The organism is Lacimicrobium alkaliphilum, assembly GCF_002591895.1.
In the GTDB taxonomy this organism is placed as follows: domain Bacteria; phylum Pseudomonadota; class Gammaproteobacteria; order Enterobacterales; family Alteromonadaceae; genus Lacimicrobium; species Lacimicrobium alkaliphilum.
This window is the reverse complement of the sequence record NZ_NISX01000003.1, coordinates 173,015-230,685: the sequence shown is the minus strand read 5'-3', so window position 1 is coordinate 230,685 and position 57,671 is coordinate 173,015. Positions and strand designations below refer to the sequence as shown.

Below are 57,671 nucleotides of genomic sequence, written 5' to 3'. Positions count from 1 at the left end.
GGCATGGTAGCCACCGTTACCGAACCCCTGAATGGCGACAGTGGTATCCTGTGGCTTCAGGTCCCGCTTGCGGGCCAATGCCAGGGTACAAAGATACGCACCGCGGCCTGTGGCGTCATCACGGCCCAGACTGCCACCGAGTCGCACTGGCTTACCGGTGATCACACCGGGAGCCTTAACCCGGTGAATGGCTTCATATTCATCCATCATCCAGCCCATGATTCTGGCGTTGGTATACACATCCGGGGCGGGAATATCAGTTTGCGGGCCGATAAAATCAGACATTGCGCGCACGTATGAGCGTGACAACCGTTCCAGCTCCATGGGCGAGAGTTTTTTCGGATCGACGATAATGCCACCCTTACCACCACCGAAAGGCAGATCCATCACCGCACACTTTATAGTCATCCATAACGCAAGCGCCTGTACTTCTTCAATGCTGACATCAGGGTGAAATCGGATCCCGCCTTTTGTGGGGCCGAGTTTATTGTTGTAATGACAACGAAAGCCAGAGAAGTAGGAGGTTGAGCCATTATCCATCCGTACCGGCAGGCTGACGGTCATGGTTGCCTTCGGTCGCATCAGGCTGTCGATCACTTCCTGTGAGATTTCTGCCTGTTTGGCAAAACGTGTAATTCTGCTTAGGGCATCTTCGAGTAGATTCTCTGACATATCACTCCCCTGCTGATTGATCCAAGTTGTATCAGATAAAGATTCAGACCTGTTACTTCACTATCCGTGAACAGCGCAAAGGGATCACAACACGCATCTACGGGTTCGGATCAGTCCAGATTCCAGTTCCAGATCTGACACGTGCTGATACCTGTTTTCTGAATCGCATGACGGTCGCGTTCTGCCGCCCGTTTCCTCTCATAAGGACCCAGTATAACCCGATACCATCGGCCATTTTTTCCATTGCTGGGCCGAACTTGTGACTCAAGACCCTGAAAGGCGATCTTAGCGCGCATCTGTTCTGCCTGGTCAGCATTTCTGAATGAGCCACATTGCATCAGCCAGCGTACATCAGATTCCACCTCTTCAGGCAAATCAACTTCTACTGTCTGACGGGGCAGTGTTTCCACAAATTCCCATTCTTCCTGAGGCAGCTCGGGCAGCGCTTCCTGTGGTTCTGCTTGTTGTTCCTGTACCCTGTCAGGCTGTTCTTCCGCGCTGTTTCTGATACTCCACAGGAAATAGGCAAATGCCAGTATCAGCGCCAGGGTTACAATAATGCGTAACCAGGGTACCGGCGCTTTGGGAGGTGGAGCGTTGGCGGAGCGACCGCGGGAAACATAGTCTTTATGTGCCATAGTGTTTTAGATACCTTATCCTTCTCGTGAGGATTGACTGCCTGGGATCGTACCGGGATGTGGCAGGCTGATTCTACGCTAAACCCAACCGACCTCAAAGTGAGGGTTAGTGTAAATGATTCAGGTAAAATCCATCGGGTCCATATCCAGTGACCATCTTACCTTGTTTGCCAGTGGTAATTTTTCAATATTGCTCATCATATTGCTGAGCCACTGTTGAATGCCCGTGCGTTTATCTGACTGTAACAGCAATTGCATCCGATATCGGCCCTGACGTTTTTCCATTAATGCCGGTAATGGGCCAATAAGGGTGATATCAGTCGGCTGTAAACAGGCTTTGACCTGTTCGAGGAAACCATAGGCCAGGTTGCCGTCAACCGCTTCAGCCCGAAACAATGCCTGATAGCTGTATGGCGGCAGCGCGGCAAACTGGCGCTCCTTTAAGGCGAGACGGGCAAAATGCTGATAGCCGTTATTGAGTAAGTCCTGTAGCAGCGGATGACCAGGGTTGTGGGTTTGCAGCCATAGCTCGCCCTGGATCTGTGCCCGTCCGGCGCGCCCGGCGACCTGGGTAATGAGTTGTGCCAGATGCTCTGCGGCGCGGTAATCGGCGCTGAACAGGGCGCTGTCGACGTCCAGAATCACCACCAGAGAAACCCTGGGAAAATGATGACCTTTGGCCAGAATCTGTGTGCCGATTAATAGCTGGCTTTTGCCCTGATTGATCTCTTCCAGCAGCCCATGCAGTTTTTGTTTTCCCCGTGCCGAATCACTGTCGATACGCATTGCGCTGTAATCCGGAAATATTCGCTGTATGCCTTGTTCCAGTTGTTCTGTGCCCATGCCCACGGGCTGCAGATCAGGGTGCCCACAGGCGGCACAGCGATGGGGCACGACTTTAGCGTCACCACAATGATGGCACTGTAACTTTTTCAGCTGTCGGTGCAGGGTAAAGCTACGTTCACAGCGATGACATTCTTCCACATGACCGCACTGGTGGCAGATAAGGGCAGGTGCGAATCCGCGTCTGTTGATAAATAACATCACCTGATGCCCCTGTTGAAGATGCAGGCGAATACGTTGCTGCATGCCTTTGGCAAGACCATAATCCAGAGCCTGACCTTTGATATCCAGTACCTGGTGTTTTACGGCATTTGCACCTCCGGCCCGTTTTCCCAGTGACAGGTGCTGGTACCTTGAGCCTAACGCATTATTGAGGGTTTCTAATGAGGGGGTGGCGCTGCCGAGGATCAACGGGACCTTTTCCATGCGGGCTCTGACCACGGCCAGATCCCGTGCATGATAACGCCAGCCATCCTGTTGTTTGTAAGAGCCATCGTGCTCCTCGTCGACAATGATCATGCCCGGATTGGCAAGCGGGGTAAAAATGGCTGAGCGGGTGCCAATGATAATTCCCACTTCACCCAGCCCGGCTTGCTGCCACACCCTGAGTCTTTCCTTGTCGGTCAGGCCAGAATGAAGTACCGCCACCTCTATACCGAAACGTTGTTCGAAGCGCGCTACGGTTTGTGGTGTCAGACCAATCTCAGGCACCAGAATCAGAATCTGCCGGCCTTGTTTCAGTAAGGGGGCGATGGTTTGCAGGTAAACCTCTGTTTTCCCTGAACCGGTTACGCCTTCCAAAAGAAAGCACTGAAAACCCTGTGCATGATTATTCACCGCTGTGATGGCCAGAGATTGCTCCAGATTAGGCGTGAGCTGGCCACAGATGTGAATACGTTGGGGCCAGTCAGTATCGGCGACGTATTCATCCTCTACGGTCTCAATCAGACCCTTTTCCTCAAGGGCCCGGATGACGGTTGCAGAAAATGCCTGCTTTAATGTTCTGGCATCACACCGTCCGCTCTGCAGTCGCTCTACCAGGGCTTGCTGTTGTGGAGCCCGTTTCAGGCTCTGACTATCTTGTGCCAGGCCGGTTTCGGTTAACTGCCAACAGGTTTGTTGAATTGTCGCCGCATCGCCCTTGCGCAGGCGCGCCGGTAACGCTGTACTGATCACATCACCCAAAGGGTGTTGATAGTAACGGCTGGCCCAATTTAGCCATTCCAGTAACCGTTCGCTCAGTATCGGTTGATGATCCAGCACTGCGGATAGCTGGCGTAGCTTAGCTGTTGGCTGCTCAGAGTCCTGCTTGATGGTGACCACAACACCTGATAACTGTCTGGAGCCAAAAGGCACACGTACCCGGCATCCCGGAGTGGGAGTGGGCTGGCCTTCGGGCAACAAATAATCAAACCCGCCGCGCAAAGGCACTGGCAGGGCAACTTCTACTATCATCTATGTTGGGTTCCATATTGTTGCTGTGTGGGCGATATACGGTGCGGACAGGTATTCTGTGGTGATAATTTCAACGTTTAATTGTTGAACCGCACATCAGGATACATTAATATGCGCGCCTGCCGGCGGCAAGTCGCCAGTTTTTAATTTTTCGTATGGTGTTTGATCAGGCGCACATTCGTTTGGATCAAATAGCGGTACGGCCTGATGATGAGGTAACCCATGAAAGACGGTATCCACCCGGATTATCAAGAAATGACAGCAACCTGTTCTTGTGGCAACAAGATCCAGGTTCGTTCTACCCTGAAAAAAGATATCAACCTGGATGTATGTTCTGCATGCCATCCTTTCTACACTGGTAAACAGCGTAACGTTGATACCGGCGGTCGGGTTGATCGCTTCAATAAGCGTTTCGGCGCTCTGGGTAAAAAATAATACCTGGTATTATTCTGAAAAAAGCGCCTGTGGGCGCTTTTTTTATGTCGGATAACAACTCTTCCGCCATTCCTGGCGGTCATGGGCTGTGGGCCAGGAACAGGTTCTTTGACTTCTAATTCCTCTAGATTTAAATCTGCTTGTTTCTCATAACTATTCGCTATATTCATACTGGTTTTTAAATAGACGAAATTGTATGTCGCTATATGGGTTGCTGATCTGATATGTTGATATCGGATTACGTGATAGTTTCCGTGCTCAGTAACAAAAAGCTCCGTAAAAACGGAGATATAACAGAACCATAAGTCTCCAGTACCCAACAATTTCAGAGGCAAATATGTCTGACTTTCGTCAAAAAGCCTTGGACTACCATTCCAAGCCCGTTCCCGGAAAAATCAGTGTTGAGCTGACCAAGCCAGCAGAGAGTGTCGGTGATCTGGCCCTGGCTTATAGCCCGGGTGTGGCCGAGCCAGTGAAAGAAATAGCCGCCAATCCTGATGCGGTCTACCAGTACACCGCCAAGGGCAATATGGTGGCGGTGATTTCTAATGGCACAGCGATCCTCGGCCTGGGTAACCTCGGACCGATGGCCTCGAAGCCGGTGATGGAAGGTAAGGCCCTGTTATTCAAACGTTTTGCTGGCCTGGATGCCATTGATATTGAGGTCAGGCATCGTACTACGGAAGATTTCATTACCACGGTTGCCAATATTGCCGACACCTTTGGTGGCATTAACCTCGAAGATATCAAAGCACCGGAGTGTTTTGAGATTGAGCAGGAATTGATTAAGCGCTGTCGTATTCCTGTTTTCCACGATGATCAGCACGGTACTGCGATTGTGACCGCTGCCGGGATGCTTAATGCGCTGGAGATACAGGGTAAAAAGATCCACGATGTGACTATCGTCTGCATGGGCGCCGGGGCTGCGGCTGTGGCGTGTATGGAGTTATTGATAAAATGTGGTGCTCAGCGCGAGCGCATTTACATGCTCGACAGAAAAGGGGTGATCCATACCCGCAGAGATGATCTGACCCCACACAAGCAGTTTTTTGCCAATAACACCGATAAGCGGACTCTTGAAGATGTGATGCAGGATGCGGATGTTTTTGTCGGGGTGTCGGGGCCGGATGTGTTGCCGCCGGAAACCCTCAAGCTGATGGCACCCAATCCTGTGGTGTTTGCCTGTTCCAACCCGGACCCGGAGATCAAACCGGACCTGGCCCATGCCGCCAGGGATGATCTGATTATGGCCACTGGGCGTTCTGATTATCCCAATCAGGTTAATAATGTTCTCTGCTTTCCGTTTATATTTCGCGGGGCACTGGATGTCAGGGCGTCGACCATTAATGATGAAATGAAAGTGGCGGCAGTAGAGGCCATTCGCAGTATCGCCAAAGAACCGGTATCAGAAGCCGTACTGAAGGCCTCCGGCGTGGATTCACTGACCTTTGGTCGTGACTACATTATTCCCAAGCCGATGGATCCGCGTCTGTGTCAGCGTGTCGCCAAAACCGTTGCCCAGGCGGCTATTGATACCGGCGTAGCCCGAATTGACACCTTGCCGAAAGGCTATATGGAGGGTCGAATTAATTCGACCAGCAGAGCTGAGCTTAACGCCATTGGCCCAATAAATTGAGCCCTACTGAGAAGTCGCCCGGAATCAGCGTCTTTGAAAAAGCAAAATAACCACAGAGCCACAGAGAACACAGAGGGATTAATGGCGATTACCCCCTTTATTTCTCCGTGCCCTCTGTGGTGAATATTTCTTTTCGGGCCTTTAGTATGCCTGGCGGAATAGGAAAAGGCACTGGATTCCCGCCAACAACACGCGGGCATGACAAACGGACATGCCCAGCACCTTTGATTGTACAGTGTTAATAGTTAGAGCACTTTTTCTGACTACTGACTACTGACTACTGACTACTGACTACTGACAGCTGATAACTGAAGACTTGTTAGTTAGTCCAATAAATTGGACCCTACAAGATATTGCTCTTCTTAGCGGCTTTGCGCCTCTGCGAGATCGAATTTAACCACCTTTGAGCAAGACTAAAATAACCACAGAGCCACAGAGAACACAGAGGTTTAAAACTGTCTTCTCATCTCTGTGCCCTCCGTGGCTCTGTGGTGAAATTATCTTTTTTAGTGCCTTCCCCTCACTCTTCTCGCCTTACTCCTCCCCGCGCATATAATCCAGCGTCAGATTGGTAAGCAGTTCCACGCCCAGTTTCATACCGGCTTCGTCGATCTTAAACTCTGGCGTATGGTGAGCAGGCGCCTGTTCTCTGGGGAGATCTACAGGTTTACCGCCCACAAACAGATAGACGCCGGGCACTTCCTGCTGGAAGAATGAAAAGTCTTCGGCACCGGTGACAGCCTTAACTTCTTTCACATTACCCTCGCCAGCGGTGCGATGCAGTGTTGGCAACATTTTGTCCATTAATGCCGGATCGTTATAGGTAACCGGATAGCTATAATCCAGCGGTAATGTCACCTCAACTTCGGCCCGCATACTTTCGGCAATGCTGTTAGCCTTGCGATGAACTGCCTTATGTAGCTGATCACGCATGTCCTGGTTCAGGGTGCGTATGGTGCCTACCAATTCAACTTCATTGGGAATGATATTCGAGCGGTTGCCGCCGTGAATTGAACCGACAGTGACGACCGCTGCATCTTCGGTGAGGGGCAGTTCGCGACTTACGATGGTCTGAAGACCCATCACAATCTGGGCTGCTGTAGTGATGGGATCGACGCTAAGCCAGGGGTAGGCGCCATGGGCCTGCTTGCCCTTTACCAGAATCTTAAACGGATCTACGGCAGCCATAATGCCGCCATGACGGTACTCCACTACACCCACATCGGTGTCGGAGCTGATGTGCAGACCGAAGATGACATCTACTCCTTGCATGACGCCTTCTTTTACCATCAGTTCTGCGCCACCCTCTTCACCGGCTGGCGCCCCTTCTTCTGCGGGTTGAAACACAAATTTGATTTTGCCGTTCAGCTCAGATTTCATTTCTGTCAGAATTTTTGCGGCGCCCATCAGCATAGCCATATGCGTATCGTGTCCACAGGCATGCATCACCGGCACTTCATTGCCATTGTATTCTCCGATGGCATGAGACCGGAACGGCAGATCATTTTGCTCTGGTACCGGCAATCCGTCCATATCGGCTCTCAGAGCGATGGTGGGACCGGGTTTGCCTGTATCCAGCACAGCTACTACGCCGGTTTTGGCAACACCGGTCTGCAGAGGAAGGCCGAGATCCCGCAAATATTGCGCAATATATTCAGCCGTTTCGAATTCTCGGTTGGACAATTCAGGGTACTGATGAAAATGGCGGCGCCATTCAATCACCTGAGGCTCGAGTTCTTTGGCTTTGTCGCTGACAGTGTCAGCCTGAGCAAGAGGGGCTGCGCTGAGCAGGGCAATAAACAGGATACTGGGCTTCATTATTTTTCTCCGCCTGAGTGATGCATTGGGTATCAGTCAATGTATGGCCTTTGTGGGCAGGCAGTCAATGTTGTTGGTCGGCTTCGCTGGTGATTTCCCCTTGATCATGTAGCCCTTAGGCTTGAACATGAGGTGAATAAAAATGGTATGGCAAAGCGCTAACAGGACAATATGAGTTTTACAGATGACAAACAGGTGCCGAGCTTCGCCATAGTGGCAGAAGGAGGCGGTCAGAAAGGGATTTTCACAGCCGGTGTGCTGGATTGCTTTCTGGAGCATCAATTCTGGCCTTTTCACCTGAAAGTGGGCGTGTCAGCCGGGGCTCAGAATCTCACAGCATATTGCGCCAGAGCCAGGCAGTACGCCAAAACGGCTATCCAGCAACTGACGACTAGTCAGGCGTTTTTCCGTCCTTCGCGGTTTTTTACCGGCGGTAATGTGATCGATCTGGATTGGTATTTTCAACAGGTAGAGCGTCAGGGCACACTGCGTTTCCCCACCGATCCCAATGCCCTAGATAAGGCTTCCAACCTATACGTAGTGGCGGCCGACGCCGACACCCTGGAGCCCGTATACCTGCATACCTGGCATGAAAACATGCATGAAAACCTTAAAGCTTCCAGTGCTATTCCGTTTCTGTACCGTCAGGGGGTGAAGCTGGATGGCCGCACGCTGATCGACGGCGGTGTGGCTGATCCGATTCCGGTGCGCTGGGCATATCAGCAAGGCGCTCGGAAAATTCTGGTAATTCGCACCGTCAATGCAGATTACAACGGCCAATCGCCCATGCTGGAACGCTTGCGCCCGATTCTCAGGCGTGCAAAACAATCACCCAGGATGATGGAGATGTACGTCAACTATCAGCGCCACTATGCTGATGCATTGCGATTTATGCAGACGCCTCCGCGGGACTTGCAGGTGGTGCAGATAGCACCACCTGCTAACCTGCGCAGCATGGTGCTGGGTTCTTCCAATGATGTGCTCAAATACGATTATCTGGTCGGCAAAAGAGAAGGGCGCAGATTTCTGCGCCAATGGTTAAAACGGGAACGCCAACAGGCCTGAAGTGCTCAGTTAGTCCCGATTGGAAGGATGGCTGAGGCGGTCAACCAGCAAATCCAGTACCCGTTGTTTATCCACCTTAAAGCAGACCTGCTGGTTAGGCTTATTCTCCCAGCCCGGATAAGGGTAACGCCGGCCCGCAATCGCAAAGATGGTTTGCCCCATGGCCAGGCCGTCAGTGGCCACCCTGATGGGGCCGGACAAGGTTTCAAACAGGCTGGGATCAAGCAGGTAGGCTATGGTCGACGGATCGTGAACCATACAGCCAGGAATACCGAGTTCATCGCGATAGTAATCAATATAGAAATCACAGGCCTGATGCAATAATTTACCCTGAGTGGGGTTGGCTGCGGCTATAGCGGCGGTATGATCTTTACTCAGCAATACCTGGCTGGTGACATCCAGACCAACCATTACCAGAGGCCAGCGCGCAGTCATTACTTTGTCTGCCGCATGGGGATCGCCGATGATATTTGCCTCAGCAACGGGAGAGACATTCCCGTTGGCATGCACCGCTCCGCCCATGATGACGACTTCTTCAACCAGCCCGGCAATATCCGGCGCTTGTTCCAGTGCCCTGCCCAGGTTGGTCAGAGGCCCAAGTGCCACAATCGTAATCTGGCCGGGGTTGGCCCGGATTTGTTCAATAATAAAATCCACCGCATTCTGAGATTCCGCCTGTTTGTCAGAGGCAGGCCAGTCAATATTTCCGAATCCGTCTGCGCCGTGCACAAAATCAGGATAATGCGGTGTATCGCGCTGCATAGGAGCGCCCTGTCCTTCATAGACAGGTACAGGATAACTGGCGAACTCAGAAAGAATCAGCGCATTGGCGGTAGATCGCTGTACGGCCACATTGCCAAATACGGTGGTGAGGCCAATAACATCCAACTCAGGTGAGTTGAAGGCCAGTACAATGGCCAGGGCGTCATCTACGCCCGGATCGGTATCGATGATAATTTTTTTTGTCATAATGAATGGGTTTCCAAAAAATTCTTTACCTGCTGTGCATCCGGTATTGATGCAATCGCTCCTGCCTGGGTAACGCACAATGCTGCCGCGGCACTGGCCTGCTGCAACGCAATACTGATACTATCGCTGACACAGCGCGACGCCAGAAAATAGCCAATAAATGTGTCTCCGGCGGCAGTAGTGTCTGTAGCTTTGACGCTAAATGCCTTTACCTGGTTCCGTTCGCTGGCTGACACATAAAGTGCGCCCTGACTGCCCAGAGTAATCAATAAATCTACCGAACACTGGCGCTGGATCTTCTCAATGGCCAGTTCCAGTTCTGTTTGTTCACTCAGATCCTGTAGCTCTACCTGATTAACAATCAGCAAATCCAGTTCAGGTAACAGCCTGAGGGTGACTGACTTGTCCATCGGCGCCGGATTAAAAGCCACCCGCATGCCGCGTTCACGCGCAAAACGGGCGCTTTGCTCAAGCAGGTTGGTCTCATTTTGCATCAACAACCAGTCTCCCGGTCCGCCTTTGCTAAGCTGCTCCTGAACCCAGGGCCAGTTTAGTAGGCGATTTGCGCCGGCATGCAACACGATGGCATTTTCGGCGTGACTGTCTATCTGGATAATGGCATGGCCGGTGACATGTCCGGGTTGTTGTTCAATGCCCGAGATATCGATACCCAGTTCGTTCAGCATCAGTGAGGCGGTATCGCCTTGGGCTACCGCGCCGATATGTTTAACACTGGCCCCGGCTTTACTGGCCGCCACAGACTGATTAGCGCCTTTGCCGCCCAGGTTGAGAGTGTAGTTTTGTGCGTTCAGCGTTTCACCCGGGCGCACAAAATGCGGCACCTGATAGCAATGGTCCCAGTTGATGGAACCGAGATTAAAAATAGTCATGGTGATATGGCGTTGCTTAAGGCTGATAACAGTAGCTCGACACAGGATATATGACAGCCTCAGAGAGCGCCAGTGATTCGGCGGATTTGCCCTGTTAACCCTTTCTGCTGCACCACCAGAACAATAGGTAAGCGGCGATTAATCCAAAGGTTAAACCTTTGCTATCTATGTTCGGGAAACTATGTTGTTCAATACCCTCACAATTTTTGTTTACGTTAGTATTCAGATAAGGAGACAGAATGTTAGGACTGAATGATAAAGAGCTGGTCAGAACCGGCTCATTTATAAATGGGCAATGGTGTGACAGCGAAGAGAGTTTTGCTGTTACCAATCCGGCTAATGGAGACACCCTGGTGTTGGTGGCTAATCACGGCACTGAAGGCGCCGAAAAGGCTGTAGCCGCAGCGCATCAGGCATTTAAGGCCTGGGCAGCAAAAAGCGCCGGTGAACGGGCTACGCTGATGCGTAAATGGTATGAACTGATGATGCAACACCAGGATGACCTGGGGCGCTTACTGACACTTGAGCAAGGTAAGCCTCTGGCCGAAGCCAGGGGAGAGATTGCGTATGGTGCGTCTTACATCGAATGGTTTGCTGAGGAAGCGAAACGTGTCTATGGCGATGTGATTCCGGCTCCCTCTGCAGATAAAAAAGTGGTAGTGATTAAACAGCCTGTTGGTGTGGTCTCCGCGGTGACACCATGGAACTTTCCTAACGCTATGATCGCCCGCAAAGCTGCCGCAGCGCTGGCTGCGGGTTGTACTTTTGTGGTTAAACCTGCGGCGGAAACACCGTTGTCGGCACTGGCGATGGCAGAACTGGCAAAACGGGCAGGCATACCAGACGGGGTACTGAATGTCATCACGGGTAAAGACTCTAAAGCGATCGGTAAAGTGCTGACTGAAGACCCACGGGTCAGGAAGTTTACTTTTACCGGTTCAACTCAGGTGGGCAAGTTGTTGATTTCCCAATGTGCCAGCACGGTTAAAAAAGTATCCATGGAACTGGGTGGCAACGCGCCGTTTATTGTATTCGATGATGCCGATCTGGACGCTGCTGTAAAAGGCCTGCTGGCATCTAAATTCCGTAATGCCGGGCAAACCTGCGTGTGTGCGAACCGTATTTTTGTCCACCAGAACGTGTATAAAGCCTTCAGTGAAAAACTCACCGCTGCAGTGGCCGAACTGAAAATAGGTGACGGTCTGGAACAGGATACGACCATTGGCCCTCTGATTTCCAGCGATGCGTTGAATAAGGTTCAGGGCTTGATCTCCGATTCTGTTTCTATGGGCGCGAGAGTGATTGCAGGCGGTGAACCACTTAATAAAGAATTATTGTTCTTCAACCCAACTGTACTGATCGATGTCACTAATGATATGCCCGTCGCCAGCGAAGAGATCTTTGGCCCTGTGGTGCCATTGATCGCCTTTGACGATGAGCAGCAGGTGATTGATATGGCCAATGATACTGACTTTGGTCTGGCGGCGTACTTTTATTCCAGAGATGTAGGTCGTGTCTGGCGTGTTGCTGAAGGCCTGGAGTATGGCATGGTCGGCATTAACGAAGGGGCAATCTCTAATCCTGCCGCTCCTTTTGGTGGCGTAAAACAATCCGGCAACGGACGTGAAGGTTCCAGATATGGTCTGGATGATTATCTGGAGTGCAAATATTTGTGCATGGGAGGCATTTGAGTGAGTAGTAATGCAGAGTTACAGAGCCGTAAACAACAGGCCATCGCGCGGGGACAGGGGAATGTCTACCCGGTTTATGTATCCCATGCCCGTAATGCCGAAGTATGGGATGTAGAGGGTAACCGTTATATCGATATGGGCACTGGCATAGCCGTCTGTAATACCGGCCATGCCCATCCGCAGGTGGTGAAAGCGATTAATGAGCAAGTGCAAAAATTTTCACATACCTGCGTAATGGTTAATCCCTATCCTCAGGCAGTGGAGTTGGCTGAAAAGTTGAATCAGCTGGTGCCAGGGCCAGCGAAGAAGAAGTCAGTGTTTGTGAGCACCGGCGCCGAAGCTGTAGAAAATGCGATTAAGATCGCACGTGCTCATACCGGGCGCCGCGGTGTCATAGCCTTTAATGGTGGTTTTCATGGCCGTACTAATATGGCGATGGCGCTGACCGGTAAAATTACACCTTACAAACATCAGTTCGGTCCGTTTCCGGCAGATATTTTTCATGTGCCTTTCCCGAACAGGTTGCATGGCGTGTCGGTAGAAGAATCGCTGAAGTCGTTACAAAACCTGTTTAAAGTAGACATTGCACCACAGGATGTTGCGGCAATTATCATCGAGCCTATTCAGGGGGAAGGTGGATTTTATCAGGCCCCTCCGGAGTTGTTGCAGGCCCTTCGTCTTCTCTGTGATGAACAGGGCATTGCGTTGATTATGGACGAGATCCAGACTGGCTTTGCCCGTACCGGCAAGTTTTTCTGCAGTGAATATGCAGATGTGGAAGCAGATATTATGACCGTCGCCAAGGGCATTGCCGGAGGTTTTCCCATCGCCGCAGTGGTGGGCAAGGCGGAAGTGATGGATGCACCACTACCAGGTGGTCTGGGCGGAACCTATGGAGGATCGCCGGTAGGCTGCGCCGCCGCGCTGGCTGTACTGAATGTGATTGAGCAGGAACAGCTCTGTCAGCGGGCGCTGGCAATCGGTGAACAGGTACAGGTCGCTGTTGAGAAGATTCGCAGTAAACACCCTCAGGTCATTGCCGAGGTACGTATCAAAGGGGCTATGATTGCCATTGAGCTTATGCAAAATGGCGATCCGGACCAGCCGAATACAGCGCTCACCCAGGCATTGATTGCCAATGCGGCAAAGCAAGGACTTATTCTGTTGTCTTGTGGTTTCTATGCCAACGTCATTCGCTTGTTACCGGCACTGACGATTGAGGATAAGGTGCTTGAGGAAGCCCTGGATAAATTGGCTGAGCTTTTTGACAGGCTGGCCTAGGCATGTAGAAACGGAGTAAGAACATATGTTCTTACTCTGACCTTACCTTGAACTTATAAACATAAATCATTGCACAACGCTGGCAAGGTGGTTTTGCGCCAGGAAGCGACAACATAGAGATAAACTCTTCTGACTTGCTCTGAGAGAGCAACTAACTATACAAAATGGTATTAACAAACCGCGACTTATTAGCGGTTATCATATCCCCAACGCTGCATCAGTTGTTGCTCTATGCCTAAGTGGTCCAGCACCCTTGCCACCACAAAATCTATCAGATCATTGATACTCTGTGGCTGGTGATAAAACCCCGGGCTGGCCGGCATAATAGTGACGCCAAGGTTGGAGAGTTTAAGCATATTCTCAAGGTGCAGGCTGGAAAGCGGCATTTCTCTGGGTACCAGAATTAACTGCCCTTTTTCTTTGAGCACCACATCGGCGGCCCGCTCTATCAGATTGTCGCTGGCACCGCAGGCTATGGCAGACAGAGTGCCTGTCGAACAGGGACAGACTACCATCTGTTTGGGGGCCGCTGAGCCTGACGCTACCGGTGAAAACCACTCATCCTTGCCAAACACGCGGACCTGTTCAGGAGCAGCATTGAAACGCTGCCCAAACCAGGCTGCGCTGTCATCGGGTCTGGCGGGTATTTTGATATCCTGCTCAGTGGCCAGAACCACTCTGGCGGCGGAAGATATCAACACAAACACCTGATATTCAGCCTGCACCAGTGTTTCCAGCAAACGCAAGGCATAAGGCGTTCCTGATGCGCCGGTAATGGCCAGGGTGATCTGTTTCTTAAACGCCATGTTTTCTCTCCAGAGCCTGTTGCAGTTTTTGATGAATGCCGCCAAAGCCGCCGTTGCTCATTATCAGTATATGATCGCCGGGCTGCGCCTGATTGACCAATGCACTGATAAGGTTATCCAGGACCTGAAAACTGGACAAAGGCACGACACTATTCTGTTTAACTTCATCCACGGACCAGTTCAATCCATCAGGCTCATATATATACACCAGGTCGGCCTGTTCCCAGCTTGTTGCCAGACGGTCTTTATGCACGCCTTGCTTCATGGTGTTTGAACGTGGTTCTAATACGGCAAGAATGCGTGATGCGCCGACTTTACTCCGTAACCCCTGCACGGTTGCCGCTATCGCTGTAGGGTGGTGGGCGAAATCATCATAAATGCTGATATCGGCAACCAAGGCCTTAAGTTGCATGCGCCGTTGTACATTTTTAAATTCATTCAGTGCGGCTACGGCATCGGCGGGCCGGACACCCGCGTGGCGTGCGGCTGCCACCGCCATTAATGCATTGTGCTGGTTATATTGACCCATCAATGACCAACAGATTCGGCCTTGTATCTCGTCGTTGAGTACCACCTCGAAGCTGCAACCGTCTCTGGCACTGTTGGCTATATTCCATTGCTGGTGAGTTTTCTCCGTTTCCGACCAGACCCCCATCTTCAGCACCTGCTCCAGATTTTCATCCCTGGCTGGAGTGATAATGCGGCCATTGCCGGGTACCATGCGCAACAAGTGATGGAACTGAGTCTGAATCGCGGCCAGATCTGCGAATATGTCTGCATGATCAAATTCAAGATTATTAAGAATTAATGTTCTTGGTCTGTAATGGACAAATTTTGAGCGTTTGTCGAAAAAGGCACTGTCATATTCATCGGCTTCGATAACAAAAAAAGGTGATTGCCCAAGCCTGGCAGAAATACTGAAATTCTCCGGAATGCCGCCAATCAGAAAGCCGGGCTGAAGACCTGCTGACTCCAGGATCCAGGCCAGCATACTGGCGGTGGTGGTTTTGCCATGGGTACCTGCGACTGCCAGTACCCAACGATCTTTGAGCAGGTTATCCAGCAGCCATTGTGGGCCGCTGGTATAGGGAATATTGCGATTCAATACCGCCTCAACTGCAGGATTCCCACGGCTTAAGGCATTTCCGATGACGACCAGGTCCGGCTCTGGCTTTAGCTGAGCCGAACCAAAGCCCTGAGTAAGGGGGATGTCCAGTTTTTGCAGTTGGGTGCTCATGGGCGGGTAGACGTTGGCATCACTGCCACTTACCTGATGGCCCATGGCTTTAGCCAGTGCCGCGATACCACCCATAAAGGTGCCGCAAATGCCGAGAATATGAATGTGCATAAAAATAATAGATGACTAAAGTAGCCAGGAAGCCTATCAGAATCAGGCTAACAGCGACAGACTAACTGATCTGAGTTACAATCGCCGAAAAAAATATAACCCTGTTCCTGCATACTCAACTTATACAAGTAAAGGTTTGGCCTATGAAACGACTTAACACACAATTGCAGGAGGACGATTGTCCTCTCGAACTAATCCTTCTGATCCGTACATTATTGGCTGCCTGTAAGGAGATATCCTTCAGGGTGAGTCAGGGCGCTCTGGCCGGTGTGCTGGGTTCTACTCTGAGCGATAATGTGCAGGGTGAGCGACAGAAGAAGCTGGATGTGATTTCCAATCAGATCCTCAAGGATATTCTCAGTGAGTCCGGCTATGTTAAAGCCGTTTCTTCTGAAGAAGAGGATAAAGTTATCGGGTGCACCAATGATGGTAAATACCTGATCAGCTTTGATCCACTGGACGGGTCTTCGAATACGGATATTAACAGCCTGATCGGCACTATTTTCTCGGTAATGCATGCGCCACAATGGATGGAGCCTGATGATCCTTCCGCATTCCTGCAGCCCGGTACTCAGCAGGTTGCCGCAGGTTATGTTTTATACGGTCCTTCTACTATGTTGGCCATGACAACGGGCCGGGGCACCCACCTGTATACTCTGGATAAGACCCATGGCGGATTCCTGCTCACCAGAGAGCGGGTTGAAGTGCCCAGAGAAACCCAGGAATTTGCAATTAATACCTCCAATCAGCGTCATTGGGAGCCTTGTATGCAGCAATATATGGCAGATTTGCTCGCCGGTGATCAAGGTCCAAGGAACAAGAACTACAATATGCGTTGGGTGGCGGCCATGGTGGGAGATATTCACCGGGTCTTATGCCGGGGTGGAATTTTTGCTTACCCCTGGGATAACCGTGAGCCGGAAAAGCCCGGCAAACTCCGTCTGATGTACGAGGCTAATCCTATGGCATTCCTGATGGAGCAGGCTGGAGGTGCGGCTTCTACAGGAAGAATGCGTATTCTTGAAGTGATGCCTGATGATATTCACCAAAGAGTGCCAGTCATTCTGGGCTCTGCGGACGAAGTGGAAGCCTGCCTGTCCTATTATGCGGACCAGTAAGGATAGTTAAGATAGTCGCTAAACGGTGCCGCTGGAAGCCACGGCGGCGCCAATAATAGTGGCAGCCAACTGCAGTATCTGGACATCCACATCATCGAACGCATCGGTTTTTGAAGAAAAGACCTTAAGTACGCCGAGTAAATGCCCGTCTGCGTGCAATGGCACTACCAGCATAGAGCGCAGCCCCACTTTTTCGCAGGCTACAGAATCTACCCTGTTGTCATTCCTGGCATCGGTGCAGTTCAGTACCTGATTTTTCTGTACACATAAACCCGAAAGGCTGGTACTGGCTTTCAGGCGCATTCCGACTTTATCCCGGGCCATACCAGTGGCTGCGGCGTAAACCATTTCATCTTCTTCAATAACCTCAACTACCGCACCGCTGGCAAAGGTCAGGTCTGCGGCCAGTTCAGCCATACGTTCCATTACGCGGGTGGGGGCAAAGCGGTTGCCGATAATTTCGGTTTGCGCGGTAATCACACAAAGAAGCTGTTGTTTTGTCAGCAGTGAGGTAGAAACTGATGATGTGCTTAGCATGGATTCCAGACCTCCGGATTATGCTGAGCGTCCCTGCATCATTATCGCGTTTACATTTTGTTACAGTTATTTTAACAGATGAGGGTCAAATTCGTGACCTAATTTTTGTGTCTTGGTACGGATGTATATCCTGTTGTCATCGGTGATGCCGTGGTCTATCGGTGTGCGGGCAACAACTTCAACTCCCAGATCTCTCAGAGCCTGAATTTTACGGGGGTTATTCGTCATCAGATTGACCTTGCTGACTTTCAGGCAATCAAGCATATAGCCACAGATGCTGTAGTCACGGAGATCCGCGTCAAAACCCAGATGTTCATTGGCTTCAACGGTATCCATGCCTTTATCCTGCAGTTGGTATGCGCGAATCTTATTGAGCAGGCCTATTCCTCTGCCTTCCTGACGTAAATACAACAGTACACCTTTGCCCTGTTCAACGATATTCTGCAGTGCCTTTTCAAGTTGCGCACCACAATCGCAGCGGGTACTGAATAGTGCATCGCCGGTCAGACACTCTGAGTGGATACGAATTGGTACGGTGTCATCAGGTTGCCATTGCCCATAGGACAGAGCTACATGTTCCTGGCCTGTGTTTTTTTCCACAAAACCATGGATAGTGAACTGGCCCCACCGGGTTGGCAGGCGGGCAGAACTGATGTAGTCGAAAAGTGGATCTTGGCGTTTCATTGGTGTCCGGAAGTCAATTATCTTTGGTTACTGCTAATAGCGGCTATTATACACCAAGGTGCGCTGAACGCTTTGGATATTAGACGCCAACTATACTGTCACCACAACATAAAGAAAAACCTGAATATGTGATCGGTTTAATCTGTTTTTTCCTCGGATAGCACCAGCGGTGAGAATTGTTTTATGTTTGCGGGTTTTGCTACCCCATAGCCCTGAGCATAGTCGACACCGATTTTACCCAGTTCAACCATGATTTCCTTACTCTCAACAAACTCAGCCACCGTCTGCATGCCCATGGCTTTGGCCACTTCTTTGATCGAACGAACCATGGCCATATCCACCGGGTCCACCAACAGATCTTTGACGAAGCTACCGTCGATTTTAACAAAATCCACAGGCAGACTCTTGAGATAGCCATAAGAGGAAAAACCACTGCCAAAGTCGTCCAGAGCGAACTGGCAGCCCAGTTGATGGAAGGTTTTAATAAATTGCAGGGTTTCGTCCATTTTTATAATGGCCACACTCTCGGTAATCTCAAAGCAGATTTTATTGTAGGGAATGGCGTACTTTTCAAAGGCATTCAGCACAAATAGCCGCAGATCCTTATCACCCAGGGAGTGGCCACTGAGGTTAATATTGGCCTTCACCAGGTGTGCTGTGTGCTGAGGATTTTCAGCCAGCCAGATAAAGTAATGTTCAATCACCCATTTATCTATCTGAGCCGTCAGATTGTAACGTTCAGCAGCCGGCAGAAAGGTACCGGGAGAGGTGATTTCACCATCATTGCCCCGCATCCGCAGCAGAATCTCATAGTGATAACCTTCCGAGAGCTTATGCAGGGGATGATAATGTTGGTAATACAGCTCAAAACTGTCATGTTGCAGAGCCTGGTTGATCAATGAAACCCAATGTAATTCAGTTTCGTAGCGTTGGATCCGCTCATCTTTCTTGGAATAAGCATGAATCTGATTACGGCCCTCTTCTTTCGCCATATAGCAGGCAGAATCGGCCATACTCAATAGTTGTTCTGAACTATGGATATGCTCATCATATGGCACCAGACCAATACTGATACCCAGAGTAAAGATGCGGTTTTCCCATACAAACCTGAATTGTTGTAATACATTCAGCAGTTTATTCGCCAGCAGGTAAGCATTGTCATCGCTCGCCTGCTCTCCCTGTAGCAATATACCGAATTCGTCTCCGCCAAGGCGAGCCAGTAAACCTCTGCCCTCAACGACATCATTAAGCTGTTTTGACAGTTGTTTGATTAATACATCGCCAGCCTTGTGGCCACAGGTATCGTTAACCACTTTGAACTGATCCAGGTCCATATACAGTAACGTAAGTTCTTCGCCTTTCTGGCTGGCTTGCTCGAGTGCGGACTTCAGACTGCGCTCAAACTCTCTCCTGTTGTGGACGCCGGTCAGGGGATCATGGGTCGCCATATATTCGAGACTGAGATTAGACTCTTTGCGTTCAGTAATATCAAAGATAGTACCAAACAGATAATCCTCGTTGTGCTCACGGCGTAATTGCACAGAAATGGAAAACCAGAATTCTGTCCCATCGCGGCGAACGCCACGAATCTCTTTACCCATCACCACACCTTTTTCGCGTAAATCATCCACCAGGCTAAGTCTGTCCTGCTGGCTGGCGTAAAGCTGTGCGGTTGTCCGGCATTCCCGCAGCATCTGTTTTTCATCGTCATAACCAAACAAACTGCACATGGCGGGATTTGTAGTGATCAATCTACCCTCCATCGTCGAGGTATAGAGCCCCTCTGCAGAATTACGAAACAGATCATAGAAGCGGCGTAAATCATTGATGGTGTTACTTTGCCGTTGCTCGCGGTGCCGGGTCTTGGCCTGTTCATGGGCTTCAAGTGCCAGCGCAATTAACAGGACACCAAACAGAATCAGCAACATCATATACAGGCTCAGATCCGCATCCAGGATCACGCCACTGAGATACAGTCCGGCCTGAACCAGAGCCACCAGTGAGATACAGGACCAGCCAATGGCATAGATGCGATTAGGTCTGCCATCGCGACGATTACTGAAGCGCCAGGCCAGGGCAAATTGCAGGCCTACGGTTGCACCAGCAAGGCCAATAGCAACAATCAGCTTCCAGTAGTCATTCAGAACCAGAGCAGAGAAAAATAGCAGGTATGACAGAACATAAGACGCATATCGCCAATATATGGGTACGCCTCTTAGCATCAGATGAGACACCTTGGCAGCGTTGAACAGAACCAGCGCCGCCAGAGCCGAACTAATAACAGAGATATACTTGGACAGCCCAGGTATTAACTGCGCCAGGATCCCTTCGATATTCAGAAACAACAGCATAAAGCTGAGGCTGGCCATGGCAAACCAGAATCGCACCGGACTTCTCAGCAATACGTAGGTGATCAGGTAGTAGAAAAATAATATCGCTAAAGCGCCTCCGATCATCCCGATCAATGCCATGTTGGCCTGTTCGGTTTTGATTAGCGCTTCGTCATGCCACAATTCTGCTGAAAAGACCATCGGCCCGCTATCGGCTATGCGGAAATAAATGTTCAGTTGTTCACCCGGTGACATATCCAGGCGACTGACGAAATGTCGGTGATTGACCTCTCTCGACGAAAGCGGACGCTTTGCTCCCATCATCAGGGCTTTGAGAATTCGCTCCCTGTCGTCGAGTATATGAATATCCACCTCATCCAGACCGGGATTGGCGATAATCAGATCAAAACGTTCCTGAGAGCCGCTGTCATTGCGGACCTGGAATCGTCCCCACAGGCTTTGGTCTGTGGCCAGTGGCTCTATACTGAATCCTTCTTTCCAGCCGCTTCTGTGCTGAACTTCTGACAGCAACGCATACCTGGGAGTCCGCAGAAACTGTGCCTGCTCCTTAATATTCAGATACTCAAACTGGTTATCCAGAGACGCAGTCTCCAGTGATCTGACAGGAAACTGAATCAGCATAATGCTTAGCAGCCAAATCAGAAAGCCTATTCGCTTCAAAGTATTACTTCACTGTTATGGATCCAGAGACCAGTATAAATTCTTTGCACCGCCATGGAACCCCAAACACTGAAATCAGGTCACAATCGCCTGGAAACAATTGCGCAAATCCGCATAATTTGCTGTGCAAACGCCCTGCGAAGCTGATACTTTTATTAATCCGTATCCAGTTTTAAAGGAAGAAAAATGAAATATGTAGTACTGGTATTTGCTTTAGTTCTTAGTGCACCAGGTATGGCTGCGGATATTGATGCCGGCAAGACAAAATCCTCCACTTGTGCAAATTGCCATGGTCGTAATGGCATTTCTGCTATTCCGATGTATCCAAACCTGGCGGGTCAGAAAGAGGCCTACCTTGCGATTGCCCTGAAAGCTTACCGTGATGGTACAAGAAAGAATATGGTTATGGGCCCCATGGCGCAGCAACTAAGTGATGAAGATATTGCTGACCTGGCTGCCTATTTCGCCAGCCTGGATCCCAGTGGTAAATGACGCGCCAACAATAACAAATGCGGATTTTATTGATCGAGGCTGATGCCCAGCTACGCGAGAAAATTGCACTGGTGCTGCATAGTGGTGGGGGTTATGAGGTCACTCAGGCCTCATCATCACAACAGGCCGTAGCACTGCTCTTAGGCCAGCAGTTTGACCTTGCTGTTGGGAGAGCTTCTGTGATCAGTCAATTGCCGGTACAACTTCCCAGAATAGGCTTTGGCGCTGCCCCTGATGAATTACCACCCTATAGCCTGGGCTGGATTGAGTCTTTGCAGCCCTTGCCCGGATTTGCAGAACAGGTGCGACAGCTTTGGCAGCAACACAGCAAGAAGCATCAGTGATCACCGCCCTCCAGCGCCAACGCGGCCAATAACAGAAGTAACACCAGCAATGCGGGCACACCGATAAATTGAACCGCAGGTGCCAGAGCTATGGACTGTTGCAACCAGAAAGTCAGCCCCCAACCTGCAGCCAGAATCAGCAATATCAGATAGAATTTTCCATTGGTACGAAACATTTTTCACACCTCTTAGTTGATGGATTTTTAGTCTACTCTCTTGCGGAGGATGAGATTAGTGGCAATAATGATAAAAATGATGCTGATATTGACAGTGATTTTGTAAATGAAAACGATCGCCATACTGGCTACCGATAATGCATTGGGCTCAGAGATGATGGGCATTAAGGACTTTGTTTCTTTCGCTAATTCTTATCAGCGTTTTCTTCATCCCGCTGCTGAACCGCTATTTAGTAGTGAAATATATTCGCCCAGAGGGCGGGACATCAGGTGTTCAAATGGCTTGTTGGTGCCAAGCAAGAGCCTGGCAGAACTGTCGCAGTTCGACGCGGTAGTGGCAGTTGCGCCTTATGCTTATGATAAAGAATCATTATCGACGTATATGCAACAGGCAATAATGTTGAACGCTGTAATCACGCAGGCAGCAACATCCGGGTGTCTGGTGGCAAGCCATTGCGTGGGTACGTTTTGTCTGGCTGAGGCGGGGATCCTTGAGGGAAAGCGAGCGACGACCAGTTGGTGGATGAAAGAAGTTTTTGCCCGTCGTTATCCTGGGGTGGAAACCATTATGGATGAACTGGTGGTGCAATCTGGCAATGTGATTACAGCGGGCGCCACGACGGCATTTTCCAGCATGATGATGAAGTTGATTGAAGAGATGGTATCCACAGAGTTTGCCAATGGACTGTCTAAGATTCTGCTGCTGGACAGACAACGTTTGTCACAAAAAGTCTTTATCAATCCGGCGATGGTAATAGGCCACAGAGACAGCCTTATTACGGAGGTTCAGCTTTGGATGCGCCGTCACTTCACTGAATCTGTGTCGCTGGATCAGCTCTGCGACAAGTTTGCTGTGACCAAACGTACCCTGATACGCAGGTTTAAGGCGGCAACGGGTCAGACTCCGTTGGTGTATCTGCAACAGCTGCGTATCGAAAGGGCGAAAAACCTGCTGGAGGCCACTGATCAGCCAATCGAACGGATCGTTGAGCAAGTGGGATACGATGATCCGGCCTCGTTCCGGCGATTATTTCTCAGCCACACTCAGGTTACGCCGAAGGTTTACCGACAACGCTTCGGCTATTGATCTCTGGTTTGTTTCTCCAATTCGGCCAGGCGTGCTTCCATGGCTTCGAGTTTTTCTCTGGTTCGCTGCAGTACATGGGTCTGCACATCAAATTCTTCACGGCTGACAAAATCCAGTCGGCTCAGTTGGGACTGCAACACCTGTTTAACTCTGGATTCAGCGCCTTCAGCCATGTTTTTTACGCCGGGCGGAATGGAATCGGCAATCTGCCTGGCAATATCTTCAATTTTTTTGGGGTCTAACATAAAAGGGCCTTATTACTGAGAGTGCTGCCAATAATAACAGTGTCCTGATGCCTTGGCATCAGCCTAGTTTCTCTGCCATTTCCCATGGGGCGATAATCAGACCCTCTTCACCCGGCACCGGGAACATGGCTATCTGGATACCATCTTCTTCGAGGCCCGGTAGCCAGCGCTGCTGCCAGTCTTCCTGGCTTATACAGTGCGCCCGGCAATGTGACCATTCATCATTAATCCAATCTTTGACAAAAGCTTCATCTGGCCAGACAGGGATGCAGTCTTCTTCGTCTGTAGTGAGTATCATAGCACCATCGTCGTCCACCAGAGTCCAGATCGCCTTTTGCTCAGACAAAGTCAGGAGCAGAAACGAAGATCGTTGCTCAGGGCTCTTAGCTAACAGGGTGTACTTATCTTCAGGTGTTGTATTCATGCTATTTCTCTCTTGTCAGGGCCGAAGATAAAACCTGCGCATGTTCGATAAGATCATGGCCTAAATCTGTAAGGTATCCACCGTCTGGCTGATCGATGATGCCTTTTTCATACAAACGCTTTGCGGCAGCAATGGTTGCAGGTTCAGCATCCTGATGAATCTTCAGCCCCTGATGCAGACTGGACAGGGGAAATTTCAATAACAGGTTCACTTCTTCAAGCATGGGCTGGGTAAAAGGCATGTCTAACTCCGTATTATTGTTACAGCATCAGCCAGGTAAATCGCCCGTGTTGGGGTCAATTATCTGAATCACTGATTTTCTTATACAGACCATCGAACAGACTAGACCAGCTCTGTCCCATGTCCTTACTGTACTGCCAGTGTTGACGGACAGTGTTACCTTCCATATTGGGTGTCCAGGTGATTCGGTGCAAGACTTTTTCGCCCTTGTCGGTGATTCCCTCACCGCTTAAGCGCATACTGCCTTGTTCAAAACGGCCCTCAAGGAGCAATAACATACCGCCGTTATCGACCCAGGTCTGATGCCAGAGATTGCGGGAGGCATCGTAAATATTCAAGCTCCGGCCCTCGTAACCTTTTTGCGTTGTGTAGTGCTCGCGGATAACGCAATTATCAAGGTCTTTACTGATATGATTCACACCGGCCAGTTTGCCATCACTGAAGACCTGCCAATGACCAACCCAGAAGTCGAATTGGCCGAAGGACTCAGATGTGCATCTGGCTGAGGCCGGATATGAAAGCAGAGTGAACAATATACAGACTGTTAAGATCCTCACAGGCTTCTCCGATATAATACTGACGTAATAGTTTAGTTCAGCCGTTGGTGAGTTGGCAGCAAGCTGGTATTGACCGGGTTGCCTTCGGAATAAAGGGGGGGTAAATCCGGTGCGGGAACAACCCCCATGGCTTTGCAGTTACAAAGTGTGACAATCATAAGTGATGAGCCTGAACAGCGCTGCGAGGAATAGAACAATTTTATGAAGTATAAAGACTTACGGGATTTTATCACTAAGCTGGAACAAGCGGGTGAGCTGAAGCGTGTGACTCAGGAAATTGATCCGGTGCTGGAAATGACTGAGATTGCCGATCGTGCATTGCGGGCTGGTGGGCCGGCTATCCTGTTTGAGAATCCAAAGGGGCACAGTATGCCGGTGCTGGTTAATCTCTTCGGCACACCAAAGCGTGTAGCATTGGGCATGGGGCAGGATTCGGTAGAAGCCCTGCGTGATGTCGGTAAGTTACTGGCCTATCTGAAGGAGCCGGATCCACCTAAAGGATTTAAAGAACTGTGGGAAAAACTGCCGTTGTTTCGCCAGGTGCTGAACATGCCCGCCAAGGAGCTGAAAAAGGCCCCTTGTCAGCAGGTGGTAAAAAGCGCCGGGGAGGTGGACCTGACACAGATTCCTATTCAGACCTGTTGGCCGGAAGATGCCGCTCCGCTGATAACCTGGGGCCTGACTGTAACGAGGGGCCCACACAAAAAGCGTCAGAATCTGGGTATTTATCGTCAGCAGTTATTAGGGCCTGATAAACTGATTATGCGCTGGTTGAGTCATCGTGGCGGCGCCCTCGATTTTCGCGAATGGTGTGAGCAGAACCCGGGGCAGAATTTCCCGGTGGCAGTAGCATTGGGAGCCGACCCGGCAACCATTCTCGGGGCCGTTACGCCAGTGCCTGATACGCTGTCTGAATATGCCTTTGCCGGGTTATTGCGTGGTGACAAAACCGAAGTGGTGAAGTGCATCAGTAATGACCTGCAAGTGCCTGCCAGTGCTGAAATTGTACTGGAAGGCTATATCGCCCCGGGGGAGACTGCTCCGGAAGGGCCTTATGGCGATCACACCGGTTACTACAATGAGGTGGACGACTTTCCGGTGTTTACTGTTACCCATATTACCCATCGCAAAGATCCTATCTATCATTCCACCTATACCGGACGGCCACCGGATGAACCAGCGATTCTGGGCGTTGCGCTTAACGAAGTATTTGTTCCGATTCTGCAGAAGCAGTTTCCGGAGATTGTGGATTTCTATCTGCCCCCGGAAGGCTGCTCTTACCGCATGGCCGTGATCACGATGAAGAAACAATATCCCGGTCATGCCAAACGGGTAATGATGGGGGTATGGTCGTTTTTACGCCAGTTTATGTATACCAAGTTTGTGGTGGTCTGTGATGATGATGTGGACGCCCGTGACTGGCAGGACGTGATTTGGGCAATTACTACCCGCATGGATCCGGCCAGGGATACCACCATGATTGAGCATACGCCGATTGATTATCTGGATTTTGCCTCACCGGTTTCCGGCCTGGGTTCAAAAATGGGACTGGATGCTACCAATAAGTGGCCCGGTGAGACCAACAGAGAATGGGGGCGCCCTATAGTGATGGATGATAAGATCAAACAAAAGATAGACAGTATCTGGGACCAACTGGGGCTGGATTAAGGTAAAGAACACAGAAGATGTCAGAATTTGAATGCAAAGTAGTGACCATTGAACCTCTTACTGCCAACGTACAGCGGATCCTGTTGAGGCCCGAGAATGCGCCGGATTTCAAAGCCGGTCAATATATCCGCGTGGTGATGGATGAAGGTGATAAACGCCCCTTTTCTATTGCCAATGCCCCGGACGAATCAGGCTTGATCGAACTGCATATCGGTGCCGCGGAGCATAATCCCTGGGCGATGCAGGTGATTGAAAAAATGCAGGCCGAGAAAAGTATTGTGCTTGATGGTCCCCATGGTAACGCATTTGTACGTGAAAGCACGCCTCACCCGACTATCCTGATGGCGGGGGGAACTGGCTTCTCATATACCTGGAGTATTCTCCAGCAACTGCTCAAATCAGCTTTAAAAGAACCATTATTCCTGTATTGGGGGACACGTACCGCAGCAGATATGTATGCGCTGGAAGAGTTAGAAGCGTTGGCTCAGCAGCACCCTAAATTTAAATTTATTCCGGTGCTGGAGAGTCCGGAAAAGGGATGGCAGGGGCGGACGGGCCTGGTACACCAGGCCGTGTTGCAGGACTTTGTCAGCTTAGAGCCTTATCAGGTATATATTGCCGGTCGTTTTGAAATGGCCGGTGCGGCGCGGGAAGATTTTCATCAGCAGGGACTGATGCTGGAAAACCTTTACGGAGATGCTTACGATTTTATCTGAGTCCTGAACAGCACTCTGAACGGATATCCCCAGATACAAAAAAAGCCAGTCCGCGACTGGCTTTTTTATTCGATTATTGTAGGGCGTTACTTACTTCTGTTCGGTCAGCCAGACTACCAGATCAACCATTTGATCCGGGGTCATGTCGCGGGTGAATTTGGCTTTATATTTGCCGTTAATGATAAAGGCCGGAACACCACCTAAATGCTGGCGATACTTTTCAATATTTTTATTGTTACGACCCATCATGTTGTTCACGCCGAAACTGTCTGCGAGTTTATCGAACTTCTCGGCTTCAACCCCCTGAAGCTGAAAGATATTACGCAGATCGCGCATTTCCGTAATGCTGGCATTCTGCTTATGGATATAATCGAAGATGGCTTTATTCAGCTTGTCTTCCTGCTTTAACGCGCGGCCGACTAACATGGCGCGGGTGGCGCTGTCCTGTGTTTCCTTCTCAGCAAAGCCCATAAAGTTTACATGCACTTTGTTGAACTTAACGTTGTCGTCGGTTTTGCTTTTCATCTGTGCCACTAAAGGCTCGAAAGCATTACAGGCCGGACACCAGAACGAGAAAAACTCCATTATTTCCGGTTTAGCCGTTGCTTCATCGGCAATCACTTCGTAATGGGTACCTTCCTGCCAGGGTTGCTGCTGCGCGCAGGCTTGCAGGGGAAAAATAAGGGCAAAGGCCAGCAGGCCAAACAACTTTTTCATAACGCATATCATCCTGTAGTTTAAACCGCAGCAAGATTACCACTATTTTCAGCAAATGCCGATCCTGCTGCGCTGTTATGCTCGGATAGTCAGTTTGGGTTCAGTTAGCCAATCCTTTAAGGGTTATTCTAGAACCGGTAACCCGCAGAGAACCAGAACTGTTGCTGCTGACCCACAAAACCAAGCACATCCTCATGATCTTTATCGAACAGATTTTCAGCTCGTAAAGCCAGTTTCCAGTTACTGGTCAGATCATAGTTTACGGTCAGATCAACCAGCGTGTATGCCGGAAGTTTTACTGTGCTGAAAGTGAGAAAGTTGGTATCCAGCTGGGTGCCCTGATAACTGGCTTTAACGTATAGCTCGACGGGAACCTGACTAAAGGTATAGTTTGCAGAAACGTGTCCTGAGTGTTTTGCCCGGCGTAATTCCGGTTGCAGCTCGCCGGTAAAATCGGGTTGCTGTGAGTTCAGGTAGCTATATGCCGCGGTCAGTTGCCACTGACTCCAGTTACCCGCTATCTCTAGTTCTCCGCCCTGGCGCTCACTGTCATCCTCAAGATTAATGGAACTGGTGAAATCCGCACTGTTGCTGATCTCGTCTTCCAGACGCGATTTGTACAGCGCCGCGCTCAACAGCCAGTGTTGCGATAACTGAATGTCGCCGCCGATTTCCACGCTGACAGAGTGCTCTGCCTGCAGGTCAGGATTACCGACAAAACTACCAGGGTAATATCCAAACAATTCTGTGAAAGTTGGATTTTTGATTGCTTTACCGACACTGACATACAATTTATGACCGCTGCCCGGTGAATAACTGATGCCGGTTTGATAACTCTCTGCGTTATCAAAGAAGTTATTATTGTCATGGCGATAACTGGCGGAAACAGACCAGTCTTCACTAAACAGGTGCAGCCAGTCTAACCCTATACTGTTAGCATCATTACTGCGTGACTGATTCGAAAAGCCTGCAGGATCCTGTTGTTCGAAATCTTCTTCTGTTCGCTCGGCCAACAGGCTCAGATGGCTGTTAGCCTGATATTTGTAGCTTCCCTGCCAGTAGAGCCGCAACTTCTCACTTTCATTCGCGTTGGTGTACGTACCATTGGCAAAGTTGAGGTTATCATTGTGATTGAGCTCCAGGCCTACATCCTGCTGCCACTCATTGTCTTCAGGATTATACAGCCAGTTAAGTTTGCCCTGATACTGTTCTATATCGGTATGATGGTCAGAGTCCTGCGGCAGCCCGGTAACGGCATAGTCTGTTTCATCGTATTCGCTGTTGGCACTGATATGTCTAAGGGTGAGATTAACTTTTGAGGCCGGAGTGATTTTCCAGCCCAGGCGGCCACTGAACTGCCTGTTCTTATAGCCATCCTCTTCACTACCCTGACGCGATACGTTTTGCCCGTCGCTGTCATAGTCGCTGGCATTCAGTGCATAGTTCAAATCGCCATGGTTACCACTGACACCGGCGGCCAGATTGGTGCTGTCAGCCTCCCCGACTGCGAGGCTGACCCGGCCCGATAACGGCTGATCTGCCTGTAAGGTTGTGATACTGATCACTCCCCCTACAGCACCGCTTCCCCAAAGTGCACTCTGGGGTCCGCGCAGAATTTCAATACGTGCAATGTTGTCCAGATGCAGGTGAGCGAAGTCCACGCCACCGTCACTGAGATCATTGATCTCTACACCATCTACCATTACCAGAACATGATTGGCTTCACTGCCGCGCATTCTCACCTGAGTGACTGAGCCTCGTGCGCCCGACCGACTCAGGCTGATACCAGCCTGACCACGCAACAGTTCGGTTACGTTAATGGCTCCTGATGCCTCTATCTGTTGACGATCTATGCTGGTCAGGGCGGAGCTGAGCTGAGTTTGATCTACGGGCAGTCTCGCGCCAATAACACTGATGGTTTCGATTTGTTGTGTTTGTGCCTGTGCCTGATGGCAGGAAAAAAGCACCATTGCGATGGCCACAGCGGGCCTGGAATAGGAGTAAGTCATAATAGTACATCCAGATTAGCACTCCACCCGAGTGCGATTTTGTCACGCCGAAACGTTTTGTTCGGCAACCTGATCAGGCCGGTATCCGGGCTGGCAAGGCTTATCTGAGTGAACAAATAAGGTGTTGCAGCGCCTTCCCATCATTGTCTGACAGTGGCGTTATGCTGCAGTCTCTTGCTTACCGTTGCGGGGGCAGCGTCTTGCGAACTTCCCGTTTAACTTTTGTATACCCATCTCTGCTGTGTAATAACCCAGAGAATTCGGTTTTATCACCAAAAGCACCATAATCGGCGGCAATTATAATTAAGTGCTATAAAAAAGATAGGTTTGAACAGGATTAATTATGCATTAGCAATGGCTTTTAATCCTTCAGCCTGCAGCTATGCTTTAGGTTGATGAAAAAATGAGGAAACAATCAATGACACAGTGCTACAGAAATTATATTCATGGCAAGTTTGTTGATAACACCACTGGTGAAACCTTTGAAGTGATAAATCCAGCCACAGGTGAGGTGGTATATGAGGTTCAGGTTGCCGATGAAACGGTGCAACAGGCTGCAATAGAAAGTGCCCGTAAGGGATTTGCTCAATGGTCGGCAATGATGCCTGTGGAGCGAAGCCGCATTCTGTATAAAGCTGTGGCACTTTTGCGTGAACAGAATGATGAACTGGCCAGGTTGGAATCGATCGATACCGGAAAACCGATACAGGAGACTATTGCTGTAGACATTGTTACCGGAGCCGATGCGATTGAATTTTTTGCCGGGCTGGCTGCCAGTATTGAGGGCAATCAGCAGGACCTGGGTGGCGACTTTTATTACACCCGACGTGAACCACTGGGGATTTGTGCCGGTATTGGTGCCTGGAATTATCCCATTCAGATTGCATGCTGGAAAGCGGCTCCTGCACTGGCCTGTGGGAATAGTATGATTTTCAAACCCTCAGAAGAAACGCCCATGGGGGCTATGCAACTGGCGCAAGTATTTACCCGGGCAGGCATGCCGGATGGGGTGTTTAATGTTGTGCATGGTGATGGCCGCGTTGGCGCCTGGCTGGCAGAGCATGAAGCCATTGCCAAAGTTTCATTTACCGGTGAAGTGGGCACAGGCAAAAAGGTGATGGCTGCAGCATCGAATACGCTCAAGGATGTGACGATGGAGCTTGGCGGTAAATCGCCGTTAATTGTTTTTCAGGATGCTGATATTGAAGAAGCCGTTTCTGCGGCCATGTTGGGAAATTTCTATTCACAGGGTGAAGTCTGCACCAACTGCACCAGGGTCTTTGTGCACGAGGCGGTGTTTGACGCTTTTATGCAACAGCTCTTAGAACGAACGCAGAACAATATTATTGCCGGTGACCCGTTGCATCCTGATACCAACCTTGGCGCGCTTATCTCCGCTAAACATCGTGATCTGGTGTTAGATTACATCGAACAAGGCAAACAGGAGGGAGCAACCCTGGCATATGGCGGAAGCGCTATTCAGCCCCATAGTGCCCCTGGTGGTTATTTCGTAGAACCGACCATTTTTACCGATTGCAGTGATGATATGACGATAGTGAAACAAGAGATCTTCGGCCCGGTGATGTCGGTGCTGCGTTTCAGTGATGAGCAGGAAGTTATTCAGCGGGCTAATAACACCAGTTATGGTCTTGCAGCCGGTTTAATGACCCGGGATGTGCGTCGCGCACACCGTGTTGTACATCAGCTACAGGCCGGAATTTGCTGGGTGAACAGTTATGGTGCTTCACCGGCCGAGATGCCGGTTGGTGGTTATAAACTGTCAGGAATTGGCCGGGAAAATGGCATCGAAACACTGAAACATTTCACCCAGCTTAAGGCGGTTTACTTGGGTATGAATAAGCTGGAGAGTCCTTTCTGATAAAGTGACAAAAAAGCCTCTTGGCAAGGGTAGACGATACCGTATACTTGCTACTGATGAGTTTCAGAGTTAAGAACAGGTATTCTCTGAGGAGAGGTTGTGGGGCGCAGTGACAATAAGCATGAAGACATTCTTTGTGCAGCGATAAGCGAGTTCGGTGAAAAAGGTATGATGGCCACTACCATGGAGTCAATAGCAGTCCAGGCAGGGGTATCCAAGCGCACGTTGTATAAACATTATCCCTGTAAGGAAAACCTGCTTGATGATGTGGTCAGTTTGCTGTTGAAACGTGTCGAACCACTTAAAAATATCACCTTTAACCCACACCAGCCCTTATTGGATCAACTGAGAACTATCGGGGAAAAAACCCTTCATCTGATCTGTGATGAGGATTATCTGCGCTTATCACGGATAATTATTATCGAATCCATGCGCTGCGAGAAAGCCGCCAAATTGCTTAATCAGAAATTCAGTGATTGTGAAAAGCAGTTGTACAACTGGTTTTCTCAGGCCTCAGAAGCCGGAGTGTTGGGGAACATAGAGCCCGGGCTGGCGGCAACCTTATTCTATGGTGCGATTAAAGAAGCTGCCTACTGGGATCAGGTTGCTCAATGGAAACCCATGCTTGATAAGGCTCAGGGGAAAGTACTTATCGATAGAATTTGTCAGTTTTTCATTGACGGGGTGCAGCAGTCTGAATAATCAATCTTCCGCACCGTTCAGAATTCCAGTTTGCGTATTTCTGAGCATAAGTAGATACGGGTGTTTCCATATACGAAAGGGTTTTTATCTTCCGTCATACAATAATAGCGTTCGAAATGCTCAAGCTTACTGCGACTGGAAGTCATATTCATGATGTAGTCGCGCTGATATTCATTGAGGTTGGCGATAGTCGGATTGATACGTTCCTGCAGTTCTGAAAGGGTTTTACGCTCACCCATCTCCGCCACATGGGATATCCACCCCGACAGCGAGTTTTGCATATCAACCAGTAAATACTGGGCAAAAGAAGAGCGCAGTATTATTAGCAACAATGCAATTTCCAGTAACAGTACAACGGTACGTTTCATCTGTCTCATTACCTCTTAAAACAGACTGAATTATACCCCACAGCTGTGGAACTGCCTATGGCTATTACTTATACAATTAGATAACCAAGTTTACTGGTCAATATTTGACCAGTTCAGGTTGAGGTGATACCAGGAGTTTTGATGCAGAACAAAGCAATGATATTGGGCTGATGTTATACTGCCATCCACGCTGGGTTATGATCTTCAGTGTTTTTTATGAGTGAAAATCCAAGAGTAGTCGACACTGTATAATAACGGTGATTGCGACGGGTATAGCAAAGAGATCTTTATGAACAATGAAATTCCTGTGAAAGATGTTACGCGGGTAAAGATCCATCAGCCTGAACAAGGCCGCCATGAGCAACAGGATCCCTCCAGAAAGCGGATATATGTGCGGGCGGTGCAGGGGCCTCTGGAAACCTTTCGTCGCTATTTCGGGTTTATTTTTGTAGGCTTATTCGCGCTGATTCCCTGGCTCAGGTATAACGGCCAGCAGGCCATCTTGCTGGATATCGCCGAGCAGCGTTTCAGCTTTTTCTCTCTGACTCTGTGGCCTCAGGACCTCACTTTGCTGGCCTGGATTTTTATTATCGCCGCCTTTGCGCTGTTTTTTGTGACCACCTTTGCCGGGCGCGTGTGGTGTGGATTTATGTGCCCCCAAACCACCTGGACCTATATGTTCGTGTGGCTGGAAGAAAAATTCGAAGGCGGGCGCCATCAGCGGATGAAATTGGATCAGCGCCCACTGGATTTCGACAAGTTCTGGCGCAAGGGTCTCAAACATTTAAGCTGGCTGATAATCGCTTTACTCACCTCGCTTACTTTTGTTGGCTACTTTACTCCCATTGGTGAGTTATTTATTGACTTCTTTGTCTTTGAAACTGGCTTCTGGGCAGCATTTTCTGTCTGGTTTTTTACATTCTGTACTTATGGCAATGCCGGGTGGATGCGTGAGATCATGTGTACGCATATCTGCCCCTATGCCAGATTCCAATCGGTAATGTTTGATAAAGATACCTTTACGGTGAGTTATGACCCCGAACGGGGGGAGCAACGAGGGCCCCGATCCCGCAAAACAGGCAGGGAGGAACTGAAAGCCAAAGGTCTGGGGGATTGTATCGACTGCCATCTGTGCGTACAGGTTTGCCCCACTGGTATCGATATTCGTAATGGCCTGCAATATGAGTGCATAAATTGTGGTGCCTGTGTAGATGCCTGTAATGGTGTGATGGATAAAATGGGGTATCCCTCGGGACTGATTCGCTACACAACAGAAACCCGCCTTGGCGGTGGAACCACCCATATAGTGCGGCCAAAGCTGGTGGGATACGCTGTGGTGCTGGCAGCCATGATCGGTTTTCTGGTATTTGAAATTCTCACCCGGGTACCCCTTCAGGTAGATATTATCCGCGATCGGAATCAGCTCTACAGGGAGACCAATGATGGTCTGGTTGAAAATGTCTACACCCTGAAAATACTCAACAAGTCGCAACAGCTGCAACGTTACAATATCTCTGTTGAAGGTCTGGAGGATCATCGTCTGATTGGTAATAACCAGGTACAGGTGCAGGGCGGTGAAGTCTATGTAGAACCAGTGAGTGTTGCCGTTGACCCATACAATCTGGAAAGCACAATGCAGGATATTACTATTGTGGTTGAAGGCGTTGATGATCAGGGGGAATCTATTGAGGTTCGCACTAAAACCCGGTTCCTGTATCGCTGATGGCGGATTTCAGTTATGCCAACCTTACCCCGGATCTGATTCTGGATGCCATCGAGAGTACCGGCATTCTGGTGGACTCAGGCCTGCTCGCCCTCAATAGTTATGAAAACCGGGTCTATCAGTTCAGCGATGACCATAAACGACGTATGGTGGTGAAATTTTACCGGCCGGCGCGCTGGAGCAATGAGCAAATACAGGAAGAGCATGATTTTGCTCTGGAACTCCAGGAACAGGAAATTCCGGTTGTAGCGCCTATGGTGCTGGCAGGGAATACCTTGCATCAGTACCAGGGGTATGCCTTTGCTTTGTTTCCTTCAGTGGGCGGCCGCCAGTTTGAAGTCGACAATCTGGATCAGCTTGAATGGATGGGGCGCTTTATTGGCCGTATCCATGGAGTGGCTGCAACCCGGCCTTTTGATTTTCGCCCTGACGTCAGTGTCGAAGCCTTTTTGTATCAGCCGCGTCAGGTGCTGCAAGACACGAGCCTGGTGCCGGAAGAACTCAGATTGCCACTGTTTACCGTAATGGACCAGGTGATCACGCAAACATCTGAACAATTTCACAATGGCACGTTTAAGCCCATTCGTTTACATGGAGACTGTCATCCCGGAAATATACTCTGGCGTGATGGCCCTACCTTTGTGGATCTGGATGATTGCCGAATGGGGCCGCCGGTTCAGGATTTGTGGATGATGCTTTGTGGAGACCGGCCACAAAGGTTGTTGCAGCTGGATACGCTGATTAGTGCGTATGAGGAATTCTGTGATTTTGATCATCGCCAGTTAGTTTTAATTGAACCGCTGAGGGCGATGCGGATGATTCACTACATGGCCTGGCTAAGCCGGCGCTGGGAAGATCCCGCATTTCCGCGAGCCTTTCCATGGTTCAGTACCGCCAAATATTGGGAACAACAGATTCTGTCGCTGAAAGAACAGCTTTCCGCGCTGCAGGAAGAACCGCTGACTTTGATGCCCTGATTTGCTTTCTGTCTGTCGCTCCCTTAGCATAAAATCAGATTCGGAGCAGTATCACACTTTCATGCAGTACTTCATCAATGGAGGGAGTCATGGCAGAGACAGCAGGTACAGACAACAATCTCGGGAGTGACAGCAGTGTGCCTCCCGGCAAGGCCGACAACGTACCGGAATGGCTGCAGCAACTACTCAGCAATACCGGTATAAGAGTCAATGGTCCCAACCCCTGGGATCCGCAAATTCATGATCCGCGATTTTATCGAAGAGTCCTTCAGGAAGGCTCCCTGGGGGCGGGTGAAAGCTATATGGATGGCTGGTGGGATTGTGCCAGACTGGATGAGTTTTTTACCCGCCTGATGAGTCGACATCTGGAGAAAGAGATCACCGGTAAATGGGTGGCGGTGAAGCACTGGATGATGGCCAGGCTGGTGAATCTGCAATCTGTCAGCCGTGCCTTTCAGGTGGGCGAGCAACATTATGATGTGGGTAACGATCTGTATCAGGCGATGCTTGACTCCACTATGTGTTATTCCTGCGGTTATTGGCATCAGGCAGAAGAATTGCACCAGGCACAGCGGGCAAAACTGGATTTAGCGTGCCGTAAGATGGAACTCCAGACTGGTGACAAGGTACTGGATATCGGCTGCGGATGGGGTAGCTTTGCCGAGTTTGCCGCCCGCGAATATCAGGCCAGTGTAACAGGTGTGACGATCTCCAAAGAGCAGCAAAAACTGGCCAGAGATCGTTGTGAGGGTTTGCCGGTGGACATTCGACTGCAGGACTATCGCAGCCTGCAGGGGAAGTTCGATAAGCTGGTTTCTATTGGCATGTTTGAGCATGTGGGGCAGAAAAATTATGATACCTATTTTCGAAAAGCCAGAGCCCTGATGGAGGATGAGGGAATATTTGTTCTGCACACCATTGGTAAAATGGAGTCTCAGCTAGGTACCGATCCCTGGATTCATAAATATATATTTCCCAATGGCGCTATCCCTTCTCTGACCCAGATCAGTGAGGCCTGTGAACCTTATTTTATTGTCGAAGATGTACATAACTTTGGCCAGGATTATGACCGCACGCTGATGAGCTGGCTGGAAAATTTCAGGGCTGCATGGCCGACATTAAAAAAGCAGTATAACGAACGCTTTTATCGTATGTGGACGTATTACCTTCAATGTTGCGCCGGCGGCTTCAGAAGCCGCAACCTGCAACTTTTTCAGTTAGTGCTGCGCAAGCCAGGCTCAGCTCTGAGCCGATATCATAGTCCCAGGTAGCCAGGCTTTGCTCTGTTCAGGCACACACAATGCGGGATGATCAGTTTTTTGTCTGAGCAATTTACATCAGCTGATAAGGATATTGCAGTGAAAATATTATGGATGGGCTTATTGTTATTGGCGGTTGTCGTTGTTTTCGCCGTCAGACTGTTGTGGCAAGGTGATATTGGCGAAACGCAAAAGACAGAGGAGATTTCATCGCACTCCACTGAAATTACAGCCAATTCATGGAAGACCGCTGGTAATGACTCTAAAGCTTCCTCACCAGTTAAACCTGACCTCAATTTCAGCACTGATATTGCAAACGAAAAAACGGAAGAACAAGGCAAGACCAATCATCTGCAAACTCATATAGAAAAGCTTAACAGTGCTGAAGAGGAGATCGTACTGGCAGGTGAAGAGACAATGGCGCTCTACTACCGGCAGGATATTAGTCCGTCAGAGAAATATCAGGCGCTGGCAGAATTTAAGGAGCTGCTGGAAACCTATGAACTGGATGCAAAGATGGGCCTGGTGGACAAGGCTTTTGGTTCTGAAGGTGAGCTTTATTCTTCGACATTCTTCCTTTTGCATGCCCGAATGCATTTGTTGAGCGAAACCATGGCTGATGATGAATCTGCCAGACGTCATATACGCCAGGCGTTGCAGTATTACAATAAGAATGCATCTGAAAGCGGCGGACCGGTACTAACTGCAGCAGATTTAAAGAAGATGATTGTTGCGCTCGACAAGAAGGTTTCCGCCAGAGCAGACTAAATCAACGATTAAGTCTGGCGTGACAATCCAGCCAGTGCGTTTTCACTGGGAAACTATTCAGTCCGCTCCATCAGCTCTCCCTGTACCTTCTCCTAAGGTTGGGTTTAAATAAGAACTTATATTCTTAACTACGCTGAATGCGGTAAAAAGCCGTATACAGAACCGGCACTACGCCTAAGGTTAACAGGGTGCCGATGCCCAGGCCGAATGCAATGGCGCTGGCCATGCCGTAAAACAGCGGATCCTTGCTGACAATCAATGGCATCAGACCCATTATTGTGGTGATAGTGGTCATGGTGATAGGCCTGACCCGCATTAAACAGGCATCAATCACCGCCTGGTAGTCAGATTTGCCGTCCCCTTTCTCCAGATTAATCCTGTCGATCAGGACGATGGCATTATTAATAATAATCCCTGCCAGACTATACAGCCCCAGAGATACCATAAAACCAAAGGGTGCCTGCATGACAAACAGACCAACAACGGCACCGATAAATGACAAAGGTATGGTGAGCACAATCACCATTGCAGGCCGGTAGGCATTAAATTGCGCTATCAGCAATACCAGAATTAATCCCAGCACCATGGGCATACTGGCACTAAGCGCCCGTTGAGCGGCGGCAGATTCAGTAATGGCACCGTCATATTCAACACTATGATTAACCGGCAGGTCGGCAGCGAGGGCCTGGATATCAGCGTCGATACGGCGTTGAAGATCTTCAGCAGACAGGTGAATATTGCGAGCCTCAACACTGACGGTCCTGAACATGTCTTCGCGGTGAATAATGGCGTATTGATTTACCGGTGCAAACTCCGCCACCTGAAATAATGGTACCGCCCGGCCGGTGCTGTGGGAATAGACATTGCGGGTGCGCAGGCGGTCAAGGTTTGACCGCTCTGCATCTTCAGCCCGAAGCATAATCGGAATGATTTCATCCTGTTCACGAAATTCGGTGATGGTGAGCCCGGAGAAATAGCCCTGAAGTGCATTAGCAATGTCTTGTGATGTGACCCCGGCGCGGCGCGCGCGATGCTGGTCAACCCGCACTTCCACTTTGGCAATGCGGTTTTCCCAGTCACTGCGGATATCCAGGGTGTCGGGGATCTGTTGCAACAAAGCCATAATTTGCTGTGCCTTGTTATAAATAACATCTTTGTCAGGTCCCTTTACCTGAATTTTTATGGTGCTGGAGTCAGAAGGGCCGAGGAACATTTTTTTCACTCGCGCTACCAGGTTAGGGAAATCCCGCTCCAACTCATTATTTAACTTAAGCGTCAGTGCCTGAAGGTCCTGACCTGGTTGGGTGTTGAGTACGATAAACCCTTTGTTTTCGGCAGGATCTTCCGGGTTGAGTGACAACACAAACCTGGGGCCACTAAACCCCACATAGCCGGAGTATGATTCAATCACATCATCGAACCTTTCCTGATCCAGCCAGGTGAATACTTCCTGCATCTGACGATTGGTGGCCCGCGCGGAGGTGCCGCTGGGCAGATCGATATTAATCAGTACCTGAGTACGATCAGAGTTGGGAAAAAACTGTTTGGGTAAGTGGCTTATAGCCATTATTGACAGTACAAACAGTAATGTCAGAGCGCCCATAAACAGACCTTTGTGCGCCAGTGCCCAGGTCAGAAAAGAGGCGTATTTATCATGTACTGCCCATTGCTTTTTGGGATTGTCGCTGTCTTGTTTTGCATCCACGCGAATAAAGAAAAAACAGAGTACTGGTGTGATGCACAGGGCCAGCACCCAACTGGTTAGCAGGGTAATCAGGATCACCAGCGAAATTGAACGGGTATACTCACCGGCAACATGATCCGCCAGCATCAACGGCAGAAAAAATAAAACTGTAGTGGCGGAAGAACTCAGCAGCGGCAATGCCAGCTCCCTGCCGCTCTGGCACATGGCTTTAAAGCGTTCCTGGCCTCCTTCCAGGCGGCGTTTAAAATCCTCCGCCAGCACAATGCCATTGTCTACCAGAAGCCCCAACGCGATGATCAGTGTGGCCAGACTCATCCTCTCCAGCTTGATGTCCACAAACTGCATTATCGTCAGGCTGGCCAGCATCACCATGGGTATGATGGTGCCGACAATCAGCCCGGTACGCACACCGAGAAACAGCACAACCACTACCAGTACAATAGCCAGTGTCTGTAATACGCTGATGGACACCCCATCCACGGTCTTTTGTACCTGTTCAGCCTGATAGGTGGCGATATCCAGTTGATACCCGACCGGAATCGTGGCTTCAATCTGGTTGATTTTGTCCGTCATCCTCGGCGCATATTCGAGAATGTTATAGCCGGGGAGCATGGCGATAGCGAAAAAGATGGCGGGCTTGCCATTAAAATACGCTGGTTTTTCTGGTGGGTCTTCAAATCCCCGTTTGATCTCGACGACATCTTTGAGGGCGATAAACTCACCACTACCGGGTATCGTAATATGGGTATCGGCGATTTCGCTGAGACTGTTGAAATTGCCGGAAGGCTCGATAATAAAGCTGCGGGTGCCAGTATCTACCTGGCCACCGGGACTGATAATATTCTGGTTCTGCAATTCACTGATCAGCGACTGAGGAGAAATGCCCAGTTGGGCAAGCCGCGCATTGGAAGCCTGCAGATAGATACGCTGCTCCTGTTGACCCAACAGATCTATTTTTTTTGTACCCTCAACACCGTAGAGGCTGTCACGGATATGCTTAGCCATCTCATGCATGGCTGCCATATCAAAACCATCAGACGTCAGAGCCAGGGTGATTACGGAAACGTCGCCAAACTCGTCATTCACGACCGGTGTGCGGGTGCCCTCCGGCAAATGACGTTGGGCCTCCAGAACCTTATTGCGTAAATCCTGCCAAATCGCATCCAGATTAAAGTAGCGATCATAGATTTTCACATGGATTATTGACAGTCCGGTTGAGGAAGAGGAAGTCAGCTTTTTCACTTCCGGAATTTTGCGAATTTCCTCTTCCAGCTTTTTGGTGATCAATTGTTCAACCCGCTCCGGCGCCATACCCGGATAAGCCGTGCTGACAATAGCTTCACGTATGGTAATGTTGGGGTCTTCCTGAGCCGGCATGGTGAAGTATGCGTAGACACCGTTAATCAGCAGTAAAGCCAGAAGCACAAACAGGGTTTTGCGGTAGGTAAAGGCCAGTTCGGTTAGATTCATATCTGACCTCAGTTAAACACTTGCACTTGCTGATCCAAAAGCGTAACGGGCTGGCCATCGCGCAGAAAGGCTACACCGGCAACTGCAATGATTTCTCCGGCCTCCAGTCCTGAGGAAATATACACTTCGTTGTTGAGCAGATTTTCGGTTTGTACCTGACGCTTACTGACCTGTTGTTTTTCTGCGTTATACACAAACACATGGGCTGTTTGTCCGTCCCCCGCGGCCACCGCCGCCACTGGCACTTTAATACTGGTTCCACGATGACCGCTACGGCCTGTTGCTTCAAAAGTGAAATCTACCTCAGCCGTCATGCCTGCTCTTAACCGGGAGGGTGCGTTTGTCAGCCTTACCACCACCGGAAACGCATTTGCCGCCTCTGCACGGGTGCCAATTTCGCTGACAATACCCTCAACCGTAAGGTTCTCGGCAGCGGGAAAATGCACGGGCACCTGCATATCCCGGTGAAGTTCCTGAATTATCGTTTCTGGCACCATGACTCTGGCTTCGAGGCCATGATTACCTTCAATCTCAAACACAGTCTGGCCAGCGGCAATCTGCATGGAGGGTTCAATTAATCGACGGGTAATGACACCGTCATAAGGTGATACCAGAACGCTGTCCTGAAGATTTTTACGGGCAATGTCCAGTTGCGCTTCTGCCACTGCTGCTGCGCTGCGAGCGGTCTCATAGGAACCTTTGGCATTATCAAACCCTGAGCGCGATACCACGCCCTGTTCAACCAGTTCGGCATAGCGACGATATTCGTTTTCTGTTTCGGTGAGGGTGGCTTGTGCTTGCGCCAGTGAAGCCTGAGCGGATTGCAGACCAAGAGTGAAATTACGTTGTTCCAGACTGGCCAGTTGCTGATCACGGCGTACAGATTCACCGAGCTTTACCGATACCGTGGCGACTTTGCCATTGACTTCAAAACTCAGATCAGTGGCTTCGACCGGGGCCAGGGTACCGGATAAGCGACGAATTTGTTCAAGCTGTACCGATTGCACCTGCATCCAGGCAATGGGGCGAATATTTTCCTGAGACGTCTTGATGGGTTCCTTACACGCAGACAATGCCAACAGGCTCACTATTATCATCAACGTGCGCATACTCAGTCCCTCTTTATGGTAATGGCTCTATCCTACAGATCCGATGAGTATCATAAAAGTCTTTAGTCTGTTTCTGCCGGCCTTTATTTGGGTAAGGCGAATAAACCTTTGTTATGATGCCAGACAGGAGAAAATGACTCAGTGACATCTGTTATGACAACATCTTACCCTATCGGCACACCGGGAAGAGCCTGGAGCGATAAAGAAAAAGCACAATGGCTGGCGGCGCAGCAGATAAAGCGTAGCTATAGTGATGACGTGGTCAGCCAACTCGACGCCTTGCCGGCGAATTTTGATGTGCAGCAATATGGGCAACTTGATTATGCTGAACAACGTTACCCGTTGTTTGGTATCAGAGGGCCAGGCTGGCAGGATGATCGTCCTGCCGCTTTGATTACCGGTGGTGTGCATGGCTATGAAACCAGCGGTGTGCAGGGGGCTCTGGGGTTTCTGAAGGACGTAGCGCAAGATTACAGTGAGCGGATGAATTTACTGATCGCGCCCTGCATCAGCCCCTGGGCTTATGAAACCATCAACCGCTGGAATCCAGAGACACTGGATCCTAACCGCAACTTCACAGCGTACAGTCCGGTGCCTGAGTCGGCATTGGTAATGGCCTGGGTGCAAAAACAAAGAACCGATATTCTTGTTCATATTGACTTACATGAGACAACGGATTCAGACAACGCGGAATTCAGGCCGGCGCTGGCTGCGCGAGACGGTGTGACCAATCATAACTGGAATATCCCCGATGGTTTTTATCTGGTGGGAGACAGTAATAAACAGGAACCTGACTTCCAGCAAGCGGTACTGGATTCTGTGAGTAAGGTGACGCATATTGCTGAGGCCGACAATGAGGGCAAGCTGATCGGCTCTCCTGTTGCGCGACGCGGTCTCATTTACTATCCGACGAAAGAATACGGGCTATGTATCGGCTTTACTGACGCCAGATATAAAACCACTACGGAGGTGTATCCGGACAGCCCGAGGGCAACACCACAGCAGTGTAATGAGGCGCAAATAGCGGCAGTGACAGGTGCGCTGGACTATATCCTTAAGCGACTACCCTGATAAGCCACAAAAGAAGCTTTTACCGCAGAGCCGCAGTTTAAAGATCCTGATTGCCATCAGGATGACGTGATTATTCTTGTAACTGAAAAAACAAAAAAGCCGCAGAAGAATTTCTTCTGCGGCTTTTGCGGTACGCTTGTGGGCGGCGATATTAATCGCTGCTTCTGGATGCCCGCTTACGTTCGTTTTCAGTCAAAAACCGTTTGCGTAACCGGATATGGTTAGGCGTGACTTCCACCAGTTCGTCATCGTCGATAAATTCGAGAGCCTGTTCCAGGGTCATTCTGATCGGTGGTGAGAGCGTCAGCGCTTCGTCAGTTCCGGCCGCCCGCACGTTAGTCAATTGCTTGCCTTTAAGGCAGTTTACGGTCAGATCGTTTGAGCGACTGTGAATACCGATAACCTGTCCTTCATAGACTTCTTCACCATGACCGGTAAACAGACGGCCACGTTCCTGCAGATTAAACAGCGCGTAGGCCAGTGCTTTGCCTTTACCGTTTGATATCAGTACGCCATTGTTACGCTGGCCGATGCGACCACCCACATGGGGTTGGTAACTGTCAAACGTATGATAAATCAGGCCGCTACCGGATGTCAGTGTCATAAAGTCGGTCTGGAAACCGATCAGGCCACGGCTGGGAACCATAAAGTCGATACGTACCCTGCCTTTACCATCGGGGTTCATATCGCGCATTTCTGCCTTACGCAGGCCAAGCTGTTCCATTATGGAGCCCTGATGCTCTTCTTCGATATCCACTGTCAGCATCTCGAAGGGCTCCAATAATTGCTCGCCCTCTTTTTTAAGAATAACCTCAGGGCGCGATACAGCCAGCTCGTATCCTTCGCGGCGCATATTCTCTATCAATACACCAAGGTGCAATTCACCACGGCCCGAAACCCGGAACTTATCCGGATCTATGGTCTCTTCGACACGCAGGGCGACGTTGTGCTTCAGCTCGGTTTGCAGGCGTTCAAGAATCTGTCTCGAGGTAACAAACTTGCCATCCTGACCCGCAAACGGTGAGGTATTAACCTGAAAGGTCATGGTCACCGTTGGCTCATCCACAGTCAGGGCCGGCAAAGCTTCAACGGCATCCACGGCACAGAGCGTATCAGAGATTTTCAGTTCACCCAGGCCGCTGAGGGCAATAATGTCACCGGCTGAGGCACTTTGTGCTTCGTAACGGTCCAGGCCCAGATAGCCAAATACCTTGCCAATTTTGCCATTGCGCTTGCTGCCATCAGCACCCACAATCGTTACCTGCTGGTTCACCTGAACCTGGCCTTGTTTCAGACGGCCAATACCAATAACGCCCAGATAGCTTGAATAATCTAACTGGGAAATCTGCATCTGCAGCGCGCCATCTGGATTGGCATCAGGCGGAGAGACTTTCTCAACAATGGCTTCAAACAGGGGAGTCATATCACCGCCCGTGGCGGTTTCGTCCATACTGGCCCAACCCTGTAATGCTGAAGCATAGACAACGGGGAAATCCAGTTGTTGATCGTTGGCACCCAGATTGTCAAACAGGTCAAAGACCTGATCCATTACCCAGTCAGGACGGGCTCCAGGGCGGTCAATTTTATTGATCACCAGAATCGGATTAAGACCGTGTGAAAAAGCTTTCTGGGTTACAAAGCGTGTCTGTGGCATGGGGCCATCTACGGCATCCACCAACAGCAACACAGAGTCGGCCATCGACAACACCCGTTCAACTTCGCCGCCGAAATCGGCATGTCCCGGAGTATCGAGAATATTAATCCGGTAGTCCTGCCAGTTTATCGCAGTGTTTTTAGCCAGAATGGTAATGCCGCGCTCTTTCTCCAGTGCGTTTGAGTCCATTACCCGTTCATCAGCATCTTTGCGGCTGTCCAGGGTACCAGACTGCTGAAGCAGTTTGTCTACCAGAGTGGTCTTGCCGTGATCGACGTGAGCAATAATGGCAACATTGCGTAAGTGATTGAGATCAAAATGTTTTGTATGGTCGTGCATTCATAGTTCCTGGCTTTGGGTGCCTTTTGGGGGGGCCTAAAAAATTCTTTGGCGTTCCGCATGGTTCACAGTGGGCGCGGATTATACGGAAACATGGATGGTATAGATAGTGCAAATATTGGCCTGATATTTTTACCTGCCCCCGATTTACTGGTCATCGTTTTATCCGCTGGCGATCTATAGTGCAGGTATACCATGGCGCTGGCCTGTCATGGATATGTTTGGGGCAGATATGCTGATCGGCTGGGCCGCTCATAGTCTGCTGGCGGATTGTTTAGTTTTTATTATAAAAAAGAAGCGGCGAAAATATGCGTCAGTTAATCGATGAGTAAGTTCAGACGACTGAATTGGTTATTGCACCAAATTGGAATTCGGCTACCTTTAGGTGCAACAGAAGCGGAATCGCAGCCCAAAATGGTGCAGTAATGCACTAATTCAGTGCGATGACAATTTGTAATGTGCCGTGGTTGCGGGGTCATGCACCGGCAGAGTGCGGCTTGCAGCCAGGCTAATATGGTTGGCACGATTATCGCTTCGTTAGGAGCAACGGTATAGAGTGAAATTATTCAGCCTTTAAATATTCAACCTGGAGGACATAATGTCAGTACAAAAGGCCCTGGATTTAATCCAAGAAAGCGAAGCAAAATTTGTAGATCTGCGGTTTACCGATACTAAAGGTAAAGAGCAGCACGTTTCTATTCCTTGTTCTCTCATTGATGAAGAGTTTTTCGAAGAAGGCAAGATGTTCGATGGTTCTTCCATCTCCGGCTGGAAAGGTATCAACGAATCGGACATGATTCTGATGCCCGACCCTGAATCAGCGGTACTGGACCCCTTTTCCGAGGAAACTCAGGTGAATATCCGCTGTGATATCGTCGAACCCACCACGATGCAGGGCTATGATCGTGACCCTCGTTCCGTGGCCAAACGTGCCGAAGAGTATCTCAAATCTACCGGTATCGGCGATACGGTACTGATTGGCCCCGAGCCAGAATTCTTTATGTTTGATGATGTGCGTTTCCACACAGATATGGCCGGTTCATTCTATGAAATCGATTCAATGGAAGCCAAGTGGAACTCAGGTGCAGATATTGATGGTGGTAACATGGGTCACCGTCCTGGCGTGAAAGGGGGGTATTTTCCCGTTCCACCTGTTGACTCAGCGCATGATATTCGTACCGCCATGTGCCTGGTAATGGAAGAAATGGGTTTGTATATTGAGGCGCATCACCACGAGGTTGCTACAGCGGGACAGAATGAAATTGCCTGCCGTTTTAATACCCTGGTAACTAAGGCTGATGAGATTCAGATCTACAAGTATGTCGTGCACAATGTGGCCGACGCCTATGGTAAGTCTGCTACCTTTATGCCGAAGCCGCTCGTAGGAGATAATGGTTCCGGTATGCATGTACACCAGTCGATCAGCAAAGACGGCAAGAACATCTTTGCGGGTGATAAATACGCAGGACTGTCTGAAGAGGCGCTTTACTACATTGGCGGTATCATCAAGCACGCCCGTGCTATCAATGCCTTTACCAATGCCTCAACCAACTCTTACAAGCGTTTGGTACCCGGTTTTGAAGCGCCTGTGATGCTGGCTTATTCAGCCCGTAACCGCAGTGCATCAATCCGTATTCCACACGTGAGCAGTGCCAAGGCTCGTCGTATTGAAGTGCGTTTCCCTGATCCTACTGCCAACCCTTATCTGGCCTTTACCGCAATGATGATGGCAGGTCTGGACGGTATTCGTAACAAGATCCACCCTGGCGATGCCATGGATAAGGATTTATACGATTTGCCTGCTGAAGAAGCCAAAGAGATTCCGACCGTCGCTTCCTCATTGGAGATGGCGCTGGATGCATTAGACGCCGACCGTGACTTCCTCCGGGAAGGTGGCGTTATGTCAGACGATATGATTGACGCTTACATTGGTCTTAAACGTGACGAAGTTGAAAAACTGGCGATGTCCACTCATCCGGTTGAGTTCGATATGTATTACAGCGTTTAAATGCTGAACCAATAAAAAAAGCGCCTTCTGGCGCTTTTTTTATGTCCTCGGTCCGATAAATCGGTGCAATGTTAAATGGTTAAAACTGAAAAAGTAGGGCAGCGGTCAGTGTCCTTCCGACATGGGAATTAACCGACATACCTTTGGGTTGCAGCAGACTGGTAAAAAACAGCGTAAACTGAGTCTGGAATGGTTATGGAAACTGACTAAGGAGGCGCAATGCGTTATTTCTGGTTAATGCTGTTGCTGATGACTACTGCGCAGGCAGACACGCTGTATAAAGTTATCAAAGCCGACGGTACAGTGATGTACACGGACCAGCCTGTGGCGGGTGCCGAGCCTGTCGAGCTGCCAAGAGTCAATACCGCTGAGTCGCTGGCTGCGAAGAATGCTGCTGCGTCACGCAATAAGAGTGATCGACCCGAAGTACAGTATCAGTTGTCCATTCTTTACCCTAAATCACAGCAAACCCTGCGCGATAACCAGGGCAAGGTGACTGTGGTTGCACAAATGCAACCTCAGACAACAGGTGCCGGTGCCTTTGAATTATTGATGGACGGTAAGTCATTGGCGACGAGCCCTTCCCCACGTTTTGAGCTTACGGAGGTAAACCGTGGGGCTCATACTATCGAAGTGCGCTATGTAAACAATTCAGGCAAGGTACTTGCATCATCTTCCCCAACAGAGTTTTTCCTGCATCAGGCCTCAGTACTGAACAGGCCCCAATAGCCGCTGCATTGCCCTAAAGGGCCTGGCAGAAATACTGAGACTGACAAGGCAAATTTCAATTGCACTATTTTGGTGCGTTGCTATCTTTGCAGGCAGTGTCAATACATAAGGGGATGCGGTGACAACCTGGTCAGCACAAAATCTGGTAAGTAATTTGTCGGTGGGGATACTGGTTGTAGATGAATCTCTTGCGGTTTGTTTTGCAAATGCTGCCGCTGAATCTTTTTTTGAGCAGAGTTGTAATCAGTTGCAGGGCCAGGCTCTGAGTAAAATTTTTCTCTATTCGAGTCTGGATACGGCGCGTTTGCATAAAGCAATTCGCTATCGCGACAGCTTTTCAGATGGCGAGGTGCAACTGACCTTTGCCGACGGTCGCCACACGCTGGCAGAAATCACAGTTTCCAGTCTCGAAAAAGAAAACAACAGCTATTTGCTGCTGGAAATTAAACAGATCGATAACCTTAAACGCATCAGTCAGGAAAATCAGCAGTGGGCGCAACAGCAGGCAGCCCGTGATCTGGTGCGTGGTCTGGCCCACGAAATCAAGAACCCGCTCGGCGGTCTGCGCGGTGCTGCACAATTGTTAGAAAAAGAACTTGCCGATCTGGAGTTACAGGAATACACCGGATTGATCATTGAGCAAGCCGACAGGCTCCGAAATCTGGTTGATCGGTTGCTGGGCCCTAATCATCCACCGCGATTCAAATGGCACAACCTTCATCAGCTACTGGAAAAGATTCGAACCTTGCTGAGTCTGGATGATATTGCTGAAATTGAACTGTACAGGGATTATGACCCGAGCATCCCCGAGGTTTGGGTAGACGACGAAAAAATCCAGCAAGCGGTACTGAATATTGCCCGTAATGCGGTGCAAGCCCTGAAAGGCAAGGGGAGAATCGATTTTATCACCCGTATCGAGCGTCAGGTGACGATTCACGGGACTCGGTACCCGTTGTGTGCCCGTATTCGTATTATTGATAATGGCCCCGGTATTCCGGAGCAACTCAAAGACACGTTGTTTTATCCGATGACCACGGGTAATCAGGATGGTACAGGACTGGGGCTGTCTATCGCTCAGACACTGATCGACCACCACCGGGGCAAGATTGAAGTGGATAGCTGGCCGGGCCACACTGAATTTACCATTTACCTGCCAATAGATAAGAAGGAGCCAAAGTGATGAGTGCTGCACCGGTTTGGATAGTGGACGATGACAGCTCGATTCGCTGGGTATTACAAAAAGCGTTGAAAAGTGCCGATATTGAGTGTTTCAGCTTTGAAAATCCACAGGATTTACTGTTGCAGTTGAATGCAGAACAACCCCCGCAGGTGATTGTATCCGATATTCGCATGCCGCAGATGGATGGCATGGAGCTTTTGGAGGAGGTGCATAAGCAGTATGCCAATATGCCTGTGATAATCATGACCGCGCACTCCGATCTCGACAGTGCGGTAAATGCCTATCAAAGTGGCGCCTTTGAATACCTGCCCAAGCCGTTTGATATTGACGATGCGGTAAGTCTGGTGAAACGGGCGTTGTCACATGCGCGAGAACAACTCAAACAACAGACACATCAGGAACCGGCTATCGTCACTGAAATTATCGGTGAAGCCCCGGCCATGCAAGAGGTGTTTCGGGCCATCGGCAGGCTGTCACGCTCCAGTATCAGTGTGCTTATCAATGGTGAGTCTGGTACCGGTAAAGAATTGGTGGCACAGGCGCTGCACCGGCATAGTCCGCGTTCCAAAGAGCCCTTTATCGCGCTGAATATGGCTGCAATCCCCACTGATTTGATCGAGTCTGAACTTTTTGGTCATGAGAAAGGCGCCTTTACCGGTGCTCAGACTACCCGTCAGGGGCGTTTTGAACAGGCTAACGGAGGAACCCTGTTTCTGGATGAGATCGGGGATATGCCATTGGATGTGCAAACCCGCTTATTGCGGGTGCTGGCCGATGGGCAATTCTACCGGGTTGGTGGACATAATCCGGTAACGGTGGACGTGCGTATTATTGCGGCGACCCACCAGAACCTCGAACAACGTGTGGCTCAGGGTAAATTCCGTGAAGACTTGTTTCATCGACTGAATGTTATCCGTATCCATATTCCGCGCTTATCAGAGCGTCGGGAAGATATTCCGCTGTTGGCGGGGCACTTTCTGATCAAGGCGGCAAAGGAGCTTGAAGTGGAAACCAAGATGATGGGCAAGGAAACCCGGCAGATCCTCAGCAAGCTGCCCTGGCCTGGTAATGTGAGGCAACTGGAGAATCTCTGCCGCTGGTTAACTGTGATGGCCAGTGGACAGGAAATCATCCCGGCTGATTTACCCCCCGAGCTTTACGAGCAACCCCTGACCAGGGAAGAGGAGCAACAAGGCCGTAACTGGCAAACCTTACTCAGCCATTGGGCGGATAAGCAATTGCAGGCTGGTGAACAGGACATCCTCAACGAAGCCCAACGTCTGATGGAAAAAATTATGCTTGAGCGGGCTCTGCATTATACCCATGGCCATAAGCAGGAGGCGGCAAGAAAGCTGGGCTGGGGCCGCAATACGCTGACCCGCAAACTAAAAGAACTGGATGTGCAATAGTCAGGATATGGTATAGGGTTATCATAATGTCGCGATAGAGGGCACTTATGAGCCGTTATCTGTTAGGTATTGATCATGGCACAACCAGTTCGAGAGCCATATTGCTAAGCCCGCAGGGAGAGATAGTGGATATGGTGCAGCAGGAATTCCCTCAGCACTATCCCCACGCTGGTTGGGTCGAGCACCAACCTGATGATCTCTGGCAAAGTGTTCGGTATTGCTGCACCACCCTGTTATCCCGTAATCAACTCAGCGGTGAAGATATTATTGCCCTGGGCATAGGTAATCAGCGTGAGACTACGCTTATCTGGGACAAGGATACCGGGGAGCCGATATACAATGCCATTGTCTGGCAGGACAGACGCACAGCCGCCTATTGCCAGAAACTGGCAGCGGAAGATCCGCAACTCGCAGCCCGGCTTCAGAGCAAAACAGGATTATTGCTGGATCCCTATTTCTGCGCCAGCAAGATCTACTGGATCCTCAATAATGTGCAAGGCGCAAAAGTGCAGGCCATGCAGGGCAAGCTGTTGTTTGGCACCGTGGAAACCTATCTCTTGTGGAAGCTGACCGGTGGCAAATACCACTGCACCGATGCCACCAACGCTTCGCGCACGCTTTTATTTAATATTCACACCCAGCAATGGGATGAAGAATTATTAGTCTTGTTTGATATTCCGCCCGCTATGCTACCCGGTGTTTGCGACAATGCGGCCGAATTCGGTCATACGCAGCACGAATTACTGGGCGGGCCAGTACCGATTCTGGCTATGGCAGGCGACCAGCAGGCTGGGCTGATTGGCCAGTGCTGTTTTGAGCCTGGCATGGCTAAAAGTACCTATGGCACCGGGTGTTTTCTTATGCTGAATACGGGTAAGCAGGCACTGCTATCTCAGCATCGTCTGCTGACAACCGTTGGCTATCGTTTACAAGGTGAGGTCACCTATGCCCTTGAGGGTAGTATTTTTATGGCCGGGGCCACGATTCAATGGTTGCGTGACGGTCTGAATCTGATCCAGCAGGCCGGCGAATCGGAAGCCCTGGCTAAAGAGGTGGGGATCGATCACGGCGTACTCCTGGTGCCGGCGTTTACGGGTCTTGGCGCCCCTTATTGGGATCCCGATGCCAGAGGTGCCATTCTCGGGCTGACCAGAGATACCGGGATCAGGGAAATTGTCAGCGCCGGTTTGCAGGCCGTGTGTTACCAGAGTAAGGATTTACAGAAATCGATGCAGGCAGATGGGGTGCGGCCAACTGACTGGCGGGTGGATGGCGGCATGGTGGCCAATGACTGGCTGATGCAGTTTCTCGCCGATATGCTCGGTGCCAATGTCAGGCGCAGCAGCATCGCCGAAACCACTGCCCTTGGTGTGGCGTATCTGGCAGGTTTGCAGGCAGGAGTGTTTCAGTCACTCGAACATATTGCAGCACTCTGGCAGCAGGACAAGCTGTTTACTCCGAAAATGGCCAAAGCCCAGCGTGACAGGCTTTACGCCAACTGGCAGCAAGGGGTTAAACGTATTCAGACCCGAAATCCGGACGCCCTCTGACAAACTGAATCAGACCCGGGCATAAACACAGCCCGCACCGAGTTCAGATATAGAAATCAAATTGTTGCATCAGGCCTAACTGGTTGCCCTGGTAGATAAAGGCGCCGCTGCGGCGCAGTCGGGCCTGGTTTTCTCCTTCCGGAGCAATATCGGCCCGGGTGTCGGCACCCTGTAGCAACAAGCCATCAACCTTGAGATCTGTAAGGGAAAAAAGCTGTTTACCCGCGCCTGGCTGCCACCAGTATAGCTGGTCAAAGGCTTTATCATTACTGTTTAGCCAGCCGTCGCTATTGCTGTCCATTGCGCTGATATCAGCCCAGGCATCACCGCTGTGGGCACCGATAAGTTCTTTCGAACTGTCCATTTCTCCGTTTCTATTCACATCCCTGACCAGATAACCGGCGTCACCTTCGGGTGTGGGCAGGCGGTCTGTATTGCCATCACTGTCGAGATCGAAGGGGGTATCGCCGTTAAAGCTTACCGCCTGCCAGTCGAAATTCAGTACCAGTGGATCTTTCAACTGCTGTGCTGTCATCACGCTGAGGCTGTCGGTTATATTCAGTTGCTCCCAGTCCAGTGAGGCAGAAAAAGCGCTGTTCTGGCCATCTACACCCTGAACCTGCAGATCAAACTGCAACTGATAGGCCTGATAATCCAGCGTCTGCTCGCGGACTAACAATCTGGTTTCAGCTTCAACCTGCGCGGTCTGTTGTGCTGATTCAGACTGGTTATTCTTATTTCTTAACTGGCTGGGGTCGTACCATTCCAGTTCACGGCCTGACATCAGTTCAATCAGGCGCTTCTTGAGAGTCTGGCGGTAATCCTGATCACTCTCGGGCTCTTCATCGCTGTTGAGCTTTTCAGCTTTGCTTATCTGAATGCTACGTTGCGGTTGCATCTCAGATTCAGGAACGGCCCCCTGTCTGCCTATGACCTCGCGCTCGCGGTGAAACATTCGTTGTTGAGTCAGCCCGAAGCTGGCCTGATATGATTCAATCTGCATAATCCTCACTCCTCTATTGACTATCGGCTTGAGGTGATGGCTTTTTATACTGCGGGGTAGGATTTAATCCGGGTTGATGATCGAGGCAGGGAAATACTGCCCGGCAAGAAGGTTTCCGGGCAGTGACTGTTGCTTACCAGCTATAACGCAGGCTGACTTGCAGGTTACGCTCCGGGCCCCAGAAGCCCTGATTGTAGAAGTCGATGCTGGAGTAGTACTTTTTATCCAGCGCATTGTTGAGGTTGATCTGTGCCTGCAACTGGTCGTTGATGTCATAGCTGGCCATCAGGTTTACCAGAGTGTAGGCATCCTGGCGGGCGCTTTCGCCGTTGGGACCCACACCCGGATTGACCATTTCACTCTGCCAGTTAATATTGGCACCCATTTTAACCTGGTCACTAATCCGGTACAGACCGCTTAGCCTGACCATGTCTTCAGGAAGGTAGGTCTTGAAGGGGCTGCCATCGGCCTGCTCAGATTCGCTGTGGGTAAAGCTGAAGTATAAATCTAACTGGTCACTGGGATTACCGTTCACTTCCAGCTCATAGCCCTGATTCTGAGCACCTTTGACGGCAACAGACGGGAAGCTGCCATCGGGCAGAGGCTCAGTGAAGTTTGGATCGAGTACGGCCACATTGTCTTTCTCCACCTTAAACAAGGAAAAGCTGGCGGTCAGCGCCTGATCGAAGAAATCCCCTTTGACGCCGATTTCAGCATTGCTGCCCTCAACGGGGTCCAGTCGCCGGTTATCAGCGTCTTTGGCATCCTGGGGCTGAAAAATTTCCGTATAACTGATGTAAGCAGATATTACCTCAGAAAAATCAAATACCAGGCCAGCGTAGGGAGTGGTGACGCTGTCATGCTTGTAGTCACCGGTATCGCCCTCTACTTTATAGTCGCTAAGGCGGCTTCCGAGGATCAGGTTAACCTGATCATGCAGATTAAACTGTGCGGCGAGATAGGCGCCTTGCTGAGTGATGGTCTCTGAACCGGAACTCGCAGGTTCCTGACCAAAAGGCGGTTTGGATACGCTGCCGTCCCACTCCAGGAAATTGCCCACAGGTACGGCTTCCAGAGGGCGAAATGAATCAGAAGTAATATCCTGCTGTGAATAAAGCAAGCCGGCGGTCAGGTTATGTTCACGGCCCAGCAGGGAAAAAGGACCCGATGCCATAAGGCGCAGTGCATCCTGTTCGCGCTTAGACTGATAGATCAGCGGGCTGGTGCCCATTCCGAGGCCGGTTTCTTTGTCCGGTAAGCCATACAGATACAATAGATGGCCATCCATTTCACCCTCGCGGCGTTCCAGTTCTGCATGAATATCCCAGCCATTGTCAAAAGCATGTTCGATGGACGCAAAGGCGTTAGTGCCATCGCGCTCCCACTTTGTCCACTGGGCTGCGGTGGTAGTGGAAACCGGCAAATCGTCAGCCGGGCTGCCGTCGGCATAAAACAACGGCAGGGCACCCCAGGTCGAACCTTTGGGATTACGACGGCTGTGATCCAGCCCCACGGTCAGACGGGTCTGGGCACTTAGATCTGCGGTGATCACACCGTAAAGCTGGAGATCGTCTTTTTCCGCCAGATCCACGTAACTGTCACCCTGTTCATAGGCGCCGGCAACACGGGCATTCACCGCTCCGTCTTCAGACAGTGCCAGAGAGTGATCCAGTTCCAGACGGCGCTGGTTCCATGATCCGACACGGGCATTGATGTATCCGCCACCTTCGGCTTTTGGGCGTTTGCGGATCAGGTTGATCGCAGCAGAGGGTTCGCCTGCTCCGGTGAGTAAGCCGGTTGCTCCTCGCACCACTTCAACACGCTCGAAAATGATGGTGTCGGTGACGGCATCATTGAAGAAGCTGTTGTAGTTAACCGGTACGCCATCGAACTGGAAATTGGTGATGTCATTACCCCGGGCGCGGAAAAAATAGCGGTCGGTTTCTGCCCGCTGCGCCTGCAGCCCCGGTGCAAAAGTCATAATGTCGGCAATACTCTCTAGCGCGAAACTGTCGATAAACTCACTGCCGATGATGGACACGGACTGAGGAGTCTTGCGCAGGGTCAGAGGCAAGCCGGTGGCGGTACTGGCTTTATCCAGACGGCTGCCCTGCACTTCAAGGCGTTCGATTTGCTGCTGCTCCTGAGCAACTGCCGGTAAAAAACAACTGGACCAAACTATTGTCAACGACAAGACCGTGCTAAGGCGTGAACGAATGAAAGGGGGCTTTGTGCTTAAGACCATGATGACTCCTGCTAATCGAATTAAGGAGCCGGAGTATAAATGAAAACTATTCTCGTTAACAGTTATTGATAATGGTTCTTATTCCTTTTATCATCCATTGATTGGTCTTCTCTATCAGGGCTCTGTTTAATGCGGCAACGATTCTGGTTCAGGCTACATGGTTGGTTTTCCCTGCCCATCTGGCTGATATTTTGTTTTGTCTGTATCACCGGCACTATTGCCGTGTTCAGCCATGAGCTGACCTGGCTGACCAACCCTGATGCCCGTGCCAACAATCCGGATAATCTGCCGGCCAAACCGGTTGCAGAGCTTGTTGAGCGAGTCGAGCAAGCTTACCCCAGCGCGGATGTGGGAACGGTGATCACCTTTGAGCCTTATCTGGTCAATGCCATAGTATTTACCGACGCCGATAAACCCTTTGCCATCGCCTATGTGAACCAGTACTCCGGTGAAATTCAGCAAATCAATCAGGGCATCACCTTTATCAACTTTATGCGCTCGCTACACGGTTGGTTACTGTTCCCCTGGCAAAGTGGCTACAGTGTGGGCTATTACCTGGTATCGGCAATGAGCATTGTGATGCTCGGAGCACTGGTAACCGGCCTGATTATTTACAAACGGTTCTGGCGCTCTTTTACCCGGCCCAAAGTGCGGGTTAATCAGGGGCGCAAAACCCTGCTTACCGACTTACACCGGCTGGCAGGTGTCTGGTCTATCTGGTTTCTGATGCTGATGAGCCTCACCGGTTTATGGTATCTGGTTCAGCAGATTTTCTGGCATGCAGATATTGATATTGAACCCCATACTCCCCTGGTGGAAGCAAGACAATTGCCGCAAGCGGGTCAGCAGGCCCCGGCTATGATTAGTTTTTCCGAAGCCATGGATATTGCCCATAAACACTATCCTGATTTTAACGGTGCCTACCTGATGATGCCGGAGCATAACCGTGACATGTATAAACTGATGGGCGGTGGTGACCACATTTTTTATGATCAGTATTCTTATCGTCTGGCGATTAATCCCTGGACAGGTGAACTTGAAGAGGCCATTGAACCGGCTAATATGACGGCGCTGCAAACTATTCAGCATATTGCCGATCCCTTGCATTACGGCACCATAGGTGGCATCTGGACGAAAGTGATCTGGTTTATATTTGGATTGATCCTCTCTGGCATGTCGATTACCGGCTTTATGATTTGGGGAAGTCGCACCGTACGCGCCGCCCGACAACGGCGCAGTCCGGCAGAGCAACAAGGTACGCTTGCTGAGGGAGCTCACTGATGGCAAGACGAAAGGATACTTTCTGGCACAGATACAAATATAAACTTAATGGATTGGTGCTGATCCTGCCTTTCTGGTTTTTGTATCAGCAACTCACGCCCACTTTCCCTGCTGTCTGGGGCAGTCAGAAAGCCGGCCCCTACGAGATAACGGTAGTGCCTTCTGATATGGAGCCACCCTATGCTCATCATGGCGACTACGTGAAAGATTTCACCTTAACTTTTGCCGCCGGAAAAATCAGCAGTATTCGCCAGGGGTATGTCAGCATCGGCCCGCAACCAATGCCGCTGGTTAAGCTGCAACAGGGCGAAACCGGAATACTGCACGGCAATCGTCATTCTCAGCATGTGCATGCCATCGCGCCTGAGCATATCGCCCGGGGTGACAGACTGTGGCTGAGAATACAGGACTGGCAGGGAGAGGAACATGTCGTCAGCTGGCCAATGCCGCACGTGTTGGTTAGTAAACGCTGAACCTGAATCAGAGATGAATTGCTGAATCACCAGTGATAGCCTGTTAGCTGAGGCTTGGATTGTTTGGCAGTGTAAAAATGTGCGGCAGACTCAATGTAATCGACGACCCGGGTGTAAGAGATCTCTGTGATCAGCTCGGCATTTCCCTGTGGCCTGAACAGGGGCAAATCTTCAGTCGTTTTATTCGGGCTGCTCAGCCCGTTTCTCTGATACGACAGCTTCAGGGTAAACGCTGCATGCAAAATGCCATCTGGTGGTTGTTACTGGAGCCGACCATCGAGGGGTTTAAGCCTTCCCGCTTTGCCAGCTTTAATACCCGTTACGATAAACTGGATGTTCCCCGTAGCGCCGGATTTCACGCATACCGCCACAGCCGCTGTATCATTCCGGTAAAAGGCTTTGGTGAAACCGAATACCAGAACGGCAAGCCTGTTCACTACCATGATCTTGAAGCCGAGGCGGGCCAGGCGCTTGCCCTGGGTGGGCTATGCCGTGAATGGCATCATCACTCAACCGGCCAACATATGCTTTCCTGTTCCGTCATTACGCTAACGTCACATCCAAAACTGGTGAATATTCATGGTAAATCGATGCCACTGATTCTGCCGCAGCAGGACGACACGCTGTCACTTTGGCTGGATGAAAGTATTACCAACACTGAGATTTTTAATGACTTGCTCGCTCCGAAAATTCCGGCAAATCTCATCGCTACCCCAATTGATAAGCCCGCTTCCCATCAGCCCGTGGCGGGTCCATTTGTGATTGAGGCGGACTGAATACGCAAGCTGTCTCATATGACGATATGGCTGTTACCCAGGTTGCGCTCATACCAGGCTGCCATGGCTTTGGGATCTTTGGCACGGAAAAAGAGCCCGCCAATGCCGGTTAATGTCAGTCAGTTAAGGATATTCAACGGCATAGATTGAGGTTTTAAGAGACATTGACCTCCCTGTCTTTCATGTCTCTCGTCCCTTCGAGCCAGTTACCTTTGTAAGGACACAAAGGTAACCGAAAAGTCCCTCGCTCAGGACAGCTTCTGATTCCGTTTCCGAAACAGGCTTACTGGTCGCACCGGCCTTAGGTAACATCCATGTAAGGGTGGCGGCCTCTGGCGAACGTCCCTGTTCGTCAGTGCGGTAAGCCTGCTTCTGCAACGGGAAGCTGTATTCGCGGTATATACCCCCTAAAAACGCCACG

51 protein-coding genes and 1 riboswitch (1 of these 52 cut by a window edge) are annotated in these 57,671 nt (G+C 50.2%); of the genes, 26 read left to right on the top strand and 25 right to left on the bottom strand.

Features of this window, described 5'->3' with window-relative positions; all coding sequences use genetic code 11:
• From CDA54_RS04490 to priA, 3 genes are all read right to left on the bottom strand, one after another.
• On the bottom strand, positions 1–672 hold the 5' portion of the coding sequence (locus tag CDA54_RS04490) for a Glu/Leu/Phe/Val family dehydrogenase (protein WP_099033814.1). 612 nt of this gene lie to the left of the window's left edge; the window shows 672 of its 1,284 coding nt (coding positions 1–672); the start codon lies at positions 670–672; its stop codon lies beyond the left edge, outside the window.
• Positions 673–782: 110 nt separating this feature from the next.
• On the bottom strand, positions 783–1,310 hold the full coding sequence (locus CDA54_RS04485; RefSeq protein ID WP_099033813.1) for an SPOR domain-containing protein: 528 nt from the start codon (positions 1,308–1,310) through the stop codon (positions 783–785).
• A gap of 120 nt (positions 1,311–1,430) precedes the next feature.
• Positions 1,431–3,608: a primosomal protein N' gene (gene priA / locus CDA54_RS04480; protein WP_099033812.1), complete on the bottom strand. Its 2,178-nt coding sequence runs from the start codon at positions 3,606–3,608 to the stop codon at positions 1,431–1,433.
• Positions 3,609–3,830: 222 nt separating this feature from the next.
• Here priA and rpmE point away from each other — a divergent pair, with 222 nt between their 5' ends.
• Positions 3,831–4,043: a 50S ribosomal protein L31 gene (rpmE, locus tag CDA54_RS04475; RefSeq protein WP_088329454.1), complete on the top strand. Its 213-nt coding sequence runs from the start codon at positions 3,831–3,833 to the stop codon at positions 4,041–4,043.
• A gap of 337 nt (positions 4,044–4,380) precedes the next feature.
• Positions 4,381–5,679 (top strand): malic enzyme-like NAD(P)-binding protein, encoded by a 1,299-nt coding sequence (locus tag CDA54_RS04470; protein ID WP_099033811.1) that lies wholly within the window; start codon positions 4,381–4,383, stop codon positions 5,677–5,679.
• A 534-nt stretch (positions 5,680–6,213) separates the two neighbouring features.
• Here CDA54_RS04470 and CDA54_RS04465 read toward each other — a convergent pair.
• Complete coding sequence (locus CDA54_RS04465) at positions 6,214–7,497, bottom strand: amidohydrolase (protein WP_099033810.1); 1,284 nt, start codon at positions 7,495–7,497, stop codon at positions 6,214–6,216.
• A gap of 171 nt (positions 7,498–7,668) precedes the next feature.
• On the opposite strand from CDA54_RS04465, the gene CDA54_RS04460 reads away from it, so the two are divergent.
• Positions 7,669–8,562 carry a patatin-like phospholipase family protein gene (locus CDA54_RS04460; RefSeq protein ID WP_099033809.1) on the top strand — a complete coding sequence of 298 codons (894 nt, stop codon included), beginning with the start codon at positions 7,669–7,671 and terminating at the stop codon, positions 8,560–8,562.
• Between the two features lie 9 nt (positions 8,563–8,571).
• On the opposite strand, the gene CDA54_RS04455 is transcribed toward CDA54_RS04460, so the two are convergent.
• Positions 8,572–9,531, bottom strand: coding sequence for a nucleoside hydrolase (locus CDA54_RS04455; RefSeq protein WP_099033808.1), 960 nt, complete (start codon positions 9,529–9,531; stop codon positions 8,572–8,574).
• Positions 9,528–10,421, bottom strand: coding sequence for a ribokinase (locus CDA54_RS04450; protein ID WP_099033807.1), 894 nt, complete (start codon positions 10,419–10,421; stop codon positions 9,528–9,530). The genes CDA54_RS04455 and CDA54_RS04450 overlap by 4 nt, the downstream gene beginning before the upstream one ends.
• A 239-nt stretch (positions 10,422–10,660) precedes the next feature.
• Here CDA54_RS04450 and CDA54_RS04445 point away from each other — a divergent pair, with 239 nt between their 5' ends.
• Together CDA54_RS04445 and gabT are read left to right on the top strand one after the other, a co-directional pair.
• Positions 10,661–12,112 carry an NAD-dependent succinate-semialdehyde dehydrogenase gene (locus CDA54_RS04445; protein WP_099033806.1) on the top strand — a complete coding sequence of 484 codons (1,452 nt, stop codon included), beginning with the start codon at positions 10,661–10,663 and terminating at the stop codon, positions 12,110–12,112.
• Complete coding sequence (gene gabT, locus CDA54_RS04440) at positions 12,113–13,393, top strand: 4-aminobutyrate--2-oxoglutarate transaminase (protein ID WP_099033805.1); 1,281 nt, start codon at positions 12,113–12,115, stop codon at positions 13,391–13,393.
• Positions 13,394–13,581: 188 nt separating this feature from the next.
• Here gabT and CDA54_RS04435 read toward each other — a convergent pair whose 3' ends face one another.
• Positions 13,582–14,199, bottom strand: a complete 618-nt coding sequence (locus tag CDA54_RS04435; protein ID WP_099033804.1) for a flavin prenyltransferase UbiX — start codon at positions 14,197–14,199, stop codon at positions 13,582–13,584.
• On the bottom strand, positions 14,189–15,547 hold the full coding sequence (gene mpl, locus CDA54_RS04430; protein WP_099033803.1) for a UDP-N-acetylmuramate:L-alanyl-gamma-D-glutamyl-meso-diaminopimelate ligase: 1,359 nt from the start codon (positions 15,545–15,547) through the stop codon (positions 14,189–14,191). The genes CDA54_RS04435 and mpl overlap by 11 nt, the downstream gene beginning before the upstream one ends.
• A gap of 143 nt (positions 15,548–15,690) precedes the next feature.
• On the opposite strand from mpl, the gene CDA54_RS04425 reads away from it, so the two are divergent.
• On the top strand, positions 15,691–16,665 hold the full coding sequence (locus CDA54_RS04425) for a class 1 fructose-bisphosphatase (RefSeq protein ID WP_099033802.1): 975 nt from the start codon (positions 15,691–15,693) through the stop codon (positions 16,663–16,665).
• Between the two features lie 18 nt (positions 16,666–16,683).
• Here the strand turns inward: CDA54_RS04425 and CDA54_RS04420 are convergent, their stop codons facing one another.
• From CDA54_RS04420 to CDA54_RS04410, 3 genes are all read right to left on the bottom strand, one after another.
• Complete coding sequence (locus CDA54_RS04420; protein WP_099033801.1) at positions 16,684–17,202, bottom strand: GAF domain-containing protein; 519 nt, start codon at positions 17,200–17,202, stop codon at positions 16,684–16,686.
• A gap of 66 nt (positions 17,203–17,268) precedes the next feature.
• Positions 17,269–17,886: a GTP cyclohydrolase II gene (gene ribA, locus CDA54_RS04415; protein WP_099033800.1), complete on the bottom strand. Its 618-nt coding sequence runs from the start codon at positions 17,884–17,886 to the stop codon at positions 17,269–17,271.
• A 137-nt stretch (positions 17,887–18,023) separates the two neighbouring features.
• Entirely contained in the window at positions 18,024–20,858 is a 2,835-nt protein-coding gene (locus CDA54_RS04410) for an EAL domain-containing protein (RefSeq protein ID WP_099033799.1), read from the bottom strand.
• A 225-nt stretch (positions 20,859–21,083) separates the two neighbouring features.
• Between CDA54_RS04410 and CDA54_RS04405 the strand changes: the two genes are divergently transcribed.
• Both CDA54_RS04405 and CDA54_RS04400 read left to right on the top strand, forming a co-directional pair.
• On the top strand, positions 21,084–21,389 hold the full coding sequence (locus CDA54_RS04405; RefSeq protein ID WP_099033798.1) for a c-type cytochrome: 306 nt from the start codon (positions 21,084–21,086) through the stop codon (positions 21,387–21,389).
• Between the two features lie 17 nt (positions 21,390–21,406).
• The gene (locus tag CDA54_RS04400; protein ID WP_099033797.1) at positions 21,407–21,733 is read left to right on the top strand and encodes a response regulator transcription factor; all 327 of its coding nucleotides are present in this window, start codon (positions 21,407–21,409) and stop codon (positions 21,731–21,733) included.
• On the opposite strand, the gene CDA54_RS04395 is transcribed toward CDA54_RS04400, so the two are convergent.
• Entirely contained in the window at positions 21,727–21,909 is a 183-nt protein-coding gene (locus tag CDA54_RS04395; RefSeq protein ID WP_099033796.1) for a hypothetical protein, read from the bottom strand. The two genes, CDA54_RS04400 and CDA54_RS04395, sit on opposite strands and share 7 nt — an antisense overlap.
• Before the next feature lie 106 nt (positions 21,910–22,015).
• Here CDA54_RS04395 and CDA54_RS04390 point away from each other — a divergent pair, with 106 nt between their 5' ends.
• On the top strand, positions 22,016–22,996 hold the full coding sequence (locus CDA54_RS04390; protein ID WP_099033795.1) for a GlxA family transcriptional regulator: 981 nt from the start codon (positions 22,016–22,018) through the stop codon (positions 22,994–22,996).
• Here the strand turns inward: CDA54_RS04390 and ubiK are convergent.
• From ubiK to CDA54_RS19920, 5 genes are read right to left on the bottom strand one after another with little or no spacing between them, the layout of a single operon-like run.
• Positions 22,990–23,241, bottom strand: a complete 252-nt coding sequence (gene ubiK / locus CDA54_RS04385; protein WP_099033794.1) for a ubiquinone biosynthesis accessory factor UbiK — start codon at positions 23,239–23,241, stop codon at positions 22,990–22,992. The two genes, CDA54_RS04390 and ubiK, sit on opposite strands and share 7 nt — an antisense overlap.
• Positions 23,242–23,299: 58 nt before the next feature.
• On the bottom strand, positions 23,300–23,665 hold the full coding sequence (locus tag CDA54_RS04380) for a DUF2750 domain-containing protein (protein ID WP_099033793.1): 366 nt from the start codon (positions 23,663–23,665) through the stop codon (positions 23,300–23,302).
• Position 23,666: 1 nt separating this feature from the next.
• On the bottom strand, positions 23,667–23,906 hold the full coding sequence (locus CDA54_RS04375) for a TIGR02647 family protein (RefSeq protein WP_099033792.1): 240 nt from the start codon (positions 23,904–23,906) through the stop codon (positions 23,667–23,669).
• 55 nt (positions 23,907–23,961) lie between these two features.
• A complete protein-coding gene (locus tag CDA54_RS04370) occupies positions 23,962–24,462 on the bottom strand; it encodes a hypothetical protein (RefSeq protein WP_099033791.1) in 501 nt (166 codons plus the stop codon).
• 32 nt (positions 24,463–24,494) lie between these two features.
• Positions 24,495–24,620: a hypothetical protein gene (locus CDA54_RS19920; RefSeq protein WP_268235312.1), complete on the bottom strand. Its 126-nt coding sequence runs from the start codon at positions 24,618–24,620 to the stop codon at positions 24,495–24,497.
• Positions 24,621–24,663: 43 nt separating this feature from the next.
• Here CDA54_RS19920 and ubiD point away from each other — a divergent pair, with 43 nt between their 5' ends.
• Both ubiD and fre read left to right on the top strand, forming a co-directional pair.
• The gene (gene ubiD, locus CDA54_RS04365) at positions 24,664–26,130 is read left to right on the top strand and encodes a 4-hydroxy-3-polyprenylbenzoate decarboxylase (protein WP_099033790.1); all 1,467 of its coding nucleotides are present in this window, start codon (positions 24,664–24,666) and stop codon (positions 26,128–26,130) included.
• 17 nt (positions 26,131–26,147) lie between these two features.
• Positions 26,148–26,846 carry an NAD(P)H-flavin reductase gene (fre, locus tag CDA54_RS04360; protein ID WP_099033789.1) on the top strand — a complete coding sequence of 233 codons (699 nt, stop codon included), beginning with the start codon at positions 26,148–26,150 and terminating at the stop codon, positions 26,844–26,846.
• A 90-nt stretch (positions 26,847–26,936) separates the two neighbouring features.
• On the opposite strand, the gene CDA54_RS04355 is transcribed toward fre, so the two are convergent.
• Both CDA54_RS04355 and CDA54_RS04350 read right to left on the bottom strand, forming a co-directional pair.
• Positions 26,937–27,563, bottom strand: a complete 627-nt coding sequence (locus tag CDA54_RS04355; protein ID WP_099033788.1) for a thiol:disulfide interchange protein DsbA/DsbL — start codon at positions 27,561–27,563, stop codon at positions 26,937–26,939.
• 128 nt (positions 27,564–27,691) lie between these two features.
• Positions 27,692–29,572 carry a TonB-dependent receptor plug domain-containing protein gene (locus CDA54_RS04350; RefSeq protein ID WP_099033787.1) on the bottom strand — a complete coding sequence of 627 codons (1,881 nt, stop codon included), beginning with the start codon at positions 29,570–29,572 and terminating at the stop codon, positions 27,692–27,694.
• Positions 29,573–29,631: 59 nt separating this feature from the next.
• Positions 29,632–29,821, bottom strand: a riboswitch (cobalamin riboswitch).
• Positions 29,822–29,990: 169 nt separating this feature from the next.
• On the opposite strand from CDA54_RS04350, the gene betB reads away from it, so the two are divergent.
• Both betB and CDA54_RS04340 read left to right on the top strand, forming a co-directional pair.
• The gene (gene betB, locus CDA54_RS04345) at positions 29,991–31,451 is read left to right on the top strand and encodes a betaine-aldehyde dehydrogenase (protein WP_099033786.1); all 1,461 of its coding nucleotides are present in this window, start codon (positions 29,991–29,993) and stop codon (positions 31,449–31,451) included.
• A gap of 99 nt (positions 31,452–31,550) precedes the next feature.
• On the top strand, positions 31,551–32,153 hold the full coding sequence (locus CDA54_RS04340; protein WP_099033785.1) for a TetR/AcrR family transcriptional regulator: 603 nt from the start codon (positions 31,551–31,553) through the stop codon (positions 32,151–32,153).
• A gap of 17 nt (positions 32,154–32,170) precedes the next feature.
• On the opposite strand, the gene CDA54_RS04335 is transcribed toward CDA54_RS04340, so the two are convergent.
• The gene (locus CDA54_RS04335) at positions 32,171–32,521 is read right to left on the bottom strand and encodes a hypothetical protein (RefSeq protein ID WP_099033784.1); all 351 of its coding nucleotides are present in this window, start codon (positions 32,519–32,521) and stop codon (positions 32,171–32,173) included.
• A gap of 289 nt (positions 32,522–32,810) precedes the next feature.
• Here CDA54_RS04335 and ccoG point away from each other — a divergent pair, with 289 nt between their 5' ends.
• The 4 genes from ccoG (at position 32,811) to CDA54_RS04315 (ending at position 37,248) form a co-directional block, all read left to right on the top strand.
• Positions 32,811–34,244 (top strand): cytochrome c oxidase accessory protein CcoG, encoded by a 1,434-nt coding sequence (gene ccoG, locus CDA54_RS04330; RefSeq protein WP_099033783.1) that lies wholly within the window; start codon positions 32,811–32,813, stop codon positions 34,242–34,244.
• Positions 34,244–35,221 (top strand): serine/threonine protein kinase, encoded by a 978-nt coding sequence (locus CDA54_RS04325; protein ID WP_099033782.1) that lies wholly within the window; start codon positions 34,244–34,246, stop codon positions 35,219–35,221. The genes ccoG and CDA54_RS04325 overlap by 1 nt, the downstream gene beginning before the upstream one ends.
• Positions 35,222–35,310: 89 nt before the next feature.
• Positions 35,311–36,492: a cyclopropane fatty acyl phospholipid synthase gene (cfa, locus tag CDA54_RS04320; protein ID WP_099033781.1), complete on the top strand. Its 1,182-nt coding sequence runs from the start codon at positions 35,311–35,313 to the stop codon at positions 36,490–36,492.
• Positions 36,493–36,540: 48 nt separating this feature from the next.
• Positions 36,541–37,248, top strand: coding sequence for a hypothetical protein (locus CDA54_RS04315; protein WP_143452257.1), 708 nt, complete (start codon positions 36,541–36,543; stop codon positions 37,246–37,248).
• A 124-nt stretch (positions 37,249–37,372) separates the two neighbouring features.
• Here CDA54_RS04315 and CDA54_RS04310 read toward each other — a convergent pair whose 3' ends face one another.
• Entirely contained in the window at positions 37,373–40,423 is a 3,051-nt protein-coding gene (locus CDA54_RS04310; RefSeq protein ID WP_099033779.1) for an efflux RND transporter permease subunit, read from the bottom strand.
• Between the two features lie 8 nt (positions 40,424–40,431).
• Positions 40,432–41,532, bottom strand: coding sequence for an efflux RND transporter periplasmic adaptor subunit (locus CDA54_RS04305; RefSeq protein WP_099033778.1), 1,101 nt, complete (start codon positions 41,530–41,532; stop codon positions 40,432–40,434).
• Between the two features lie 153 nt (positions 41,533–41,685).
• Here CDA54_RS04305 and CDA54_RS04300 point away from each other — a divergent pair, with 153 nt between their 5' ends.
• Positions 41,686–42,603 (top strand): M14 family metallopeptidase, encoded by a 918-nt coding sequence (locus CDA54_RS04300; RefSeq protein ID WP_099033777.1) that lies wholly within the window; start codon positions 41,686–41,688, stop codon positions 42,601–42,603.
• 151 nt (positions 42,604–42,754) lie between these two features.
• On the opposite strand, the gene typA is transcribed toward CDA54_RS04300, so the two are convergent.
• Positions 42,755–44,596, bottom strand: coding sequence for a translational GTPase TypA (gene typA / locus CDA54_RS04295; protein WP_099033776.1), 1,842 nt, complete (start codon positions 44,594–44,596; stop codon positions 42,755–42,757).
• Between the two features lie 598 nt (positions 44,597–45,194).
• Between typA and glnA the strand changes: the two genes are divergently transcribed.
• The 5 genes from glnA (at position 45,195) to glpK (ending at position 51,472) form a co-directional block, all read left to right on the top strand.
• On the top strand, positions 45,195–46,604 hold the full coding sequence (gene glnA / locus CDA54_RS04290) for a glutamate--ammonia ligase (RefSeq protein ID WP_099033775.1): 1,410 nt from the start codon (positions 45,195–45,197) through the stop codon (positions 46,602–46,604).
• A 219-nt stretch (positions 46,605–46,823) separates the two neighbouring features.
• A complete protein-coding gene (locus CDA54_RS04285) occupies positions 46,824–47,333 on the top strand; it encodes a DUF4124 domain-containing protein (protein ID WP_099033774.1) in 510 nt (169 codons plus the stop codon).
• A 118-nt stretch (positions 47,334–47,451) separates the two neighbouring features.
• Complete coding sequence (gene glnL, locus CDA54_RS04280; RefSeq protein WP_099033773.1) at positions 47,452–48,513, top strand: nitrogen regulation protein NR(II); 1,062 nt, start codon at positions 47,452–47,454, stop codon at positions 48,511–48,513.
• On the top strand, positions 48,513–49,922 hold the full coding sequence (gene glnG / locus CDA54_RS04275) for a nitrogen regulation protein NR(I) (protein ID WP_099033772.1): 1,410 nt from the start codon (positions 48,513–48,515) through the stop codon (positions 49,920–49,922). The genes glnL and glnG overlap by 1 nt, the downstream gene beginning before the upstream one ends.
• A gap of 47 nt (positions 49,923–49,969) precedes the next feature.
• Positions 49,970–51,472, top strand: coding sequence for a glycerol kinase GlpK (gene glpK, locus CDA54_RS04270; protein WP_099033771.1), 1,503 nt, complete (start codon positions 49,970–49,972; stop codon positions 51,470–51,472).
• A 43-nt stretch (positions 51,473–51,515) separates the two neighbouring features.
• On the opposite strand, the gene CDA54_RS04265 is transcribed toward glpK, so the two are convergent.
• On the bottom strand, positions 51,516–52,475 hold the full coding sequence (locus CDA54_RS04265; RefSeq protein ID WP_099033770.1) for a hypothetical protein: 960 nt from the start codon (positions 52,473–52,475) through the stop codon (positions 51,516–51,518).
• 133 nt (positions 52,476–52,608) lie between these two features.
• On the bottom strand, positions 52,609–54,720 hold the full coding sequence (locus CDA54_RS04260) for a TonB-dependent siderophore receptor (RefSeq protein WP_099033769.1): 2,112 nt from the start codon (positions 54,718–54,720) through the stop codon (positions 52,609–52,611).
• 129 nt (positions 54,721–54,849) lie between these two features.
• Between CDA54_RS04260 and CDA54_RS04255 the strand changes: the two genes are divergently transcribed.
• The 3 genes from CDA54_RS04255 (at position 54,850) to CDA54_RS04245 (ending at position 57,250) form a co-directional block, all read left to right on the top strand.
• Positions 54,850–56,001 (top strand): PepSY-associated TM helix domain-containing protein, encoded by a 1,152-nt coding sequence (locus CDA54_RS04255; RefSeq protein WP_099033768.1) that lies wholly within the window; start codon positions 54,850–54,852, stop codon positions 55,999–56,001.
• On the top strand, positions 56,001–56,474 hold the full coding sequence (locus tag CDA54_RS04250) for a hypothetical protein (protein WP_099033767.1): 474 nt from the start codon (positions 56,001–56,003) through the stop codon (positions 56,472–56,474). Before CDA54_RS04255 ends, CDA54_RS04250 begins: the two co-directional genes overlap by 1 nt.
• A gap of 77 nt (positions 56,475–56,551) precedes the next feature.
• Positions 56,552–57,250, top strand: a complete 699-nt coding sequence (locus tag CDA54_RS04245) for an SOS response-associated peptidase family protein (protein WP_099033865.1) — start codon at positions 56,552–56,554, stop codon at positions 57,248–57,250.
• Positions 57,251–57,671: the final 421 nt, after the last annotated feature.

Excerpts from the sequence above, each read along its gene's own strand:
- CDA54_RS04485 (WP_099033813.1), bottom strand. The coding sequence starts at position 1,310 with ATGGCACATAAAGACTATGTTTCCCGCGGTCGCTCCGCCAACGCTCCA.
- priA (WP_099033812.1), bottom strand. The coding sequence starts at position 3,608 with ATGATAGTAGAAGTTGCCCTGCCAGTGCCTTTGCGCGGCGGGTTTGAT.
- rpmE (WP_088329454.1), top strand. The coding sequence starts at position 3,831 with ATGAAAGACGGTATCCACCCGGATTATCAAGAAATGACAGCAACCTGT.
- CDA54_RS04470 (WP_099033811.1), top strand. The coding sequence starts at position 4,381 with ATGTCTGACTTTCGTCAAAAAGCCTTGGACTACCATTCCAAGCCCGTT.
- CDA54_RS04465 (WP_099033810.1), bottom strand. The coding sequence starts at position 7,497 with ATGAAGCCCAGTATCCTGTTTATTGCCCTGCTCAGCGCAGCCCCTCTT.
- CDA54_RS04460 (WP_099033809.1), top strand. The coding sequence starts at position 7,669 with ATGAGTTTTACAGATGACAAACAGGTGCCGAGCTTCGCCATAGTGGCA.
- CDA54_RS04455 (WP_099033808.1), bottom strand. The coding sequence starts at position 9,531 with ATGACAAAAAAAATTATCATCGATACCGATCCGGGCGTAGATGACGCC.
- CDA54_RS04450 (WP_099033807.1), bottom strand. The coding sequence starts at position 10,421 with ATGACTATTTTTAATCTCGGTTCCATCAACTGGGACCATTGCTATCAG.
- CDA54_RS04445 (WP_099033806.1), top strand. The coding sequence starts at position 10,661 with ATGTTAGGACTGAATGATAAAGAGCTGGTCAGAACCGGCTCATTTATA.
- CDA54_RS04435 (WP_099033804.1), bottom strand. The coding sequence starts at position 14,199 with ATGGCGTTTAAGAAACAGATCACCCTGGCCATTACCGGCGCATCAGGA.
- mpl (WP_099033803.1), bottom strand. The coding sequence starts at position 15,547 with ATGCACATTCATATTCTCGGCATTTGCGGCACCTTTATGGGTGGTATC.
- CDA54_RS04425 (WP_099033802.1), top strand. The coding sequence starts at position 15,691 with ATGAAACGACTTAACACACAATTGCAGGAGGACGATTGTCCTCTCGAA.
- CDA54_RS04420 (WP_099033801.1), bottom strand. The coding sequence starts at position 17,202 with ATGCTAAGCACATCATCAGTTTCTACCTCACTGCTGACAAAACAACAG.
- ribA (WP_099033800.1), bottom strand. The coding sequence starts at position 17,886 with ATGAAACGCCAAGATCCACTTTTCGACTACATCAGTTCTGCCCGCCTG.
- CDA54_RS04410 (WP_099033799.1), bottom strand. The coding sequence starts at position 20,858 with ATGCTGATTCAGTTTCCTGTCAGATCACTGGAGACTGCGTCTCTGGAT.
- CDA54_RS04405 (WP_099033798.1), top strand. The coding sequence starts at position 21,084 with ATGAAATATGTAGTACTGGTATTTGCTTTAGTTCTTAGTGCACCAGGT.
- CDA54_RS04400 (WP_099033797.1), top strand. The coding sequence starts at position 21,407 with ATGCGGATTTTATTGATCGAGGCTGATGCCCAGCTACGCGAGAAAATT.
- CDA54_RS04395 (WP_099033796.1), bottom strand. The coding sequence starts at position 21,909 with ATGTTTCGTACCAATGGAAAATTCTATCTGATATTGCTGATTCTGGCT.
- CDA54_RS04390 (WP_099033795.1), top strand. The coding sequence starts at position 22,016 with ATGAAAACGATCGCCATACTGGCTACCGATAATGCATTGGGCTCAGAG.
- ubiK (WP_099033794.1), bottom strand. The coding sequence starts at position 23,241 with ATGTTAGACCCCAAAAAAATTGAAGATATTGCCAGGCAGATTGCCGAT.
- CDA54_RS04380 (WP_099033793.1), bottom strand. The coding sequence starts at position 23,665 with ATGAATACAACACCTGAAGATAAGTACACCCTGTTAGCTAAGAGCCCT.
- CDA54_RS04375 (WP_099033792.1), bottom strand. The coding sequence starts at position 23,906 with ATGCCTTTTACCCAGCCCATGCTTGAAGAAGTGAACCTGTTATTGAAA.
- CDA54_RS19920 (WP_268235312.1), bottom strand. The coding sequence starts at position 24,620 with ATGATTGTCACACTTTGTAACTGCAAAGCCATGGGGGTTGTTCCCGCA.
- ubiD (WP_099033790.1), top strand. The coding sequence starts at position 24,664 with ATGAAGTATAAAGACTTACGGGATTTTATCACTAAGCTGGAACAAGCG.
- fre (WP_099033789.1), top strand. The coding sequence starts at position 26,148 with ATGTCAGAATTTGAATGCAAAGTAGTGACCATTGAACCTCTTACTGCC.
- CDA54_RS04355 (WP_099033788.1), bottom strand. The coding sequence starts at position 27,563 with ATGAAAAAGTTGTTTGGCCTGCTGGCCTTTGCCCTTATTTTTCCCCTG.
- CDA54_RS04350 (WP_099033787.1), bottom strand. The coding sequence starts at position 29,572 with ATGACTTACTCCTATTCCAGGCCCGCTGTGGCCATCGCAATGGTGCTT.
- betB (WP_099033786.1), top strand. The coding sequence starts at position 29,991 with ATGACACAGTGCTACAGAAATTATATTCATGGCAAGTTTGTTGATAAC.
- CDA54_RS04335 (WP_099033784.1), bottom strand. The coding sequence starts at position 32,521 with ATGAAACGTACCGTTGTACTGTTACTGGAAATTGCATTGTTGCTAATA.
- ccoG (WP_099033783.1), top strand. The coding sequence starts at position 32,811 with ATGAACAATGAAATTCCTGTGAAAGATGTTACGCGGGTAAAGATCCAT.
- CDA54_RS04325 (WP_099033782.1), top strand. The coding sequence starts at position 34,244 with ATGGCGGATTTCAGTTATGCCAACCTTACCCCGGATCTGATTCTGGAT.
- cfa (WP_099033781.1), top strand. The coding sequence starts at position 35,311 with ATGGCAGAGACAGCAGGTACAGACAACAATCTCGGGAGTGACAGCAGT.
- CDA54_RS04310 (WP_099033779.1), bottom strand. The coding sequence starts at position 40,423 with ATGAATCTAACCGAACTGGCCTTTACCTACCGCAAAACCCTGTTTGTG.
- CDA54_RS04305 (WP_099033778.1), bottom strand. The coding sequence starts at position 41,532 with ATGCGCACGTTGATGATAATAGTGAGCCTGTTGGCATTGTCTGCGTGT.
- CDA54_RS04300 (WP_099033777.1), top strand. The coding sequence starts at position 41,686 with ATGACAACATCTTACCCTATCGGCACACCGGGAAGAGCCTGGAGCGAT.
- typA (WP_099033776.1), bottom strand. The coding sequence starts at position 44,596 with ATGCACGACCATACAAAACATTTTGATCTCAATCACTTACGCAATGTT.
- glnA (WP_099033775.1), top strand. The coding sequence starts at position 45,195 with ATGTCAGTACAAAAGGCCCTGGATTTAATCCAAGAAAGCGAAGCAAAA.
- CDA54_RS04285 (WP_099033774.1), top strand. The coding sequence starts at position 46,824 with ATGCGTTATTTCTGGTTAATGCTGTTGCTGATGACTACTGCGCAGGCA.
- glnG (WP_099033772.1), top strand. The coding sequence starts at position 48,513 with ATGAGTGCTGCACCGGTTTGGATAGTGGACGATGACAGCTCGATTCGC.
- glpK (WP_099033771.1), top strand. The coding sequence starts at position 49,970 with ATGAGCCGTTATCTGTTAGGTATTGATCATGGCACAACCAGTTCGAGA.
- CDA54_RS04265 (WP_099033770.1), bottom strand. The coding sequence starts at position 52,475 with ATGCAGATTGAATCATATCAGGCCAGCTTCGGGCTGACTCAACAACGA.
- CDA54_RS04260 (WP_099033769.1), bottom strand. The coding sequence starts at position 54,720 with ATGGTCTTAAGCACAAAGCCCCCTTTCATTCGTTCACGCCTTAGCACG.
- CDA54_RS04255 (WP_099033768.1), top strand. The coding sequence starts at position 54,850 with ATGCGGCAACGATTCTGGTTCAGGCTACATGGTTGGTTTTCCCTGCCC.
- CDA54_RS04250 (WP_099033767.1), top strand. The coding sequence starts at position 56,001 with ATGGCAAGACGAAAGGATACTTTCTGGCACAGATACAAATATAAACTT.
- CDA54_RS04245 (WP_099033865.1), top strand. The coding sequence starts at position 56,552 with ATGTGCGGCAGACTCAATGTAATCGACGACCCGGGTGTAAGAGATCTC.